Genomic DNA, 57,313 nt, shown 5'->3' on the forward strand with positions numbered 1-57,313 from the left:
TCGTAGCGGCGGCGTGTCATCATAGCTCCTAATTCGGAAGCCTTGAATCACGCCGAACGCAATACGCCAAGAGAATTTATGAGTTTACGGCCTAGGGGACTGGATTTCCTTGGGGGACGGTGTTCAGGGGCGCGTGGTCGAAACGAACTGGCGGGCAACTCATCTCCTCAGCAACTCAAACGATCTCATCATCGTCCCCAACAGCGCACTGGCGAAGGCGCGCTTGACCAATTTGACGGGCTCAGACGAGGTTCACGGTGCGACGGTGACCGTGCGAGTTGTTCCGACACGACGGCCTTCGCTGATCGAGGACGCGATGCGTTCCGTCCTGCTTAGCGCGAATTCGATCTTGAAGTCGCCGCCACCTTCGGTCGCCATTGTTGGACTGGATTCATCCGCAATGGAGGTCGAGCTTTCCTTCCGGGTTTCCGGTATGTCGCGGACCGCCGCGGCGAAGAATGAAATCTACGACCTTATCTACCGCCACCTGCGGGCTGCAGGAATCCAACTCGGAGCGCCGCCCGGCAATCGCGCGGATCCGGCTCAAGCACCGAACAACCAGCTCCAGAACCCGGCAACGGCCTGGCGCCTGCTCAATGCAATTCCACTCTTCTCCACCCTAACCGAAGACAAAATGGACAGCCTCGCAGGCAACATGAAGCGCCTGACGTATAATGAAGGAGCGGTCATCGTCGAGCAGGACGCATCGATGTCGTCGCTGATGATCGTCCGCAACGGCGTCGTGGCCGTCGAACGCGAAGTCGAAGGAATAATGGCGGACGAAACGCGGCTGGCGCCGGGAGATTTGTTTGGCGAGCGTGGCGTTCTTTTGGGAGCCGCAGAACCCGCGCGAGTTCGCGCGCTGACATTCGTCGTGGTTTACCAGATTGGCAAGGAAGACTTGGCAAGTGTGATGCGTGATCGGCCGACTCTCGCTGAAGAACTCGGTCTCCTGCTCGCTAAGAGGATCGAGAACGAAAGGCAGTTCATTGAAAGTCACCGGCATCCCGACGAAGGACAGCCGACCTCAATTGCAGAAAGGATCCGCCACCTTTTTGAGGTTCCGCACGCAGAGCACCACTAAAGGCCGGACCGGGGAGGAGGGGCCCGACATCCTGGGCTCCGTCAAGTCTGGACGCGTACTATACCAACTAACCATCCTGGGAGATGAGATTCGGCACGGCGACCCTGACGCACCCGCAAACGCTCGCGCCGATCCCTGTCGTTCGTATAATAGGACTCGGGCTGCTGACGTTGCGGTTACCAGCCTATATTTCACACGGAGAACAACAAAGCATCGCGACATCGTGGAACTCGTCGTGACGAGCCAGACCCCGCGCCCTACACATGACGTGATGCGTGGCCGGCTGCTTGTAACGATAGGTGGGCGCGTTGAGATGCTCCGCTGGCTCGAGGTGCTTCTGCGGCCGTTGGCCACTCAGCAGTTAGGTGCAAGTACGCGCGTCCGGATTGATCTTGGACCATCACTGAGAAGGCTTCCCGTTTTGCCGTGACGCAAACACCGAGGTAACGGCGCAATGAAAAATCATTTCGGGCCGAAACGCACTGCGAATACCGACGCAGGGGCCCGGTCAGCTCGTAGAACTACGGGAATCGCCCTGGCTTGCTTGGCAATTTCAGCCACACAAGCTTTTGCAGCGGGGCGCGAGGCTGTTCAGAGCCTGCGCAAACTGCCACGTCATCGACAGCGTCACCGAAGCTGGACTGACCCGGCCCCGACTACGGAGCCCAGAAATTACTCAATCGTGGTCCCAGCAACCTGCGGAAAACGCTATCTCATCCGCGTCGCGCCGAAGGGCTTTTGTTTCGATGAATCCGGAATGAGCTTTGCAGACCAGGACTATCTGGTCTCCTATGACAATTCTTGCATAAAGTGAGCAAGAGCACCTTGGACAGTCACCGACGGGAAGCTCCTTACTCACCCCCACTTGTGCTGTCAAAAGCAAGGTCCTGCTGCTGTGGAGGCAGGACCTTGCCGTTGGGATGGATGTCGGAGGGAATGTGACATCCAAGCCTTATAACACAATCTGGCATGTCACGGTTCCTCACTCTTGCAGGATTATCTTCATCGGTGGAGCCGCCGTGCTGAGCTCCTTCAGCCTTTTGACCCGCGGCCATGCCTGAGTGCCAGTTCAAATGTCCCGGCAGACAGGATACATCCACTATGGATAATCATGGTGTTTAAGTTCCCCAAATAGACCTTACCATTCACGGCATGCTGCTTTCGAGGCCGAGCTTCCGAGCAGCAGTTGCATGACAATGTTGGGAGGAACCAGGATGGTTTGGAATAGCAGTCGTGGGCCGAGAATTGCCTTCTTCGGGACTGGTGCTCAGGGCGCGTCGATCGGGGCTGACTTTGCTCGCGCCGGGCTTGATGTCACGTTCATAGAGCAGTGGCCCGAGCATGTTGAGGCAATCCGACGCGACGGCATCACGGTTAACCTGCCTTCGCGGACGATCAACGTGCAGGTTCCCGCGTTACATCTTTGCCAAGTAGCGGAAATCAGAGAACCGTTCGACCTAGTCTTTCTCGTCGTCAAAGCCTATGACACGAAGTGGGCGTGTCAGTTGATAAAGTCATGCCTTGCGCCCGACGGCCTCATCGTCGGACTGCAAAACGGCATGACCCACGAGGACATCGCCGATGTCGTGGGTCGAGAGCGAACGGTCGGAGCGGTCATCGAGGTCGCGTCCAATATGTTCATTCCCGGCATCACAAACCGACAAAACGATCATGATACATCGTGGTTCGCTCTTGGCGCGCTAGACCCCAAGAACCGGGACCGGGTTGAGGAAGTCGCGAAGCTGCTTCGAAACTCTGGCCGTGTCGAGGTAATGGACGATATCCACTCGGCGAAATGGATGAAGCTCGTTGTCAATGCAGCGGAGCTCATTCCTTCCGCCATCGTCAATCTACCACTGGCGGACGCTGCGCGGCATCCCGGAATGTTGGAAGTGATGCGCGCCGCGGGGTACGAGGCAATGCAGGCTGCACTAGCCGATGGAGCGCAGATCATACCTATCATCGGCATGTCTGTAGTTACCACCAACCATCCTGAACGTTACGTAGATCAGATTTTCGAGGAGGTGCTCAAGACATTCTCCCAAGCCGATACGCTGACGACCTCGCTGCAGGATTGGCGAAAGGGTCGGCGGGCAGAAGTCCAGGAAGTCAACGGACTGGTAGCGGATATTCTGGAACGCGATGGACGAAAAGCGCCTGTCAACAGGCGCGTCGTCGAGGTGGCCTTGGACATTGAGGCCGGACGGATCGAAGCACGGCCTCATAACGCAGGCCTGTTGATGGAGAGCTATCAGCATTCGTCCGACGGGCTCTGAACGAGTAACCTCAGCCGTCGCGGGGCGCTGCTCCTCCCGCGGCGGCATCGGGGGCTTTTAGCGCGACCGAAGTTCCTGGACGGAGTGCCGTCCCACTCTGAGGCTCATTTCGATTTCCGCCGCCGCCGTTTCAAGTGCCTCGCGCGGCGTCTTGTTGCCGAGCAAGGCGTCATGGATTTCCGTGCCTAGCACCTTCTCGATAGTTGTGTACTGGGGAATTTTGGGGCGCTGCCAAGTATGTAGCAGACTCTTCTTTGCGAGCTGATCCACAAACCGGACGATCGGCGAGCTGGCGGCTGCTTCCGGATCGGCGCTAACCGAGAAGCGCGGCGCGACCGGAAAGCCGTTCTTTACGTGTGCTTTCATCGCCTCCCGTGAAGCCATCCAGGCGATCGCGTCGGCGGCCAATTCCACGCGTTCTTCTGGCAGATTGGTTGGAATGCAGAAAAGAAAGCCGCCGATGGGGGAAGCACGGGTGCCGCCGGGTCCCGAAGGCTGGGGCAGATACTCAACTCGCCGCTTTACCTTGGATTGGACATCGTACTCGAACCGAGCGGCTCGCATCGTCCAGAAGTATCCGAGGCTGGCTCTTCCTTGCAGGAACACGTCGAGCGTCTTGTCCCACGCCATCTCCAATATGGCTGGCGGTGAGATCTCCATTAGCCTTCGCATGTATTCGAGAGCAGCGAAGCCTGCATCCGAAAGGATGGTACATGTTAGTTCATCGGGGTCGAGGCCTTCTAGGGTGTAGCCTGAGCGCGTCTTGCGCAGCGAAATCGCTGGCTGTCCGCATGCACCCAGGAAGAAGAGGAAACTAGAGGCGATGGGCATGCCGCGCGCACCGTCCCAGACTGCCCCATACATACCTTCGTCAGGTGAGTGAAATTTGCGCCCAGCTCTGATCACATCCTCGAACGTCTTTGGAAACGAGATCTCTGCTTCGAGAAAGAGGTCCTTTCGCGCCGCAAGGAATTCGACGGTGCAGTATCCAGGAACGCCATAGTCTCTTCCGTCCCATGTCGCCGACGACCAGATGGAGGGATGGAAATCCAACGGGTTGATGCCCGTCCGCTGAACGTATTGGTCGATTGGACGAATGATACCGCTCTCTGCGAATTCGCCAAGCCACGGCATGTTGATGGCGATTACGTCGTAGTCGGAGAGCTTCTTAGCGGCATTCTCTCTCGCCCGCCGATAGACTTCCGGTAGCGGCAGCAGGTCGAAATTCTTGCGGGACGCAAGGTTACTGCGGAAATCGGCCCACATGTTCCGCATGGCGGAAAAGTAGTTGTCGTCGTTCAGCAGAAATCGGAGTTCGATCTGTGCCTCCGCGCGTCTCTGGACGAGCCGCATGGGCGGGATGATCTGCGATCCGAGCGGTGTGCCGCCGAAGTAGTATTCGTCCTCTTCTTCGCCCGCGCGAAGGCCCAAGGTCTGTGCGAGGAGAGATTTCGTTTTTCGAGCATAGTTCTCAAATGATCGCAAAAGTTGCTCGCTCGGCTGCAGGGCATAACGCTGGCCGGAGGACTTGGAGACCTTTATGATGTGTCCGCTGTCGATGAGACGATTGATCAGCCTCATCGAAGTCGCGTACGGGAGGCCCGACTCTTGGCCCAGCGTGGAAATCGATACTGGCTGGCTGAGGATATGGGATTTGATGAGGAAGGTGACGATCAGCCAGATCGCGTCCTCGTCAGCAGCTTCTATAACCTCCCGGAACGGTCGACGCGTCTTCTCGATGAAGTCAATGACGCGCAGCATCTCGTATTCGTTCACGTCGGCCTCCCAACCGTCGTTGTGGCGGTCAGACTAGCGCGCGGATTGCGTTTTCACCAGCCAGCATGTGTGCCTCCGCTCAAAGGGCTTTCCTTTCGCGGCTCAGGCCAGCAAGACGTTCGTATTGCTCAAAAAGAACGAAAAAGTCCTTTTCCGCGAGTCCGTCTGCGAATGCGGCCTCGTACTGCTGTCGGATCATCGACGCCAGATACATTGGGACATGATCAGACTTCGCTGCTCCCAGGATCAAGTCGAAGTCCTTCATCATTTGAGAGACCGAAAAGGCTGGATCGAAGTTCCGATTTACAAGAAGATCCCGCTTGTAGGCGATTAGCGGCGACGCCACCGCGCTTTCACAAATAACATTCAGCATTGTCTCTACGGACAGGTTGCCTTTTAGCCCAAGCGTCAGGGCTTCGCCGAGTAGGGCCGCGGTTGCCCCCACCAAGGCATTCAGGACGAGTTTCAGGTATCGTGCCTCCTCTCCATTTCCAAGGTAGAACTGCTTTATGGAGAAACTGGCAAGAATGGGCTTCACCTTTCGGTACGCGTCCTCCGGGCCGGAGATCATCACCGAAAGCGTTCCTGATGAAGCGGTCATCGTGCTTCCAGAAACCGGAGCACGGAGGTAGGCAACATCAACGCGCGATAAGGCGTCGGCCACTTCCGCTGACAGCTCCGGCGACACGGTACTCATCTCCACCACGATCTGGCCCGGCCTTAGCAACTCAGCAAGTGCAGAGGGGGCAAGGATGAGGTTTCGGAGGATAGCGTCGTTGGGTATGGTCAACATCACGACATCCGATGTCTCGACCAGATCTTCAAGGCTGTGGGCGACGTTAGCGCCGAGAGCTACGACCGAGGCACGGTTCTCCGGGAGCGGCTCGTACACAGAGAGAGCATATCCGTTCTCGAGCACTCGCCTGCTCATTGGGGCGCCCATCTTGCCGATGCCAGCCCAGCCCACTCTCATTGTATCGCTCATGCAAAACCTTCCTTCCCTGGGGGCGCTTGCCAACCAGATACTTCGATGCTGCTATTGAGAAGGAGCGCATATGAATGGGCTGATGCGTGCCACCATGCGGCGCAAGCGCCGTCGTCTCCTCCCTAAGAAATAGTAGCTTCAGCTCGAGAGTGATTGCTGCACTGAAAATATCCGTTTCGGATAATTTAAGATTTGTCGAGGCGAGGCTCCATCATCTAGCCTTCGCTCAGGATCGCACGGCGTTTCCTGTGGGAGGAACAAAGCCGTCAGATAATTGAGAACGCGTGCAGGCCGCTGGTTTGCGCGGCGGCTTTCGTTGACTGACGATTCCGTCGCTCGGTCGGATGGTGGGAAATGAGTCAAACCTCCCTCCGGTGCGCCGCGATCGAACTGTGCGACGACACGCAATCGGCGTGTCTTGCACGGGAACAATATGTTGAGGGAGGAGCAGTCGTGCCGGGATCGGTCGAGAACAAAGTCATCATCGTGACGGGTGCCGCGCGAGGTATCGGAGCTGGGATAGCTGGTGATCTCGCGGACAACGGTGCCCGGGTGGTCGTTGCGGACTTAAACGTCGACGCGGGAAGACAGACGGCTGCGAAGATTTCCGCCGGCAACCATGAGGCGCTCGCTGTCGGTGTCGATGTTGCGGATCGTCAGAGTGTTAAGGACCTGATCGCGGAGACAGTCAAGCGTTTCGGTCGCCTTGATGTCATGTTCAACAATGCTGGCATTAGTCAGACCTGCCCGTTTCTCGAGGTGACGGACGAGGACTTCGATCGGATCATGCGGATCAATGGCCGCGGTGTGATGATCGGGATCCAGGAAGCTGCGATGCAGATGATCGCCCAAGGTGGCGGCGGCAAGATCGTCAACACGGCGTCGATTGCCGGGAAACAAGGCTATCCGCTGTTCGCTCACTACTGCGCCTCCAAATTTGCCGTCGTGGCGCTTACCCAAGCGGCGGCGCGCGCCCTCTCTGAGCACAAAATAACGGTCAACTGCTTTGGGCCGGGCGTTGTCAAGACAGAGCTCTGGGAGCAGCTCGACCGCGAGTTCATGGACCACGGTTTGACGGATAAGCCTCAACAGGCAATCAACGAGTTCTCACAGTCGATCCTGCTGGGAAGAGTGTCTCTGCCCAGAGACATCGCGGGCGTGACGACGTTCCTGGCCTCGGACGCATCCGACTACATTACCGGGCAGACCATCATGGTCGACGGTGGCATGGTCCTTATCTGACGCGGCGCACGCGTCTGACGCATCAAACCGTCCGGAGGTCCAGGGCGGAATAGCTGAAAGGCAGAGCAATGAAGGCTGTAAGATACTATTCGAAAAAAGACATCCGTGTCGAAGACGTGAAGGCGCCGGAAGGGCCCCTCGGCGACGACATGGTGCTGGTGGAGCCATTGGTCTGCGGCATATGCGGCACTGATATTCACGAGTACGTTGCGGGTCCGATTGTGACGCCGGCCAAGCCGCACGTCTACTCCGGCGCAACGCTGCCACAGATCCTGGGCCACGAGTTCTCGGCACGCGTCCTCGAAGTCGGCAAGAACGTGAAGCATGTTGCGCCCGGCTCGCGCGTCTCGATTCAGCCGCTGATTTCTCCGCGCGACGACTATTACGGACGGCGCGGACTTTTCCACCTCAGCGAAAAGATGGCCTGCGTTGGTCTGTCGTGGGACTGGGGCGGGATGGGGGAGCGGGCTATCGTCAACGGCTACAACGTGTTTCCCGTTCCAGACAGCGTTTCTGATGTGCAGGCAGCGATGATCGAGCCAGCGGCGGTGGCGGTGTATGGCGTTGACCGTGGTGGGGTCACGTCCGGAAGCTCGGTCCTTGTGTCCGGAGTTGGGCCGATAGGCGCGCTGGTTCTGCTTGCCACCAAGGCGGCGGGAGCCACCAAGATCTTCGTCTCCGAGCTCAATCCAAATCGCCGTGAACTCGCAAAGAAGCTTGTTCCTGAGGCGATCGTATTTGACCCACGCGAAACTGATACCGAGCGTCTCTTCCGCGAGCACACCGAAGAGGGCGTCGGCCTCGATGTTGCCCTTGAATGTGTGGGTGCTGAGGCCTCGCTCAACCTATGCGCCAAGGCCGTTCGCCGCCAAGGCACGGTTGTCCAGGTAGGGCTCCATGTTCGGCCCGCGTCCATCGACGCAATGCTGTGGGCGCTCAAAGACATCACCGTGGAGGCCACGTGGTGCTACCCCGTGCAGATTTGGCCACGCATCGCACAGATGATTGGGGGCGGAGTCTTCCCGGTCGAGAAGATCGTCACCGCGCAGATCGCCGCTGAGGATGTCGTCGAGAAGGGCTTCGAAGCGCTTCTCGATCCCGCTGGCACCCATCTGAAAATCCTAGTCGACATGAAGGCCTGACCGGCCCAGAGCCTCGCGAGAGGCTGCCATGAACTTGAAAGGACTTACGAAATGCATTTTGTTGTTCATTGCCTCGACCATGAGGGAGCCGTCGACAAACGGCTCGCGAACTACGACGCTCACAAGGCATATCTCTCGACTGGCAAAACCAAAACGGTGATCTCGGGGCCGCTTCTGGCCGACGACCATGAAACTATGATCGGCTCTCTCTTCGTTTTTGAAGCAGATTCCAAGGAAGAGATTGTCGAATTCAACAGGGCCGATCCCTTCACCAAGGCTGGCGTTTGGAAAACCGTCAACATCCATCCATTCAGCAAGCGGGTGGATAATCGATGACCATTCGTGAAGAGAAGCCCGTGATTGCGGCACTGGTGGGTCTTGGCTGGTGGGGCCGGAAGATGGCGACCCTGGTCAACGCAGGCGGCTCTGGAATGCATTTCGTTCATGGCGTCGATCCCAATCCCGAGGCGGCAGGTTTCGCAGCCGAGATGGGGCTGCGGTATTCTACGGACATGGCGGACGCTCTCGAGGATCCGGCGGTCGAAGCGGTTGTGCTTGCCACGCCGCATTCGCTGCATCGCGAGCAGATCGCCCGTGCCGTCGGCGCTGGTAAGCATGTGTTTTGCGAGAAGCCGCTCGACTTGACCAAGGCAGGGGCTGAAGCATCAGTGGCACTTTGCCGGGAGGCAGGGCTGGTGCTCGGAATGGGGCACGAGCGCCGTTTCGAAACACCGATCGCCTCCATTCTCGAAGCGGCGAGCTCTGGAAAGCTCGGCCGTTTGCTGCAAATCGAAGCGAACTTCAGCCATGACAAGTTTCTCGCTCTCGATCCATCGAACTGGCGTCTCAGGGCCGAGCAGGCTCCGGCCGGAGGTATGACGGCGACAGGGATCCACCTTACCGACCTTGCGGTGAAACTTATGGGTCCTGCCAAAGATGTTCGCGTCGTATGCGAAAACCTTGCCTCGTCAATACCGCAAGGAGACACGATGAGCGCTCACGTTCGCTTCTCCGGAGGAGGTACGGCCTACATATCCGCCACGCTCGCAACGCCCTTCATCTCCCGCTTCGCGGTGTTCGGCACGGAGGGCTGGATCGACGTGCGCGACAAGGCGCATGTCGAGGCACCCGACGGCTGGGTCGTTACCGAAGGATGGAAGAACAAGCCGATCACCGTCCGTGAGTTGCCTCCAGCCGAACCAGTCCGTGACAATTTGAAAGCATTTGCCGCGGCCGTCAGAGGCGATGCGGACTATCCCATCAGTGGTACGGATTTGATCAACAACATCGCTCTTCTCGAAGCGATCGTTCGCTCCGCAAACACTGGGTTGTTGGAACCAATTTGAGGAGGATGAGATGAAAGCTCTGGTTTTCGAAGCTCCGGAAAAGCCCGTCATCGCCGATGTAGGCATGCCGGATCTTTCGCCCAACGAGGTTCTTGTTCATACCAAAGCGGTCGGTATCTGCCATTCCGACTACGAGCTTCTCGCCGGGCGCTACATTATTCCGATTTCCTATCCGGTGACCCCAGGGCACGAATGGAGCGGCGAAGTCGTCGAGGTCGGTCGGAACGTCACGGGGTTCAGAAAGGGTGACCGAGTTGTAGGGGAATGCGTGGTGCGCACGCCCGAGCGACTCCATCATTTCGGCTTCTCAATAAGCGGTGCGGATCGAGAATACTTCGCAGTCAATCCGGAGTGGCTTCACAAGCTGCCCGACGCGGTCGACAACAAGAAGGCCGCGCTAATCGAGCCCTTCACCTGCGGCTTCTACGCCGTCCTAAGGTCTGGAGGGACTAATGCAAGCGAGACTGTGGTTGTTTCCGGTGGCGGCACGATCGGTCTCGTCTCGGCCGCCGCAGCGATTGGGATGGGCGCGCGCGTGATCGTCGTCGATCCATTGGCGTCGCGTCGTGAAGTTGCCCAACGGCTAGGGGTGGACGTCGCCATCGATCCGTCCGACGGCGGCGCAGCCGAGAAGATTCGCGAGTTAACCGGAGGGAAGGGTGCCGACTTGGTGATCGAGGCCTCCGGCCATGATGCATCTCTCGCTGCCGCGTTCGATTACGCGCGTGAAGAGGGGAGAATGTCCATGGTCGGCATCAACATTGGACGGAAGGTTCCAGTTTTGATTGGTCAGATCCAGATGAAGAACCTCACGGTGAGAGGGTGCATCGGTTCTCCGGGTGTCTGGCCCGCCGCTATTCGTTTTCTTGAGCGCACGGGGATCGACCTGTCGCCAATCCAGACACACGACTTCTCACTTACCGACGCGGTGGAAGCATTTTCGTTCGGCCAGGATCCCACGAAGAGCATCAAGATTACATTGTTGAACGGGTAGAACATGACAAGACAAGCACTCATCGTCGGCGCGACCGGGATCACTGGAAGCAATCTTGCGGAAAATCTTCTCGCGAGCGGCGGCTGGACCGTATCGGGGTTGTCGCGGTCGCAGAGCCGGGTCACTGGCGTGCAGACCCTAAGCTGTGACCTCATTGATCCGCCGTCCGTACGATCCGCGCTAGCGGATGCTAGTCCTAGCCATGTGTTCATCACGGCATGGTCCCGTCAGGAGACTGAAGCGGAGAACTGCAGGATCAACGGCGCGATAGTACGCAATGTACTTGAGGCCCTCGCGGGAAGAGGTATCGAGCACGTCGCGCTGACCACCGGGACAAAGCATTATCTCGGGCCATTCGAGTCATACGCGAAGACCAAGCCGGAAACGCCTTTCAGAGAGGAGCAGGTTCGCCTGCCCGGAGAGAACTTCTACTACGTCCAAGAGGACGAAGTCTTCGCCGCGTCGAAGCGGGAAGGGTTTACCTGGTCGATTCATCGGCCACACACACTCATCGGGTATGCGGTCGGCAACGCGATGAATATGGCGGCGACGCTTGCCGTGTACGCGTCGATCTGCCGCGAGACGGGTCGACCATTTGTATTTCCGGGTTCACCCGAACAGTGGGAGGCGGTAACCGACGTTACAGACGTGAGAATTCTGGCTAAGCACCTGCACTGGGCGGCGACCACCAGCGCTGCCGCAAATCTGGCCTTCAACGTGGTGAATGGCGAGGTATTCAGGTGGAAATGGCTCTGGCCGCGTCTCGCCGCCTATTTCGGTATCGAGGCTGCGCCCTATCCCGGAAGCCCGAAGCCGCTTGAAGTGCAGATGGCTGATGCGGGCCCCATTTGGGATGAGATCGTGGCCAAATACTCCCTTGAATCCAACGCGCTAAGGCGCGTCGCGTCCTTTTGGCATACGGACGCGGATCTCGGACGCCAAATCGAGACGTTCAACGATATGGGCCGTAGTCGAGAACTCGGGTTTCTTGAATATCAGGACACTACCCGATCGTTTACCGATGCCTTCGATCGTCTGCGATCCGACCGGATCATCCCTTAGATGTCGGGAGCATTGGATATGGTCGCAAACACCAGTGAAACGAACCCAACGACTGGCTTCTTCACGGAGACGAATTCCGTGGAAGCGGTCAATGCCCGAATGGGGGAAGACGTCAGCCCTCGCCTCAGAGAGGTCATGTCGTGCCTTGTCAAGCATCTCCACGCCTTTGCCCGCGAGGTCAACCTTACGCAGGCGGAGTGGGAATACGGAATAGATTTTCTGACCCGCACTGGACAGATGTGCACACGAGAGCGACAGGAATTCATCCTTCTCTCCGACACGCTGGGAATGTCGATGCTGGTCGATGCCATCAACAACAGGCGTCCGATCGGTGCCACCGAAAACACCGTTTTTGGGCCTTTCCACGTAGAGGGCTGCCCTGTCCGTGAAATGGGTGAGCGGATCTGTCTCGACGGCAAGGGGGAAAGCTGCCTGTTCATCGGGCGGGTACTCGATTTGGACGGCAATCCCGTGTCGGGAGCGAGAATAGACGTCTGGTCTGACAACGCGGATGGCTACTACGACGTTCAGCAGCCTGAACTCCAGCCGAAATGGAACAACCGAGGTGTTTTTGTCACCGCCGCCGATGGCCGCTACAGCTTCATCGGTATCAGACCCGTTTCTTATCCGATTCCCGACGACGGTCCGGTAGGGCAGATGCTTGCAAGCCTCGGCCGCCATCCATACCGCCCGGCGCACATGCATTACATGGTCCGGGCGGATGGATTCCAGAAGCTGGTCACTCATACCTTCGTCGGTGGTGATCCATACCTTGAATCGGACACGGTATTCGGAGTGAAGCAAACTCTGGTCGCGCCGTTCACGAAGCTCGAAGCAGGCGAAACGCATTGGCGTTCGGACTTCGACTTCGTCCTCGCCAAGCCTACTGATAGGGGCTGACGTTGAAAAACTTTGTCTACACCGGAAATCCCGCGCGGGTCATTTTTGGCCAAGGCACTGTAGCAGCGCTTCCTGACGAAGCGGACAGGCTGAAGGTACGGCGTATCTTAGTGCTTTCGACACCGGAGCAGGCCGATCAGGCAGCAGAAATCGCTGGGAGCTTGGGCCAACGCGTAGTAGCCAGCTATTCTAAGGCGCAGATGCACACCCCTGTCGACGTAACGGCAGACGCGATGAGGTCCATCGAGCGACATGATGTCGATGCATTGCTTTCCGTTGGCGGCGGATCGACGACGGGACTGGGCAAGGCGATAGCTTTGCGCACAGATCTGCCACAGATCGTGGTGCCAACCACATATGCTGGTTCGGAGGCAACCCCTATTCTCGGCGAAACCGAGGGAGGGCGGAAGGTCACCAAGTCGGACCCGCGAATCCTTCCCGAGGTTATCGTTTATGATGTCAACCTCACGCTTACATTACCCGTACCGCTTTCAGTGACGAGTGGGTTCAATGCGGTCGCCCACGCTGTTGAAGCTCTTTACGCGAAGGAAGCGAACCCGATCATCTCGTTAGCGGCGGAGGAAGGTATTTCAGCCATCGTGCGAGCTATGCCTCGGATACACGCCAATCGGGAAGATATCGAAGGCCGCTCTTCAGCGCTGTATGGCGCTTGGCTCTGCGGTGTTTGCTTGGGATCGGTTGGCATGGCGTTGCACCACAAGCTTTGTCACACGCTCGGCGGGATGTTCAATCTACCGCACGCCCAATTGCATACCGCGATGCTTCCTCACGCTCTAGCCTATAACGCTCCAGCCACGCCGGTCGCGATGGAGCGGCTGAAGCGATCGCTCACCGCGCCCGACCCGGCAAAGTTCCTCTACGATATGGCCAAGGAATTGGGGGCGGTGATGTCGTTGAGAGACCTCGGCATGCCTGAAGGTAGTATCGAGGCGGCCGTGGAGCAGGCGCTGAGCAACGCTTACTGGAATCCGAGAGAGCTTGAGCGGAGCGGCCTTCATCGTCTGCTCGATCGCGCTTTTCGTGGAGATGAACCTAAGACGGAGTAGTGGAATAGCGGGGCGATGGGCGGCCAATACTGGAACATCCGAAATGGATAATTCCGTTCTTTTCTTCCCGGCCCCTCAAGCTACCATCAACACTACGAAATCGAATATGCGCGGTATTGTGAGGAATCGCGGATAATTGGGAGGTGTAGAGGATGCTCGCAGTCCGTGTCGCGATATCGGATCCGAACAAGGACTCGGTGCGGAAAATCTACCTTGAGGACCACAAGCGGCATCTGCGTTCTGGACAGCTTTCGATCTTACAGTCCGGCCCGATCATGAACGATTCAGGCATAGGCGAGGGTGGCGTGGTTGTAGCGGACGTAGGTTCGCTTGAGGAAATGCGTCGCTTCAGCTCGGCCGACCCGTTCGTAGTCCACGGCGTGTATCGCGATGTTGTTATCTACGAGTGGCGTCCCACGATCGGAGCTCTTGCGTCGGCACGCTGAAGGAACAGGATTAAACTGCTGATTTTCTAAGGAGGAGAGAAAATGAAAGCGGTAACTGCTATCACCTGGAAGCATATTCTTGACTGGCTGGCGGAAGCCGGAAGTATCTGCAGCGGTATGTTCATCGAGTATCGGGAATCTCGGGACAGCAGTGCCAGCCGCAATTTTAGGGATCGGGACAAGCTCTTTCGTCGAGACAGTTGGAGGCCAATGTCGCGCTGAGCGACGAGGCAACCCGGAGTTCCATCTCGATTACTCCTCTCTTTTGCTAACCAGACCGATCGGGCCCGGCTCACCGCCGCGAGGCCCGCCGGGAGCACTGTGACTTTCTGAGCGAGAACCTTGAAATGCCCCACGCTTCGTCCATTGCCCACATCGGCCGTCCCAAGGAGACCACTTTGCGGATTCCCTTCACGCGAAATTTCGTGACGGTCGTTTTCTCGACGCTCGTGCTTATCGTACTATGCGCTCTATTCGCACCAAGCAGCCTTTCGATCGGCGCCCTTTCGGGAAGCCTCCCTTTTGCGGCGATCATCGCCATGGTGGGCCTGGGGCAGTTGCTTGTGGTGCAGCAGGGGGGCTTCGATCTCTCGCTTGCCGGGTCCGTTTCACTGGCTGTCGTCATCGCCACGCACTATCCGCAACAAGATGATGGTCTTCTCTACCAGGCCGTGCTTCTTTCCGCGGGGATATGCGTTGCTGCAGGCATCCTCAACGGGGCGCTCGTAAGTCTCTTCAGGCTGAACGCGATCATTGCGACCATTGGTACCAATGCGCTCCTTTACAGTGCGGTCTTCGCGGTGTCGGGTGGAGTTCCATCTATCACCACCGAGCTTCTGGCCGAAATCGCAGGCGGCGAGACGCTCGGTCTACCGAACTCGGTGTTCTTTGCCCTAGGTGCGATGATCCTCGTCACATTCGTGCTGAAGAAGACCGTAGCTGGCCGCAGGTTTGAGGCCATCGGGGCCAATCCATTGGCCGGCAGAGCAGCAGGTCTCAACGTACGACTTCACCAGATGATGGCATACGTTTACGCGCAGCTCCTCTACTGCATGGCAGGGACTCTCATTGCGGGGATCACGCGCGAGCCCACCGCTTTCCAGGGAGACAGCTTGCTGCTGCCGTCAGTCGCTGTGGTGGTACTCGGGGGGACCTCGCTCCTGGGCGGACGAGGCTTCCCGATCTCAACTGTCATTGCTGCATTTTTCTTGAACCATCTGAGCCAATTCGCACTGACGGTCGGGGTACCGTTCTCAGCTCAAACAATCATCCAGGCGCTCGCTCTGGGTTTCGGTATCGCGGTTTACTCGATCCGCTGGTCGATAAGCCAAGGTGGAACGACTTCAACAACAAAAGTGGAGGACGCGAAATGAAATATAAGACCCTTGCAACATCACTGGGACTGACATTGACGACCGCACTCAGTGGTTTGGCGATGGCCGGATCGGCGATGGCGGAGATGCCATCCTGGTGCGGTCCGAAGAAGGCGACATTGGCGCTACTGGACGGTTATGGCGGCAACAGTTGGCGCCAGGTGACAACCGCTTCCGGCAAGCAGACCGTGGAGCTGTGCCCTAGCATTACCAAGTACGAATACGCCGATGGCCAGGGCGATACAATGAAGGCCATCTCCGACATCAAGAGCATGGCCGCGAAGGGCGTGGATGCACTTGTCGTATTCGGTGACGCGGGCCCTGCCGTCTTGCCGGCCCTCACCAGTGTCTTCAAATCCGGGAAAGTTGTCGTTCCTTACCGCGTAGCGGTCGGAGGAAAGGATGGGAAGAACTACTCCAAATTCGTCGGTGCGTCGTTCGAAAACGACGGTGAGAATTGGGGCAAGTGGATCAAGTCGGTGCTGCCCAACGGCGGCAACCTCCTATTTCTCAGCGGACCGGCTGGAAACAGCCAAGGCTTGGACGAGCTGAAGGGTCTCAAGAAGGTTCTTGGCAAGGAATATGTCTTCGTCAACCAGGAGCCCTTCGCAGTCACGAATTGGGATCCGGCACTTACGCAGAAGGTTCTCACGGCAGAGATTGCCAAAAACAAGAAGATCGACGTGATCATCTCGGACTTCGGGCCGTCCCTGGTCGGTGCGTTGCCCTTGTTCGCAAAGCAGGGAAAATCAGTTCCGGCTCTCGCTACTTCTGATGGAAATTCACTCGGTTGCTTCTGGCAGGAGAACAAGGACAGCAACCCGGATTTCAAGCTGTTCACGGTCGCAACGGGCAATGACAACGTCAGGTTGGCGGTTCAGTGGGCCGTGGCTCTGGCAACCGACGGCACGCCGCCGAAGGACGAGACGTTCAAGGCACCAGAGTTCGAAGACTCGGTCTCCGGTAAACCGAACCCTGTCCAGTGCAAGAAGGACCTGCCTGGCGCCATCTACCTGTCTTCGGAGCTTCCCGCGGAGCAGCAGGCCAAGGCTGTTGGCAAGTAGCCAATCGACTCTTGGACCTGCTCGCGGCAGCAGCCTCAGGCAGGTCCATCCTTCAGAATTGGATCGTTTGACCATGGCAGCAGTAGAAATGAATGCATATGAAACACTCCCGCTGACATCTTTCGAAGAGACCATCCGACTGACTGGGATCTCGAAATATTTTGCCGGGATTCCCGCGCTACGAGATGTCAATGTTGATTTCAGACCGGGAGAGGTCCACGCCATTCTCGGAGAGAACGGCGCAGGCAAATCGACCTTGATGAATATTATCGCTGGTACCCTTCAACCAAGCGAAGGGGAGATAATCTTCGAGGGGCAACGTGTTCCCCAGATGACACCTGATGCCGCAGCTTCCCTTGGCATCGCCATTTGTTTTCAGCATCCCGCCATTCTCAACGATCTTTCAATTTTGGAAAACTTGAGCGTGGCTCTGCCCGCTTCAATCCTGCGGCATCGATCCACTCGCGACCTGGCCGAACAGACTTTGCAATCTGTGGCGCTGAAATTGCCACTCAACATGCGCGCCGATCACCTGACCGTAGCGCAGAAACACTTGCTCGAAATCGGGAAAGCGATTTCCGTCAACCCGAAACTCCTGATCCTGGACGAGCCGACCGCTTCCCTTGATCAGGAGGCTACGGAGATGCTCTTCGGTCTCATCCGGACAGCAGCCCAGAATGGCACCTCGGTCATTTACATAACTCATCGCCTGGCCGAAATTCGTCAGATCGCAGACCGAGTTACCGTGATGCGGGACGGACGTGTTCGCGGAGCTGCGAAGGTCAGCGAGATTGCAGATGGCGAACTCGTCAACATGATCGTCGGACGCACGCTTGAAGCCGCATTTCCTCCAAGATCACAGGGTGCCGATCGCTCGTCAGTGTTCAATGTCGAAGGTTTGAGTGGCGAGGGGTTCAACAATGTGAGCTTCAGCGTATCGCGCGGGCAGATAGTGGGCGTCGCTGGTGTCTCCGGCAATGGTCAGTCGGAGTTGATGCGCGCGCTCGCGGGCCTGCAGCCCACGCAAGGAACGATTAGTCTGCACGGGCGGCAGCTTGCCCAGAAAGAGCTGTTGGACGAGGCTGCTTTTATGCCGTCCGACCGCCATCTCGAAGGCGTGGCAAGCGGGCTGACAGTTCGGGAGAATGCGACCTTCTCAGCTCTCGAGAAGTTTGCCACAGCCGGAATCCTAAGCAGCAGCGCGGAGCATCGAAAAGTCAGATCAATCTTCGGTGATCTTGCCGTCAAGACGCCTGGGCTCGAAGCGTCTATCCAATCGCTGTCTGGCGGGAACCAGCAGAAGGTCGTCATGGCGCGAGCGCTGTTGTCTGAACCGGGTATTGTTGTCGCCGACGAGCCGACCCAGGGGGTAGACGTCGGAGCCCGTTTCGAAATTTATCGAATCCTTAGAAGCGTGTCGGAGGCAGGCACGCCGGTTATCGTGAATTCATCTGACGCAGTGGAACTCGAGGGTCTATGCGACAAGGTAATAGTAATGTCGCGCGGCCAGGTCGTTGATACTCTGGTTGGCGAGGAGATTACCGAAGAACGGATCGTTGCCGCAGCAGTAAGGGCTGAGGGGCACGACATCGGTACGGAAGGCACGAAAGTGCCGAAATCCCTTACGCGGCTAAAGCATTTCCTGGAATCCGACATGGCACCGATGGTGCCCCTGGTTCTCGTTACCATCCTGCTTGGACTTTTCGTTAACAGTCAGAACGACAACTTCCTGTCGGCCTACAATATCTCCAACATTCTTCTCCTGGCAACCGCATTGGGTTTCATTGCTCTCGGGCAGACCATCGCTCTACTCATGGGGGGTATTGATCTCTCTGTGGGACCACTGGCTGGCTTTCTTGTCGTGGTCGCGTCGTTTTTTGTGACCGAGGAAGTCTCCATAATCACGATGGCTTTGGGATTTGCGCTGATGGCTGTGGGAGCTTTCCTAACCGGAGCCGTAAACGGGGTTCTGATCCGGTTCGCCAATTTCACGCCGATCGCCGCCACCCTTGCCATGTATATCGCGATCCAAGGTTTAAGCTTCCTGCTCCGCGAGAATCCCGACGGCTACATCAGCTCCACGGTCACAGATTGGATCAACTGGCAGGTTGGGCCGTTCCCTGTGGCTTTCCTAGTGCTGGTAGCGGTTACTCTTGGTGGAGAGGTTGCCTTGAGACGGTCGAGAGCCGGACGACGTCTGCGCGCAGTAGGTTCGAACGAGGAATCGGCACGCCGTGTGGGTATTCGCGTCGATCTGACCTATGTGGCGGGCTACATCGCCTGCTCGATGCTGACTTGCCTGGGAGCGGTCATGCTGATGACACAGATCGGGGTGGGCGACCCACGCCAAGGCGTCGCCTACACGCTCTCGAGCATTACGGCCGTGGTGCTCGGAGGAACCAGCTTGGCTGGTGGACGAGGCACCTTCGTCGGAACGGTCATGGGCGCGGTGCTGCTGACCGAAGTGCTCAGCGCCGTGACCTTCCTGAGCCTGACGCAGACCTACCAGTATCTTTTCCAAGGGGCTCTGATCGTCGCCGCCGCGCTCATCTACTCCACTGCGCGGAGACGCACGACCTGACTTCAGGCGGCTTCCTCGCGACGAGTTCCTAGCCGTCGCCCACACCATAGCAGCGGAAGCTGTTTGCGCTCTTCGAGACTCGGAGGAATGGCATTGACGAAAGTTTACGGCATGCATCACATAGGCATCACCGTGCCGGATATTGAGGAGGGAATACGGTTCTTCCAAGCCGTTTTCGGGGCGATCGAAGTATTCCGAACAGGACCGTTCGACGTTGATCAAGACTTCATGGAAAATAAGCTCGGGGCTGCCAAATACTCCAAGATCCGTGACTTGGTCTTCCTCCGCTGCGGCAATGGGACCAGCGTCGAACTGTTTGAATACGAGGGCGAGTCCGCATCGCCCCCCAAAAGGTCGTCGGAAGTAGGCTGCGTACATTTGTGCTTTGAAGTCGAAGACGTGCACGCCTCCGCCGATAGATTGAAGGAGCTAGGCATCGATCTGCTCGACGGGCCAAATCTTGTAGAGGCGGGGCCGTTGGCAGGTTTCAACTGGATCTACTTCCGCGCTCCCTGGGGACTAATCTTGGAAGTCGCGAGCTTCGACAAGCTTGCCTATGAGACTGACACCCCAGAGCGTCTATGGCGGGCGAAGCTGAGTTGACTGTCAGACCCGGGGCAACCCTGCTTCCGCGCGCACTTGCCGCTTAACAAGTTTATTGCGTACAGACAGGACAATTGAGGCACCTACGCCGACAGAGGATAGTCGCTGAGGGTTCCGAGCGTGGGCGGGGCGGCGGCAACGCGAATTGTCCTGCCGCCATTCCCCATTCGTGCTCGTCATGCTGCCGACTTCACAGGTGATCTCGGCGCTTGATAGCCTCGGCGGCCCAGAGACGGGACTCTCATTGACGACGCGTAAACGAGCGAGCACCGTAAGGAGAATCGCGAGCTACTGAGGTGAAGCAAGTTTGGCACAGATCCGTTGTGGAGGCTTGCGGTAGGCTAGCACAGTCCAAAGAGTGCGGAGACTAAGGGGTGGCGGCGGAATTTTGGAACGAGGCAGTTCGCTTGATACAAGACCTCTGAACGCAGTCGGAAATCTACGCACGAATATCCACACCTTTTGGGCCGAAGGTCGATGTCTGCCCGCTACGATCTAGCGGCGGCAGCCGAAGCGGCCTACGTTGCCGCCGAGACGCTCAGGCGAGCAGCGAAACACCCGCCGATACATCCACCCGCCGAGCCTGTCGCCCGACGACATCGCGGGCGGGCATCTGCGGCATATCCCAATCGGATCAAAAATTACCGGAACGCGCCACCGATTGAGTGCCTAGTGCAGCTCGCCAAGCACCACGTAGGTTCTCGCTCGAAGGCCAACCGTCACGAAAACTGCGGATTCACCACTTGCGCAGTCGAGCGGAGCAAAACCCTTCGGCAACATCTCGTCGACTGCCGTGGAAACTTCGTGCTTTGCCAAGACACCTAGTTTCTGAGAACGTTTGAACGACGCAATCTCGATTTCCTCCTTCCCAACGAGCACAAATGCGAAGTGGCCCTCGTCTGACGAATAGTTGTTCGCGGCGAGATATTTGTTCGCCCTGACGGCTACCGCATCTTTTGAGTACAATCGATCTTGGTAGGGCTGAAGCAGGCAAATTGCTTCAAAAGATGGTAGATTCGAAAACTTGGTAGCCTTGCCAATCGGGATTTTCTTGAAGGCGTCTTCATCCAAAGAGCCAGCGTGGGCGAAAGACCCGTAGGCAATCGATCCAAGTAGAGTCAAAAGGCCAAAAATTCCGACGAAGTGCGCCCGCATTCACGCCTCCATGACACGACACAACCGATTGTTGCCGTAGTTGTCAACACGAACTGTGCCTCTTGGCGGAGACTTACACTGAAGAATCAGATCGTTTGCTGGCGCAGCCTCTCACCGATTCACTTGCAGCCTATGGTGTATCTTGGTTCGCATTGAATGCGGACGCCCTTATGGTGGAAACGCTGCCAGCGGTGTCTCCCTGTGCGAACGGGATAAGCCTTTGCCCAAGGACACCCTTCTGCGGCCCGCTAATGCCTCGATCTCAGCATTTCCCTGCGATCAAATTCTCTGCATCCGGTTCAACATAGGTTGCCAACGATTGCCTGGCTCCCCGCGAAGATCGTCGCTATAATTGATGACGACCGGAATTTTCGCGTCGCGTTGGAGGATATGCTCGCGTCGGCTGGGTTATGCGGCTAACTGTATGGTTCAGGCGAAGATTTCATGTCCAGCAAGGGCTATCTCACATGCGACTGCATTCTCAGCGATCTCCGGATGCCAGGAATGTCTGGAATTGAACTTCTTCGACGGCTGAGGGAAGGTGGGATCGACCAACCAGTCATCATAGTGAGATCCTATCCGGACCAGTATGCCGCGGCTGTCGCCTTGAGTTTACGAAGACATTTCTGGGTTTGGACTAAGCCGAGGGGATTTGTAGGGCGTTCTCATCCAGATAGAGAGCACCGGTCCACTTTGGCCGATTCTCCAGCCCCATTGCTTCAAGACGTGCCGCCGCATTGCGTAGCAATTCGTGCACCCGGCGCTCATGATTGAGCACCCCGCGACCGGGTTCCAGGTTGCATCCGTCCATTCGATTTCATCACCAGCTCCTTATCTCACCCGCATTGTATCACGTTTGGTAAAGAAACTGGTAAAACAGGGTGAAATCGGAGCTGTGTGGCCTCAGCACGTTTGCCGCCAGCCGGGGATCACGCTGTCGGCCGAGCTTTTCCTTCGGTGATGACCGCTGTTGGCGCATTCTTGCCGATAAGGTAGCAGCGGTAGCTTCGGAACGGTCAACCGGGTTTGGTCAATGTAGGAGAAAAGTATCGCTCACCTCTCAACGCCTCATGCCGTCGTTAAACGCGCCTCGGGTAACGCTAGCAGGCTTCGCAGTGGGGCCGATGGTTTAGTCAAGTCTGCAAGCGTGTATCCATCGAGGATATCGAGAAAAGCAGCGGCTGCGGAGGCGAGCGCCCGTTTGAGTACGCAAGCTGGCTGGATTGCGCACACGCGTTCGGCACCTTCTTCCATGCATGGAACGATCGCGAAATCGGGCTCGGACGCGCGGACAATTTCGCCGACACCGATCGTCGAAGCGTCGCGCGCGAGTCGCATGCCGCCTTGGCGACCGCGCACCGTCTCGATGAACCCCTTGAGACCAAGCTCATGTGTGATCTTCATGAGGTGAGCCTTCGAGATGTCATAGGCGTCGGCGATCTCCGAGATTGTCGAGAGGCGTTCCCTGTTGAGGGAGAGATACATCATCAACCGCAATGCGTAGTCGGAATAGACGGTCAACCGCATGTTCGAACACTCGAGATTGGAAGGTTCCCTTATTATAAGATGCCTCCTCAATGTATCAATTGCGGGGAGGGCATTCATGTCCTCCCCGCAACATCTCAGGCGGCGGCAAGTTCTTCGGCCGGCCCGAAGAACTCAAAGTGGATGCGTTCCGGAGGCACGCCTGCTTTCGCGAGGCCATTCACAAACGCTGCGAGGAAAGCCTTTGGCCCGCATAGGTAAAAGTCCGCCTCGGCAAAAGGCGTGTTCGCCGCAAGCCAGTCGACGGTGATATAGCCGTGGTGGTCGAAGTGGACGCCGTGTTCATCGGCTTCGTGTGGTACGCCATAGAAAATCGCCGTTCTGACATGGGGGCGGCCGTCGGATAGCCTGCGAACGTGGTCACCCATCGCGTGGACGCGGCCGTCCTGTGCGCCGTGTACGTAGTGGACCGGAAGTTCGACGCCGCTGTCGACAATAGTTTCAAGCATGCTGACCATCGGTGTAAGGCCGACCCCGCCGCTCAGCAGGACGACCGGACGCTCGGGGCGTTCGGGCAAATGGAAGTCGCCGGTTGGTGGCGCGACCTCGATCAGGTCGCCTTCCTCGACGACGTCGTGGAGATGTTTGGAGACCTTCCCATTGTCCTCGCGCTTGACCGAAATGCGATAGGTTTCACCGTTCGGAGCGGACGAAATGCTGTAGTTGCGGCGTTGCGGTGGTAAGCCGGGAACGGAAATCTTGAAGGTCAGGTACTGTCCCGGCCTGTGGCCGACGACTGGGCCGCCGTCCACAGGCTCCAGAACAAACGAGGTGATGACGTCGCTTTCCGGGCGCTTCGTCGCCACCCTGAACTGACGCCAGCCGTTCCATCCTCCTTCGGAGGCCTTGAGGTAATCGTAAATCTGTTTCTCACGGCCGATCAGGATGTCGGCCAGAAACCAAAATGCCTCGCTCCATGCGCCGAGGATGTCGTCTGAGGCGGCGTCGCCCAGGATTTCCTTGATTGCACCAAGCAGAGCGGTCGCCACGTGAGGATAGTGCTCGGGTAAGATATGCAGACCGACATGCTTCTGCGCGATACGTTCGACCGCGGGGCCGAGCGCGGCGAGGTTGTCGATGTTCTGTGCATAGGCGAGGATCGCGTGGGCAAGGGCCTTTGTCTGCCGGCCGTCGTCGCCTTGATTCGATTGATTGAACATTTCCCTCACAGCAGGGTCCGCGAACAGGCGCTTGTACATCGCTGCTGTGATCGTCGTCCCGCGGGCTACGAGCGCTGGGACCGTAGCTCTGACGATCGATTTGGTTTTCTCGCTCAATGGTTCCGACATGCTGATCTCCGTTCTGGCTGTGATTGGCCGGTGGCGAAGATTTACGAGCTTAAAGATACATCTGCAATATATGTTTTAGTTCGTGTGCCGTTCTGTCGCAGCGGCACGTTGAGGGGACCAAGCGGCTATCGTGGCATTTCTGCCCTGATCCAATCCGTGATTGATTGATGCTTAGGGTGCCAGCCCAGGCGCTCCCTGGCTATGCGGCCCCGAACTCGACTGTTCGAACCGCGAGTGAGGACGGCCATCTCGCGTCCCCAGGTCTCGATCGCGCTGTCTCGCGAAATCGGGGATGCGGCACCGAGGGCGAGGCGGTCGGCGATTGCCCGAACGACATTGCCGAGTTCTTCCTCTCCGCTCTCGACATACATGAACGTTCCCGCCTCTGCCTTATGAAAGGCGAGAACGTAAAGGTCCGCGACATCGGCGATGTGGGCGTTTGACCAGCGGTTCGTCAGGTTGACGGGGCTGGACATCTACAGCGGGCGGCGTGGAAAAAAAGAGGGCCTCGGAAGACCAGGGCCCTAATTGTGAGGTTTAAACCTCCAGAGGGGAACAGCAAACGCGTGGCTACTGGGAGGAGAGCCAAATGCACTTGCTGCATGGTTTGTGCGCTTTTCCCGCGCGGGGCACAACTATACCTGAGGATGGTTGCGGCGGGTCGGAGGGTGCCTATCCTCCCGCGATCCGAATCTAAGGTCACGCTGATCACCGATGTTGCAATCTTCTCTTTCTAAAATCGTCTGATCAAGGGGCGCTGGTTGAGCCATTTCACCGACCGGTGTACTTGCGTCTCCGTCACCGATCGCTGCTACTTCCGCTTCACGATGCCGCCCAGAACGCCGGCTTGAAGATAAAGCTGAATGGTTAGTGCATTGACACCAGCACCTTGATTAGATTTCTCGATGCAGTCTTGATAGTGCCGCTGTGTCGGGAAGGGGCGCTGAGCGCCAATAGTCGAGCGTGGCATCTGCGCTAAGCGGTCGCGAGCATTTTCAGCAATCGCACTCTGAGATAGCAAGCAGAATGATACCTCTGCCGCGTTGCATCCCACGTTGATTGTCATATCATCCGGGCTTCAGCATGCGATCGATGGTGTCTGGATGTCGGGGAGTGGGGGCTACGGAGACGGATTTGGGCAGCGCCTTGGTGCGCAGGCCGCGTCTTATGTGAGCAGAGGGCTTCGAAAGTCCACCTTGGCCGTCACTGAATTGCGGTACGACAATCCAAGCTTCGAGCTATCTAATCCGCCAAAAGAAGAAGATGCCTTCATGGTGGGGCACTATCTCGTTAACTGTCCCAAGTACCTCTATTGGGAGGGGGGCATAGCCGCTAAATCATCGGCTATCGGGCAGGGCGAGACGATCATCTACGACCTCAAGCGAAAGCCGACGTTTCTCCTCAACCACGCCTTCCACACTGTCCACTATTACTTCTCGCGTGAGGCATTGAACGCAATCTCCGAGGAAGCGGGAGCGCCACGCATCGACGAGCTTCGTTACAGTCCTGCGGTCGCGAGCGACGACCCCGTGATGAGGTATATGTCGGCCGGTCTGCTGCCGTTTTTTGAGCGACCAAACGAAGCGAGCGTGCTCTTTATGGACCACGTAATGTTGGCGATAGGAATTCATGTCGCCACGCGTTACGGCGGCATGCTGCCGAAGAGCGAAACTACTCGGGGTGGACTCGCGCCTTGGCAGGAGAAGCGGGCGAAGGAAATGATCGGCGCGAGCCTTGGTGATCAATTACCGCTCGCGCTGGTTGCGGGTGAGTGTGGTGTTTCGACTCGACATTTCTCCCGAGCATTCCGACAGTCGGTAGGTCTTTCGCCGCATCAATGGCTGACGCAGTGCCGCGTAGGCCACGCGAAGCGGCTGCTAGCTGTCGAAGAATTCAACTTGGCACAGGTGGCTTTCGCATGTGGCTTTGCCGATCAGAGCCATTTCACGCGCGTGTTCACGGCAATCACCGGAAACAGCCCAGGCGCATGGCGGCGTGCGAACGCACGGTGATCTGGGATGTCCGCCCGTCCCGTGGCCCGATTCAGCACAGCTTGACCAAATCCGGCAATAACTTACCCCGGTTCGAGGGATAGCCTCACTGCCACGGCGCGAACGCTGGTCCGTCGCAAGAGGAGATTATGACAAAACTCAGCGGACCCACCGTCCCTCTTCTTGCTCCATTGGACACCCCTGGTCCGGAGGCTGTCGGCAATCGCGCTGCTGGTGATCTTCACGGCAGCCGTCTATCCCTTCGGCCGGACGGACCTGATCGGCCACGGTCCGATCATGGCGATTTTGGTGGCCGTCGCCTCCGACGGGCGCCGCGAAACGGTCTTCCTTTCGGCGATCAAATGCTAATACCGGCTGGACTTGCGGTGTCGGTGGCCGTGGTCATACGCCCCTACTGGGGCCAGCACATTGTCTTCTATGCCCCGGACACCTTCACAGGCCCGGGGCACAATGGACAGATCGACCCGTTCCCACAACGTCGAATTTCCGCAAATGCCGGAGTCCAATCTGGGATTCGGAGGGCTCCGACAAGGTCGACCGACTGAGAACCTCACCCATCTTGCCATGGACATCGCGCCGCTCACCGGTCTTCGGGCGGGCGGCAAAGATCGCTTCGACCGTACGCCTTCAATGGCCGGATTAGGCAAAGCAGGGCCGGTCCCTTCCATCCACCTCTTCGGGCCGCGCCTAAAGTCAGCCTCTCATCAAATGGAAACCAGGGAGCGGAGAATGGATTTTGAGGCGTTTTTCAGCGAGCGGCTGCAAGGCCTCCGCCATGAGGGCAGATACAGGGTCTTTGCCGACCTCGAGCGCAGTAGCGGATCGTTCCCGCGCGCGACCTTGCACTTGCCCGGAGGGTCACGGGATGTGACCGTCTGGTGCTCCAACGACTATCTCGGGATGGGACAGCATCCGGCGGTCGCCACAGCCATGAAGGAGGCGATTGATGGATCCGGCGCAGGCGCGGGCGGCACGCGCAACATCTCCGGCACCAATCATTGCCACGTCCTTCTCGAACGCGAACTCGCGGACCTGCACGGCAAGCAGTCGGCGCTGCTGTTCAATTCCGGCTATATGTCCAATTGGGCAACCCTTTTGACGCTTGGGTCGCAGATACCAGGGCTGATCATCTTCTCCGACGGCTCTAACCACGCCTCGATGATCGAAGGCATTCGCCATGCCGGATGCGAGCGCATTGTCTGGCGACACAACGACCTCGCCGACCTTGAGGCAAGATTGCGCACGGCCGACCCTCGCGCGCCCAAGATGATCGCGTTCGAGTCCGTCTACTCGATGGACGGCGACATAGCCCCTGTGAGGGAAATTTGCGATCTCGCCGACAAGTACGGTGCGATGACGTATCTCGACGAGGTCCACGCGGTCGGGATGTACGGGCCGCACGGCGGCGGCATCGCCGAAGGCGAGGGATTGTTGGACCGTCTGACCGTAATCGAGGGGACGCTCGCGAAGGCGTACGGCGTGATGGGCGGCTATATCGCGGCGTCGGCGGCGCTTTGCGACTTCGTCCGCTCGTTTGCGTCCGGGTTCATCTTCACCACAGCGTTACCGCCGGCCGTCGCGGCGGGAGCACTCGCGTCTGTCCGGCATCTAAAGGTCAGCCCGTTCGAACGAGCTCGTCACCAGGATCGCGTCCGCAAGCTGCGCGTCCTGCTCGACCGCAACGGTATCCCGCATCTTGGTAATCCCAGCCACATTGTCCCGGTGATGGTAGGCGACGCCGCCAAATGCAAATGGGTATCAGACATCCTCGTCCGCGACTTCGGCGTCTACGTGCAGCCGATCAACTATCCGACAGTCCCTCGGAAAAGCGAGCGCCTGCGGATCACGCCCACGCCGCTACACACCGACGCCGACATCGCCCATCTCGTCGATGCGCTCGGGTCGCTCTGGGCGCGGTGTGCGCTCTCCGTCGCCGCCGCCTGATCTCCTCTCGTTATTGAGCGTGCGATCATACAAAGAAGGAAAGACCATGTATCAGCAAGTGAGCCATCCACACTCGGGGCCTCAGGATGCCACGCTGTTGCGTCCGCTTGGCCCAGTGGAGCAGTATTTCTGGCTCAGCGACCAGAACAGCCCGAAGCATTTCTGCATGACCTTGCATGTCTCGGGAAGCACGACCGTCCAATGCTGGCGAGAGGCTCTGGAGGCCGTCCGGCTCCGACATCCGCTTTTGCGGGCGACAATCGACCGCGACGAGTTCGGCATGCCAAGCTTTTACCAGCTTGAAGGATATCAGATCCCGTTGAAGGTAATCGAGGCCGAGCCTCCCCATGATTGGCAGAATGCGGTTTCCAACGAACTGATGGAGCCGTTCCCGCAGATCGCTGCTCCGCTCACACGGGCTATGTTGTTTCATTCCGCCGGCCATACCACATTGGTGTTTACAGCGCACCACGCTGTGGCCGACGGAATGTCGATCGCGTTCGTGCTTCGCGACCTGCTCGAGGTGATAGGAGGGGGTGAACTCTCCAAGCTCCACCTGCCTCCGGCCCAGGAGGAGATCGCCGCTGCATGGCATGTGGACGTCGCCGACGCTGATCCTCCGTCGATTTCCTCGTCAGCCCATATGCTCAATCGCCATCAGGGACGACCAAAAGTGTCGGGCTTACGTCTGTCGCATGACCTCTCCACCAAGATCAGGACGACCGCTCGCACCTGGGGGACGACCGTTCACGGCGCTCTTCTCTCGGCAATCATCTTGGCTGGACGAAAGCTTTCGAGCAGGTGGAGCGACACTGCGGTGCGCGCCGTGTCCCCGGTCAATCTGCGCTCTACGCTCGGGATTGCCGACGACTGTGTCGTCTCAATCGTCTTCCCGATCGGGGCATACGCGCCGGCGTCGGAGAGCGGGCTTTGGGATTTAGCCAAGACCATCCGCTACGATCTCGCGCCCATGAAGAGCCGCGAGGCAATCGTCGAGGCGTTCGGCGCGTTTCAGAGCATCGCGGATTTGTCGCCGTCGGTGGCGGAGCTCGCGGCGATAGAGCTGCAGGCTTGCGCTTGCGAGATGATGCTGTCGAATCTGGGCGAAGCGCCGTTGGCGGATGTCTACGGCCAAGTCCGGGTCGAGGCTTTGTGGGGACCATCTGTGTTCGTCGGCATCGAAGGCGAACAGATGGTCGGTGCCGCCACAGTGCGCGGACAAATCCATCTCCTGCATGCGAGCTTCACGCCGATTCCGGACTTGCTAGAGACCGTAGAAGAAATGCTCCGACATGCCGTTGTCTGAAAATGACGCAGCGGAATCGATTTTGTCCTTTTTTGACAAAACGGCGTCGCCGAGTTCATGAAAAACGGATGAGGACCATTACGATGCTTTCCAACATCGCCTCGGCCTCGCCATACCATCGCGCGACGCCGGAGCGATATCCTTCGTATATTGGGAGATGAGGATGTCCGAAGTCACCGAACAGAAAACGGGCGAGTTGGCCACCGAGGCCGCAACGCCAGCTTCGATCGTCGAAGCTTTGAAGGCCGTTGCAGGCAACCCACCGAAAGTCCGTGCGAGCTTCGCCAAGGGCCGCTGTGTTCGCGGACACTATGCACCATCCGACCGGGCCGCCGAAATCACGCGCTCCGTCAGCTTCACCAAGCCTGGTCGCGTGCTTGCGCGGTTCTCGATGGGCGGCGGCAATCCGAAAGTGCCGGACACGAACAATCTGGTACTACGAGGCTTCAGTTTCCGGATCGAGACCGAGGGCCAAACCTCAGACATCCTCGTCGAAAGCGCGCCAGTACACTTCGCGCGCACGCTCGACCAGATGTTGGCCTTCCTAAAGGCCCGTATCCCGGGTGCCGATGGCAAGCCGGACCCCAGCAAAGTAAAGGCTTTCTCAGAGGCCAATCCTGAGACGCTTAATCAGGCCAAGTATGTCGCGGCTCGTCCGCTCCCGGCAAGCTTCGCTGGTACGACGTACTGGGGCGTCCACTCGTTCCCGGTCACCAACGCGGCGGGGATGTCGCGGTTCGTCAAGTTCAAGGTGGTGCCGCTGGTCGGCGACCTGACTCTGACCGAGGACGAAGCAAAGGAGCAGGCTCCGGATTTCCTGCACCGAGACCTGGGAGACCGCATTCGCGATGGGGGCTTGGCGTTCAACGTGATGGCGCTACTCGATCGCCCCGGCGATCCGACGATGGACGTCACAGTCCGTTGGCCCGACGAGGACGAGCGCGAAGCCGTGCTTCTAGGGACGATCACAATCGAGGGGATTGAAGAGGACGATGCATGCGACATTTCGGTGTTCGATCCGGGAACACTGGCGGAGGGCATAGGCTATCCGCCGGACGAGATGTTCGCGGCGCGCCTGAAAGCTTATAGGATATCGCTCGCGAAGCGGCGTTGAGCTTAGCAGACTTTCGAAAGCAACTTAACTGCCCCGGGGAGGACGTCTGGGATGCGCAGTCAGGGAGTTTATGGCCGAAGCCTCGGCGACCATTTCCACCTAAACGACGCTCCGGCGATCGTGACCAAGACGCTGAAGCGCTCCGAGGTCGCGGTCACGCATATCAAGTGCAGGAAGCCCAGCTTGACGTCCTCGATCCCCACCGAGGACGCTTACCTGGTCGCGTATCAAATTGAGGACTGCATCGAGCACGAGCTTTGGATCAACGGGAAGGGAACGGGAAGGCTTCCGTTTTTCGGCGGCCAGACCTCGTTCTACGATCTTCGCGAGGACCCGATGTCATTCATCGGCGAGACGTCGAACTGCATGATGTATTATCTGCCGAAGTCCGCACTGGACACGATTGCCGAGGAGCATGGCAAAAGATTCGGCGAACTGCAGATGCGGTCGGACAAGCCCGCAGACGATCCGGTGATCGCAGCTTTGAGCGCCACACTGATGCCGGCCTTCGCCAACCCGGAATATGCAAGCCAGTTGTTCCTCGACCACACGACGCTTGCCGTCGCCAACCATATCGCCCACCGCTATGGAAGCCTTCATGCCATCACCAAGGCCGTCACTGGAGGCCTCACGGCGAAGAACGAGAAGCGTGCAAAGGAGATCATCGAGGCCAACATTACCGGCGAGATATCCTTGAGCGATCTCGCCTTTCAGTGTGGGCTGTCGGCACGGCATTTCGCGCGCGCTTTCAAGCAATCAGTGGGGGTGGCGCCGCATCACTGGCTGGTCATGCGCCGTTGTGAACGCGCAAAAGACCTCCTGCAATGGTCCGCGCTGACGCTCGCCGATATCGCGCTCGCATGCGGGTTCGCCGACCAGAGCCATTTCACCCGCGCGTTTTCCCGGGTTGTCGGCATCTCGCCCGGCGCATGGCGCAGGCTGTCATAGGAGGTTGATATGGAGGAGACTGGGGCATATGGCGAGCGCCTGCGAAAGACTTTCAAAGTGGCCCGCGCGCCGTTCGTCGTGGCCAAGACGTTGAAGAACGCGCGGATCGCAGTCACCGAAATCCGCTGCGACAAGGCCAACACGGGGTTGAGCGAACCGATCCCGGTCGAGGACGCTTTCCTGATGACTGTGCAGCTGCGAGAGGTTCCGGCGCACGACATGTTTCTCGACGGCAAACAGGTGAAGACTGCGGTTCTCCCGGTCGGCACGGCAAGCTTCTACGACCTCCGAACATCGCCCATGGCTAACAGCATCAGCGCCTTCAATCACATTAGCTTCTATGTTCCACGGGCTGCATTGGCCGCCATAACCGATAAGGAAGGCATCCCACCCATGGATGGCTTCAACCACAATCCCGGCATCGGAGTACAGGACCCCGTGATGTACAATTTGGTCCGCGCCATGCTCCCCGCTTTCCGGTTTCCGGGTCTCGCGAACCAGCTTTTCGTAGACCACCTGACGGTCGCTGCCACGGCGCATGCCGTGCGCTATCACGCCTGTGCCGTGCGCCAGCAAGCGGCGCGATATAAGTCCCTTTCATCTCTGGAGCTTTCCATGGCGCAGGAGAGGCTGTCCGAACATCTCGACGGTGACTTACGGCTTGAGGACCTGTCGGATGAATGTGGCATGTCGCCCCTGGAGTTTGCATCTGCTTTCGAAGAGACCGCTGGCCGGTCCATCCACGCCTGGCGCGGCGACCTGAGGATCGAGCGGGCGAAACGGCTGATCGTCAAGGGTTACGACACCGAGACGACGTCCGGCCTTCTCGGCTATGAAAATGCAGAAGACTTTGTGAGGGATTTCCATCGCAGGACTGGTATCGACCCTCGAGGCCTGACTAGGCAATGATGGATAAAGCGGCGGATCGGTCTGCGGTCCGAGCACCAAACGCCAAGCATAGTGGTGTTCACATAGGCTTATCGCCGAATGAATTCATTTTGCTCCAATATCCGTTAGCCGCGGCAATCGTCTGGAAGTTTACAGCGACGATCTGGCATGCCGTTAAGATGCTCTCCGCGTCGTCCTCGTAGATCGCGAGTAGACGGTCTCGGATTTGGTTCGAAGGTTGCACCATCTTCACTATCTCCCAAGAGATTCTTGCCGCCAGGTCCAACCCCTGCCGGGGTGTTTCGGTTTCAAGCGACGAAGTAAAGTCTTGCATGGTTTGCCTCCGGTTTCTTGTTGTCCATCCGAGCATACTAGAGGCCTGCTGGTCTAAATTATTGGATGGCGGCGACATAGATTGCAGCATTCGGCCATTCCAGGCGGCAGCGGTCCCGCTATTTGATGGCCGATTTTGGAAAAGCGCGGCATCCACGGAAAATCCGCGCGGTTTTATCGAGAGCATGGTGCTTGGGGCTGAGGACAGCCGCGAAGGAGCAACCCATGTCAAAGATCACCAACGTCATTCCGATTATCAAGTACTTTCTGGCGACGGCTGCCGTTTGCGCGACCGCCATGGCGTCGCCTTCAAGCGCGACCGACCAGAAAGAGACCCCGCAAGACCTGGTAAACGCGCTGCATGGAACGTTTGGCGCGCACCATCAGCGCGCAGTGCACACAAAGGGCGTCATGGTCGTAGGCTCGTTCACACCCGACAACGAGGCGCGTGCGCTGACGACGGCGTCGTTGTTTACCGGGGGCACGCGTCCAGTCATCGCACGGTTCTCGCTGTTTGCCGGGGTTCCGGACATTCCTGACACGGCGAACGGCGCGGCTCCGACGGGCCTCGCGATAAAGATTGCGGCGAAGGACGGCACCGAGTTCGACTTCGCCACTGATCAGCATAACGGCTTCGTGGTCGCGACAAGTGACGAGTTTGCCAATTTCCTGAGACTCGTCGCCGCAAGCGGCCCGGGGGTCGCTCATCCCACACCGCTCGAGACCTTCCTTCAGGAGCATCCGGTGTCGAAGCACTTTGTCGAAACTCTTACCTCTCCGGCTTCCTACGCAACGGCGACATTTTTCGGCATCAATTCATTCAAGTTCACCAATGCCGGGGGAAATTCGGTATTTGTGCGTTATCGCTTTGTGCCGAAGGCCGGAGAGCATTACCTCACGCCTGCCGAGCTGAAGGCGATGAAACCGAACTACCTGCAGGACGACATCGTGGCGCGGATCGCCAAAAAAGCCGTCCGATTCGACTGGTACGCCCAGATCGCAGAAGCGGGGGATAGGATCGAGGACCCCTCCATTGCCTGGCCGGAAAGCCGTAAGCTGGTCAAGCTGGGCAGCTTCACCTTCGACAGACTGCCCGAAGACAAGGCGATCGTCGACAAACAGACGCTTTTTCTGCCCGGCTCGAGTCATCCCGGTATCGATCCAGCCGATCCGATGCTCACTTTCCGCAATCACACTTATCCGATCTCGTTCGGTGAGCGGCAGTAGGCTGGCGAGGATTACGCTTTTCAGCCGTCCCGTCATGCCGGGGCGGCTCAACGAGCGAGGATGAACATTGGACGCGCTATTTTCTGATCTTCCAGAATTTTTTGTGGGCACGAGACGATCCATCGCGAGGATGCCTTTCTGGCGCTCGTCCGCTCTGGCTCTTAGCCTGACTCATCACCCTCTCTTAATTCGTCGCCACGCTGCGGGACTTTCCCCGACGGACTGCGTGAACGTCCGGGTGAAATGGCTTTGGTTGGCGAAGCTCGTAATGTGCGCGATTTCCTCGATTGACATTCGACTGTTCTCCAAGAGGTCCTTTGCGCGCTCCAACCGGCGGGCGACCACCCATTTGTATGGCGAGACGCCATTGGTCTGGGCGAAGGCGCGCGTGAAATGCCGCACGGAAAGGCGGCATGCGTCCGCCAGCACCTGCAATGAGATGTCGCCTTTTAGATTAGCCTCGAGCATTTCCTTCACGCGCCGCTGCTGCCAGGGCGCAAGCCCGCCTTGTCGAACGGCCGCCTTCTGCTTCACGCCACAATACGTTGTCAGCATGTGGATCGCCGCAGCCGTTAATACGTGGTCAACGAATATCAGGCTGGCTTGTTCGGGACAGTCAAAGGCGGTCAAGATTGCAGAGCCCAGCATTTCGAGCTGGGGGTCAGGATGAAGTAGGAATGACTCTGAGCTTATCTCACATGTTGTCGATAGGGCATTACGCTCGGCCAAGGCTTCCAACGCCCTGATTGGATAGTGGAACTGGATGCAATCGACAGGGCTTAGAAACCGTGCCTGATTGTTTCGCCTAAGGTCCGTCAGCGATGTCATGGGAGCGCTGGTTGGCGCTTGCAGCGATATCGCTTGCCCATCCACCCACCTTTCCCGAATATAGTTTGGAGTGAGGGCTACCGATGCGATGAAGGCGTCGTCCAATTCAAGTGGCTCGGTCTTCTCGTCGTTGGGATTGCCGACCACCAATCGCAGGGCAGCAAATGCTCGGTTCTTTATGGCACGTGACGACACTACCGGAACGTCCTCGGAGCCGCAGATCGAAGCCATGCGCCTACAGTATTCGAGCGTCACAACACCTTCTCCAGCTCACCTCATCGAGTTCCATTTTCCCGTTGCTAGAAACGTTATCTTGAAGGCGGCAGTCAACCGTTGAAGATTTGGGACATTAAAAGCAATGGAGGGGATGCCAGGATTGGCTTAGGTCTTCCGGGGAGGGAGCTTTGGGCGGGTAATTGTGGGAAGGTCGCGGCAAATTCCTTGTCTGTCTTGCAGTCACTGTCGAAGCTCAGGGCGGAACAGCAATTCACGTTCTCCGACATTGGCGACCGCACTTGGACTAGAGGTCGTCATCCTTGCTCCCAACGTTGGCATTGACCAGAACGTCGAGAGGCGAGACTGTCGCATCTCTAACTGGCCCAACTGTCGCATTACTAAATAGCCCCTACAAGAGAGTGTTCCATAAGATAGATTATGCCACTTTTGCAATTATAAATTGTAATAAACATAATATGCTCGTCATTAGATGGTTCCGGGAACCCCGCTTCGGCAACGGACGCGCTGCATCTGCTGTCGTCCGATTGGCCAATACAAGATAGTTCCTCCTTTCTCGAAGCGATGGAAGCATGTCAGGGCGTTGGGAATGGCACCGTGACAAACGAGGCGGCTCAATATGCCTTTCTAGCCGCGGCGATGGATGCGGGCATCGCTTTCGAGTTTCCCTGAGGCCAATCAGACCGGCAAGCCAAGGGGCTCATTGCGTGGAACAAATGCCGGGAGGGCTTGTTCGGGACAGGAAGAACCGGCCCGCAATTCCCCGTCCTCCCTCGGCCCAGTCGCGGGGGTGCCCCACCTGCTCCGCGTTCAGGTGGGGCTCTTTATATCTTATGCCTGCCTGGTCCACCACACTTTTGCGTGGGATCTCCCGGCGACGTCCTGATGTCGTCCCTTGTTGACGAGCGGCTCTCGAACCTCCGGCGCCTTTCCTAGGCCCCATTCCTAGACGTCCTGCCGTGGAAGCCTCAAGCACTCGGCACTCTCGCATCCGAGCACTTGGTCGCCCGTGCCGTCTCGGATGGAACCCGGCGGTCACGGAAGCGCTCGCGCGAGATTGAGCAGCGGCTGCCGGGTGGGCGACATGGTCACCATGAACTTGATCAGCAGGCCAACCGTGCCATACACGGTCGTTATGGATTAGGTATTGAGCACTGTCCGACGGGGATATCATTGAAAACCATAGGGATATCGGCAGCAGTGCCCTTCGAGTCGCAATCGATCGTCACCCCGACGACGCTGCCCCAACGGTCGATGATGACATCCCTCGCCCGTTCCTGCTCTTCAACCGTTGGAAAGAGTGGATCGGCCTCGGTGCCTGAACCTCGGGATTGTGCCTCAGGCATCGGCAATTTGGGCATCCTGCCACTGCGGACCATTTCCCCTGAACGAATTGGATGGCAATGGCCGTCGGCGAACATGAGCTGGGTTTCATCCGAGTACAGGTACTCGAGCCACAGACGGGCGGCATTCGGATGTGCGGCGAAAGCGCTGATCGCCTGCGCATAAACCCCCGCGACCACGCCGGTCTTCGGCCTGATGATTTCGATCCTGCTCTTGTCCTTCAGTCTCTCGCGGTCCGCAATAGCAAGATAGTCCCAACGGATGAGGATCGGCGTTCGTCCGTCGACAAGCGTAGCGAGATTGCCGACGAGCGAGACGAAGTTTCCTTTCTCATGGAGGGTGGCGAAAAACGTCAGCCCCAATTCGGCGGCCGTCTCATGGTTGCCGCCCGCTGCCGAAAGGCCGGCGGCGAAAATGCTCTGGATTGCCTGATTGGAACCAAGATCCCCGGCTAGACCAACCGCGCCCTTATATGCAGGCTTTTGAAGATCCGCCCAATTGGTCGGCAATATCCTGATGATGTCCGTGTTCACCTCTATCGCGATCGTTCCATAGTAGGCGCCGGCCCAGTATCCGTCCGCATCCTTGGCGGCGTCCGGGATGGTCGCCCAGGTCCTCACTTTGTAGGGCTGAAGCAACCCCTCCTTTTTCGCTGACGAAGCGAAAGGGTGGCCAACGTCTATCACGTCAGGCGCAGGCGCAGCACTCACCGCCCGCGCGTTTCTTATCTCGTCGATCACCTTGGTGGATCCGATGTCCGGCGAAAGCTCGATCACCGGTATCCCGAACCTTGTCTTGAAACCGTCGATGATGGCACCGTACCCGCACCAGTCGTGGGGCAAACCGATGACGTTGAGCTGGCCTTCAGCCTTGGCGGCCGCAACCAACTCATCGAGTGGTGTCGCTTCGGTCGCTACGGCAAATGCGAGCCACCCCGCTGTTGCCGAAGCTAGGAGTAAGGAATGTTTCGTCCACTCACCTCCCATGGCCGCTCCCTTCAACGTGATGGCCAAAGCTTGTTTAATTATAGCAGTCATGGAGTTGGAGAAAAATCGCTAAAAGGCCGCCTAGTTCGTCATAGGCGTAAGGACGCCGATCCAGAGGGCCATGGCATCGGTAGAAGATCGTCGATCTCGGCCAGTGACTTGCAGGGGCTGAGAATCTCACCCGGCCGCCGAACGGCAGTAACCGACATAGGAGATTTCTGCGCGCGCACCCGGCTACAATCCGCAACCCTCGCCGATGTCGGACGTTATCGCACCATGACGCGGCCCGAATGCGCCGCCGTGCAACAGCGGAGAACGCCATGAAGAACATCCTAGACTGGCTCGAAGAGAACGTAGACAATGACGATGTGAATTTCGATGGGGAACCCGCCCTGGAACAGCAAGCCGAGATCATTCGGGCGAAAGCGGAAGCTGCCGGCTATTTGGCCGCAGATCTCTACAGAGCATGTGGTGGCGGCATCGCCGAATATCTCAGAAATCGGCGTAGAGAAGCTGTTGGCGAGAACACCGACGGTAAATTGGCGGGCGACGCCTCTCCCGGTATTACGCCCGGTTTCAACCAGCAATGAGCGGCGAACATGCGGAGGCCGCTCAACCATCGGGTGGAAGCGCCATCAAACCAGTGATAGTGGATGTAGCGATCGTCGGATCTGGCTTTGAGAGCGGACAACGGGACAAGCGCATTTTCAGTCGGGTCCCTGCTTGGATCGCGTTATGAGCCGATTTGAGGATACAGAAGCTGCCGTGACCGAGAAGCTGCGCGCACGAAAGCTGAAGCCAGACATGACAATCAACCTGTTCGACATTGCTGTTCCCTTGAACGCAGCTGGGTTTTCTCAGGAAGAAATCATGGCAATCCTCTATGCTCTGGAGCAGGACAAGATCGTCGCGTTTGCGCCGGGAAACAGGATTCGATTGCTGAAACGATTGCCCTGACGCGGTCAATGCCAAAGCACCCTCGCCTTATCTTGTTTGAAAATCGACCGGCGGCGTCCACGGCAAGACAAAAGTGTCCTGCGTCTGCAAAGTAGGAGTGTCACTCTCTCACCGATGACGGCGGAGACTGCGAATGGGATGACTGCGGTTGCGTTATCTGCAGCGGACCGAGGTTTTGCTGAAGGCAAGCGCCGGCCGCATGACGTTCCTGTCGGCGCACATGTGCTTGACCCGAGCGCGTGCGAGGTGCGTCGGCTACTGGGTCGGATCCGAAGGTTCCCGTCGTCCCTTCACCGTACCGGCGCCCACGGAGCCAGCAGCCAACCATGACGCTTGCGAACAGGCAGCAGCAACTTGGCGAGCCTTCCCTCGTGGATTCGGTGCCCTGCCCGCTTCGCCGCCGGCAGCGCTTGCATTGATGCGCTCCCAAGGTCACGAACATGCTGGTTTTGTGTTAGAATTTCGGGGTGAATTTAAACGTCACAACTTATCGGAAATTTTCATTGATCTGTGACATAGTGCGTGCTAAATACATGACCGATCGGTCGGTTAATGTATTTGATGCGAGAGCCGATCGGGAGCAGGAGGAAATTGCGCATGCCGGAAGCGTTCATCTGCGATGCCGTTCGCACACCCATCGGCCGCTATGGCGGCGTACTTTCTTCGGTGCGCGCGGACGATCTCGCAGCCTTGCCACTCGCTGCCCTTATGGAACGAAATAGGGGTGTGGACTGGAGCAGGGTCGATGATCTTATCCTCGGCTGTGCTAATCAGGCGGGTGAAGACAACCGCAACGTCGCCCGCATGGCAGTGCTGCTTTCCGGAATGCCGGTCACCGTCCCCGCAACCACGATCAACCGGCTGTGCGGTTCCGGCATGGATGCCGTCGGAATGGCAGCGCGGGCGATCCGCGCAGGTGATTGCGACTTCGTTGTCGCGGGTGGTGTGGAGAGCATGAGCCGAGCGCCTTTCGTGATGCCAAAGGCAGACAGTGCTTTCTCCCGGGCAAACGCGGTCTACGACACCACGATCGGCTGGCGTTTCATCAATCCGAAAATGAAGGCGGGATTTGGCGTCGATTCCATGCCAGAGACGGCCGACAATGTAGCTGAAGATTTTGGCGTCAGCCGTGCCGATCAGGACGCCTTTGCCGCCCGCAGCCAGGCGCGGTGGGCCTCTGCGCAGAAGGTTGGCCTGTTTGCAGACGAACTGGTCTCAGTCCGGGTAGCTCAGAAGAAGGGCGATGCAGTTGTTGTTGACCGCGACGAGCATCCCCGTCCGGGCACGACTGCCGAGCAACTTTCAAGGCTCAAAGGCGTCAACGGTGCGGACCTCAGTGTCACCGCGGGCAATGCTTCGGGCGTCAACGATGGCGCTGCGGCCCTCGTTATCGCAAGCGAGGCAGTTGCAAGAACACAGGGGTTGTCGCCGAAAGCACGCATCGTCGCGATGGCTGCAGCCGGCGTTGAGCCGCGCATCATGGGAGTGGGCCCGGCGCCAGCTGCCCGGAAAGTCCTCGCACGTGCTGGACTCGCTATCGGGCAGATGGACGTGATCGAACTTAACGAGGCATTTGCTGCGCAGGCGCTTGCCGTGCTGCGCGATCTGGACCTTCCCGATGACGCGCCCCATGTCAATCCGAATGGTGGTGCCATCGCAATGGGGCATCCACTCGGGATGAGCGGGGCCCGATTGGTAACGACCGCAACCTACCAATTGCACCGCCGTGGCGGCCGCTATGCGCTCTGCATGATGTGCATCGGCGTCGGCCAGGGCATCGCCATCATCCTCGAGCGCGTCTGACGCGCGAAGGCAAGGGAGACAAACGATGTACGCACAGATGGTCAAGACCGACAGCGCCCACGTCAAGACGCTCGACGAAATGGATCCCGTCGAACGCGCCTTCCAGGAACGGGTCGACGCCGGCCAGAAGATCGAGCCAAAGGAATGGATGCCGGAAGGCTATCGCAAGACGTTGATGCGTCAGATCAGCCAGCACGCCCATTCCGAGATTGTCGGTCAGCTGCCGGAAGGCAATTGGATCACCCGAGCGCCCACCTTGGAGCGCAAGGCGATATTACTCGCCAAGGTGCAGGATGAGGCCGGACACGGGCTCTACCTATACTGTGCCGCTGAAACGCTCGGAATTAGCCGGGACGAAATGTATGAACAGCTGCATAGTGGCAAGGCAAAGTACTCCTCGATCTTCAACTACCCGACGCTGAGCTGGGCAGACATCGGCGCGATCGGCTGGCTGGTCGATGGTGCTGCGATCATGAACCAGGTGCCGTTGCAGCGCTGTTCCTACGGGCCTTATGCCCGTGCCATGGTCCGCATCTGCAAGGAGGAAAGCTTCCATCAACGCCAGGGCTTCGACATCCTGATGAAGATGGTCAAGGGAACGCCCGCGCAGAAGGAAATGGTCCAGGACGCCTTGAACCGCTGGTGGTGGCCATCGCTGATGATGTTTGGCCCCTCCGATGACGCATCGGTGCATTCCGCACAATCGATGTCTTGGAAGATCAAGCAGAACTCCAACGACGAGCTGCGCCAAAAGTTCGTCGACCAGACGGTACCGCAGGCAGAATACCTCGGCCTCACGGTCCCGGACCCGGATCTGAAGTGGAACGAGGAAAAGGGTGGCTATGATTTCGGCGAACCTGACTGGACCGAGTTCTTCGCCGTCATCGCTGGCAACGGTCCGTGCAATGCCGAGCGCCTTGGCGCACGGCAGAAGGCATGGAACGACGGCGCTTGGTTCCGTGACGGTCTCGTTGCACATGCCGACAAGATGAAATCGCGTCGTGCCGCTGCGCAGGTCGCCGCCGAATAATGTCAGAACGCCGCGAGGCGCTCTTTGAGTAGTTGCTATCGTAACAAATCCGCGATCTCGCGCCTTCGGCCGAGGAAATGCGAGCAGGGAGAAACAACCATGTCCAGCGAATGGCCCCTTTGGGAAGTTTTCATCCGTGGCCAGCACGGCTTGAATCACCGGCATGTTGGCAGCCTTCATGCGCCCGATGCCGAGATGGCCGTCAACAACGCCCGTGACGTTTACACTCGTCGCAATGAAGGTGTGAGCATTTGGGTCGTTCGGTCCAGCGACATCACGGCCAGCGCGCCGTCCGACAAGGGCCCGCTGTTTGATCCGTCGAATTCGAAGGTCTATCGGCATCCGACTTTCTTCGACATTCCGGATGAAGTGGGGCACATGTGATGAGCGCGATCTCCAATATATCAGTCAGTGACGCGACTCTTTTCGAGTGCCTGACCCGTCTCGGCGACAATTCACTGATCCTCGGTCATCGCGTTTCAGAATGGTGCGGGCATTCACCGGCCCTTGAAGAGGACATCGCGCTTTCCAATACGGCGCTTGATCTGATCGGTCAGACGCAGCTTTGGCTCGGCCTTGCCGGAGAGATCGAAGGTCGTGGTCGCAGCGCCGACAATCTTGCTTATCTGCGTGATGCTCGCGACTTCCGCAACGTTCTGCTCGTCGAGCGTCCGAACGGCGATTTTGGGACGACGCTGATGCGTCAGTTTCTCTTTGACGCCTGGCACTTCCTCATGCTGAAGGCACTTTGCGGCTCGACCGACAAACGCATTGCAGACATTGCCGAAAAAGCCACCAAGGAAGTTGCCTACCACCTCGATCGCAGCCGTGACCTGATCATCCGCCTTGGCGACGGTACTGCCGAAAGCCATCGCCGCATGCAGGGCGCACTTGACGACCTCTGGGCCTATACCGGCGAGCTTTTTATGGGCGACACGTCCGACGTGGAGCTGGCCGAGGCGGGCATCGCGCCGGAACCCGAGAGCCTGAAAGCTGCGTGGGACGAACTGGTTGGCGAGGCACTGTCAGAGGCGACACTGAAGAAGCCGACGGACGGTTACATGCACAAGGGCGGCAAACGCGGTGTTCATACCGAACACATGGGCTTCATCCTCGCTGACCTGCAGTTTTTGCAGCGGGCTTATCCGGGCGCGACCTGGTAACGGAGGGAGGCGGTTATGACGACCGCGACTTTGCCATCGACCGCAGATGTCTGGCAGTGGCTTGGGGAGGTTCCGGATCCGGAAATCCCGGTGATCTCGCTTGTCGATCTCGGCATTATCCGAGCCATCGCTTTTGAAGGCGACACGCTGGTTGTGACAGTAACACCGACCTATTCGGGCTGTCCGGCAACCGCGATCATCAACCTGGATATCGAGCGGGCTCTACACGACAAGGGGATCGATAAGCTGCGGCTCGAGCGTCAGCTTTCGCCGGCGTGGACGACGGACTGGATTAGTGCCGATGGTCGCGAAAAGCTCAAGGCCTACGGTATCACGCCACCCGTTGATGGTACCGCGATAGATGGCCTCCTGCGCCTGCGCGCCGATCGCCTATCCGGCCGCTCCAATCTGACGATCGCCTGTCCGCGGTGCGGGTCGACGAAGACGGAAAAGATCAGCCAGTTCGGTTCGACGCCCTGCAAGGCGAGCTATCGCTGTACCGACTGTCTGGAACCATTCGATTATTTCAAGTGCATCTGACTTTTGCCTCGTGAGGTCCGTAACATGGCACGTTTCCATTCTCTTCAGGTCACCGACGTCAGGCGCGAGACGCGTGATGCCGTGGTTGTCACGCTCGCTCCGCTTGACCAGGACCGAAGCTCGTTCGATTTCACGCAGGGACAGTACCTGACGTTCCGTCGCAAGTTTGACGGCGAGGAGTTGCGCCGATCCTATTCGATCTGTGCCGGGCGCGACGAGGGTGTACTGCGGGTCGGCATCAAGCGGGTGGATGGCGGATGCTTTTCGACCTGGGCGAACGAGGAACTGCAAATCGGTGATACGCTTGAAGCCATGCCGCCAACGGGGGCCTTCTTCACCGCGATCGAACCCGAAATATCCAAGAACTACCTCGGATTTGCTGCCGGCAGCGGGATTACACCGGTTCTTTCCATCATCAAAACCACGTTGGCGCGTGAACCGAAATCGCGCTTCACGCTCGTCTACGCGAACCGTCAGATCAGTTCGATCATGTTCCGCGAGGAACTGGATGACCTGAAGAACAGCTACCTTGGCCGCCTGTCAATTCTGCATGTTCTGGAAAGCGAGGCACAGGATATCGACCTCTTCACCGGCCGGATCGATGCGGACAAATGTGCGGCGCTCTTCCGGCATTGGGTTGACCTCAAATCCGTCAACACGGCCTTCATCTGTGGTCCCGAACCGATGATGCTGACGATCGCAGCCGCGCTTCGCGATCACGGGATGCGCGACGAGCAGATCAAGTTCGAGCTCTTTGCATCCTCGCAGCCGGGTCGGGCGCGCCGCAAAACCGAAAGCACAGCCTCTCACGATCGCGACGCGAGCTGTGAGGCAACGGTCACGCTCGACGGCGCAACGCGTGTTTTCAAGATGCCGAAGCAGGGACAAACTCTTTTGGAAGCGGCGTTGGAGAACCGTATGGACGCCCCCTACGCCTGCAAGGCAGGTGTGTGTTCCACATGCCGGGCCAAGGTCATCGAGGGTGAGACCGAGATGGAGGTCAACCACGCGCTGGAGGATTACGAAGTGCGCCAGGGCTACGTCTTGACCTGTCAGTGTTATCCGCTGAGCGACCGTGTCGTGGTCAGCTACGACCAATAAGGCGCGCCAGCGAAGGAGGAATAGCCGATGTCCGATACGATGCCGATCGAGGAATACCTGCTCAAGGGTGGCGCGCTGACGTCGCCTGACAACGTCCCACCACGCTATCGCGGCGAGCTTTTGCGGCTGATGGCAAGTTTCGTTGACAGCGAGCTTGCAGGTGCTGCCGGGTTTGCCGATACGATCAACGATGCGCCCGGTATCAAGGAACGTATCGCCTCTGCCAAGATAGTGCTTGAGAAAACCGACCATGCCGGTCGGGTCCTTGATATCATGGGGAGTTTCGGCGCAGACACTGGCCGCTATGCGGTTCATCATCCCTGGGACGCCCGGCTAGCCCGCGCAACCGACATCGGTGCCGCCCGGCAGAGCGGTGACATGCGCCTTTCGGTCTTCCACTATCCCTTGCAGGGCTGGGTCGACGCTGTGGTCATGAACGTGCTGATGGGCAGTGCGAGTGCCATCCAGCTGCGCGAGCTTACCCATGTTTCCTATCAGCCGCTTGCCGAAGTGTTCCGTGCCATTTTACCGCGCGAGGCACATCACACCGAGCTCGGCGTCGAGGGACTGAAGCGAATTGTCCAAAGTGAAGACGGGACGACAGCGGCGCGAGCAGCGATCTCCTACTGGCGCCCGCGTGTTGCTGCAAGCTTCGGGCTCTCCGGCTCGGCGCGCTACGAGACGTTGGCGCGCTTTGGCCTGCGCCACACCCCCAACGAGGCGCTGCTTTCACAATGGCAGGCGGCCGTTGACGAGCAGCTTAACGCGCTCAATCTGAACTGACCCGGAAGGACAAGACAATGAACGTTCTGGCAAACCCGCCCCGTCGTCTCGAAAGCTATGTCTATGGCCGCTGGGTTCCTGGCACGCAGGATGGCACTAAGCTACTTGATGCCTCGACGGGGGTGCCGGTGGCTACAATCGATTCCACTGGCGTCGACTTTGCCTCATCCGTGGGTTACGGCCGAGAAAAGGCAGGCCCCGCACTGCGTCGCATGTCTTTCCACGAGCGTGCCGCTATGTTGAAGGCACTTGGCCAAGCATTGATGGAGCGCAAGGAGGAGTTCTACGCGCTCTCGTCGGCAACCGGTGCGACAAAGACAGACAGCTGGATCGATATCGATGGCGGCATTGGCACCTTGCTGTCCTATGCCTCAAAGGGCCGGCGCGAACTGCCCAACACGCGTGTCCTCGTTGACGGAGAAGTAGAACCGCTGTCGCGCGACGGAACTTTCGCCGCCCGGCATATTCTGTCGCCGCTGCAGGGCGTCGCCATACATATCAATGCATTCAACTTTCCGGTCTGGGGCATGCTCGAGAAGCTGGCGCCGACCCTGCTTGCCGGCATGCCGGCGATCGTCAAACCGGCGAGCCAGACGGCTTACCTGACTGAACTCGTCGTACGTCACATGGTTGCAACGGGCCTGCTTCCCGAAGGCGCGGTGCAGCTTGTCTGCGGTTCCGTAGGCGACCTCCTGGACCATGTCGATGGACAGGACGTGGTCACCTTCACCGGCTCGGCCTGGACCGGCCGCAAGCTGAAAACCCATCCGGCGATCATCGACAACTCGGTGCGCTTCACGATGGAGGCAGATAGTCTCAATGCCTCTGTTCTCGGTCTCGATGCCGCCCCCGGTACTGAGGAGTTCGACCTTTTCGTCAAGGAAGTCTCCCGAGAGATGACGGCAAAGGCAGGTCAGAAGTGTACGGCCATCCGTCGCGTCATCGCACCCCGCCCCTATTGCGACGCTCTGATCTCAGCCCTCGGCGAGCGCCTTGGCAAAACGGTGCTCGGCAATGCCGCCGATGAAAACGTTCGAATGGGACCGCTTGCTAGCCTTGCCCAACGCGACGAGGTCCGCGCGCGCATCCGCGATCTCCTGGCCGACGCCGAGATCGTTGCGGGTGATCCGGACATTCCCCGCATCGTCTCGGGTGACGTCGAAGCTGGTGCCTTCCTCAACCCGGTGCTCCTTTATTGCGACAATCCCTCGCACGCCCGGGCTGTTCATGACGTTGAAGCGTTTGGTCCGGTCAGCACGGTCATGCCCTATGACAGCGCTGAGGAGGCCGTCGATCTTGCCCGCCGCGGCAAGGGTAGCCTAGTCTCCTCGGTCTTCACCAACGATCCGGCCTTCGCCGAAGAGGTGGTCCTTGGTATGGCTCCATTCCACGGCCGCGTACTGATCGGAAATCGCGTCAGCGCGAAGAGCTCGACCGGCCATGGCTCGCCGTTGCCAGGCCTTGTGCACGGTGGTCCTGGACGGGCCGGCGGCGGCGAGGAGCTGGGCGGGATTCGTGGGGTCAAGCACTACATGCAGCGCACTGCGGTCCAGGGCTCGCCGACGCTTCTGTCGGCGGTCACCGGCCGCTGGGTCCCGGATGCCGAGGTGCGCAAGGACCAGGAACATCCGTTCCGCAAGTCGCTTGCGGAATTGCAGATCGGCGATCAGCTCGTCACCGGCACACGGACGGTGACGCTTGAAGATATAGAGCATTTCGCCAACTTCACCGGTGATACGTTTTACGCCCATATGGACGAGGATGCGGCCAAGGCCAATCCGTTCTTCGACGGGCGCGTTGCCCACGGCTATCTGATCGTTTCCTTTGCCGCTGGCCTCTTTGTCGACCCAGCCCCGGGCCCGGTTCTTGCCAATTATGGCGTCGACAACCTGCGCTTCCTCACGCCAGTCAATCCCGGTGATACCTTGCAGGTGCAGTTGACCTGCAAGGAGATCAATCCGCGCATCGGGGCCGAGCACGGCGAAGTGCGCTGGGACTGCCGGGTAACCAACCAGAATGCAGCGACGGTCGCTCAATATGACGTGTTGACGATGGTCGCCAAAAGAAGGGACTGACTGACATGGCGCAGGTCTATTCCTATGATGGTGTCGTGCCCGTCATCCATCCGGAGGCCTTCGTCCATCCGGCCGCTGTGGTGATCGGCGACGTCATTGTAGGTCCTGCCTGCTATGTCGGGCCTTGCGCCGTATTGCGCGGGGACTTCGGACGCATCGTGATGGAACGCGGGTCGAACGTCCAGGAAACCTGCGTCGTCCATAGCTTCCCCAATGTCGAAGTGGTGATCGGCGAAGAGGGACATATCGGCCATGGCGCCGTTTTGCATGGTTGTCGGATTGGTCGCAATGCAATGGTGGGGATGAATGCGGTCGTCATGGACGAGGCCATCGTCGGGGAAAATTCGATCGTTGCCGCCATGGCCTTCGTCAAGGCGGGGGCCGAGATCCCCGCAAACAGCCTTGCCGTCGGCTCCCCTGCCCGGGTCGTTCGCGAACTCAGCGAGAAGGAAATGGCCTGGAAACGCCAGGGCACGGGCGTCTATCAACGCCTCGCACTTGAGGCCAGGGAAAAGCTTCAGCCAGCCCAGCCGCTTAGCGCGCCGGAGCCAGAGCGTCGACGCATCAGGGCCCCGGACTATGATCCCTTGATCCTGGAGCGGCTGAAATTCGGGGATTGAGTATCCCTATCGGACAGCCTTTACGCCCTCGAGGATCAAGGTCGTGGCGATATCGGCATACTCGTCACGACTGACCGGGCCACCCGGGCGAAACCACATGTAGACCCAGTTCATCATGCCGAAGAGCGACATCGTAACGGGCATCAAGAGAGGTTTGCTGGCGTTGAGATCCGGGTTGATCTCAATGATGGTGTTGGAGAAGCGCTTGACGATCCGACGCTCGATCGCGCGTAGCTCATCAAGCTGGTCCTGCGACAGCGCACTCGTGCCGTTCAGCTGCACCTTGTGCTCGTTGTCGGCGTCTCTGTAGTTTTCAAGCACTTGCCGCACCAGCAACCGTAGACGCTGCTGGGGTGTCGCCCCCGGCTCGTCTGCAGCGGCAACGGCGGCTTCCAGTTCCTCGAGATGGTTGCGAATGATGTCGAATATCAACGCGTCCTTGCTCGGATAATAGTGATAGAGGAGAGCCTTGGAGACGTTGCTGCGCGAGGCAATGTGGGCCATGGACGCTTTCTCCATCCCCATCTCTGCAAAGACGGCAGCGGCGCTGCTCAAAAGGCTGCGTTGTTTTTCTTCAAAGTCGATCGCGCGCGTGCGTGCCATATGATCCTGTGTCCCTGTCCTTCTCTCGCGCCCTCCACGCGATAAGCCGCTGTAAGCTCTTAATGACGCTTCCCGACGTCTCCGTGCCGGGAAGCGTCTGTCCTTATTCCTTGGGTCTGTTGTCGACGACCCGTTTCGCCTTGCCCTCGGACCGGGCGACTCCACCCGGATCGCGAATCTCGATCTTTGTGGTAACACCAACGATGCTCTTGATGTAGTGGGCAAGGGATTTTGCCGATGAGGCGCGGGCGATTTCGTCGGCTGCGTCAGGCGTACACTCGACATGAACCGTCATCTGGTCCATCCGCCCGGCCCGATTGAGTTCGATCTGGAAGTGCGGGGCAAGGCCCTGACACTTGAGGATCTGCTCCTCGATCTGCGTCGGGAAGACGTTGACGCCGCGCAGGATCATCATGTCGTCGGAGCGGCCGGTAATCTTTTCGATGCGCCGCATGGAACGGGCCGTGCCGGGCAGCAGCCGCGTCAGGTCGCGTGTGCGGTAGCGGATGATTGGCAGACCTTCCTTGGTCAAGGTCGTGAAGACGAGCTCGCCCATCTCTCCGTCGGGAAGAACCTCGCCCGTCACCGGGTCGATAATTTCAGGATAGAAGTGGTCTTCCCAGATGTGCAGGCCGTCCTTGGTCTCGACGCACTCACTGGCAACGCCCGGTCCCATGACCTCGGAGAGGCCGTAGATATCGACGGCATGCATGTCGAACGACTGTTCGATCTCCTGGCGCATCGCATTGGTCCAGGGCTCGGCACCGAAGATGCCCACCGCCAGCGAACTTTCGCGCGGATCGATCCCCTGCCGACGAAACTCGTCCAGGATCGAAAGCATGTATGAGGGCGTGACCATGATGATGCGGGGCTTGAAATCCTGCATCAGGATGACCTGCCGCTCCGTCATCCCACCGGACATCGGCACGACGGTACAGCCAAGCCGCTCGGCGCCGTAGTGGGCGCCAAGGCCACCGGTAAAGAGCCCGTAGCCGTAGGCAACATGCACCATGTCGCCTCTGCGGCCGCCGGCAGCCCGGATCGAACGCGCCACCATGTCTGCCCAGGTGTCGATATCCTTTTGTGTGTAACCGACGACCGTCGGCTTGCCGGTGGTGCCCGAAGAACCATGGATGCGCACCAGCTTCTCCCTGGGCACGGCAAACATTCCGAACGGATAGGTGTCGCGAAGGTCCTTCTTGGTCGTGAACGGGAACTTCGCAAGATCGGCGAGCGACTTCAGATCCGAGGGGTGGATGCCTGCCTCATCGAAGCGGACACGGTAGAACGATGAGTTGTCATAGGCGTGGACCAGCGACCATTTCATCCGGTCAAGCTGGAGCGCGGCAATCTCGTCGCGCGATGCCCTTTCGATCGCGTCAAGGTCGCCGGGGCGTGGTGATAGGTCTTCCATGTCTGTCTCCTCCGAGATAAGCGGCCGGCGGCTTTACGCCTCGTCCGGCAAAAGAGTGCCCTTGACCGTGCGCGAATGGCCGCGGAATTCAGCAATGTGATCGCCATTCTGATTGGTCACGTTGATATCGTAGATCCCGCCGCGCCCGCGTCGCGAGACCTCGCGCGCGGTCGCCGTCAATCGGTCGCCGACAAAGGCGGGTGCGATGAAGGTGACCGAGCAATGCTGCGCGACGGCGCGCTGATTGTACGTGTTGCAGGCAAAGGCGAAGGCGGAATCGGCCAATGTGAAGATATATCCACCATGGCACGTTCCGTGTCCGTTGGTCATTTCGGGTCTGATGATCATGGAGATCACCGAAAGGCCCGGCGCAACGCGGTCTCTTCTCATGCCAAGATGCCGGGTGGCATTGTCCTCATGCCACATCGCATCCGCGCAGGCATCGGCAAGCTCCTGTGCCGTCAGAACTACCCGGTCCGTCATCGTCCCTTAAACTCCGGCTTGCGCTTTTCCAGGAATGCGGCGACGCCTTCGGCATAATCCGCGCTACGGCCGGCCTCGCGCTGCAGATCGCGTTCGAGTTCAAGCTGCTGATCCAGCGAATTGGTGGCAGCAGCCTGGAGGGCGCGCTTGGTCATGCCGAGACCCTTCGTTGGTCCGGCTGCCAGTCTGCTGGCAAGCGCATGGGCTTCATCCAGAAGTGCCGCATCGTCGACCACTTTCCAGATCAGGCCCCAGCTCGCCGCCGTTTCCGCATCGAGCGGTTCAGCCGTCAGTGCGAGCGCCTTGGCGCGCGCCTCTCCAAGCAGGCGTGGCAGGCTCCAGGTGCCGCCGGAGTCGGGTACCAGACCGATCTTCGCGAAGGCCTGGATGAAGCGAGCTGATCGTGCTGCCAGAGCGATGTCGCAGGCAAGCGCGATATTGGCGCCGGCGCCGGCGGCGACGCCATTCACCGCACAGACGACTGGTTTGTCGAGCGTCCTGATCAGCCGGATCAGCGGGTTGTAGAACAGTTCAATGGTACGTCCGAGGTCCGGGGCTATCCCACCCTTTCGCGGATCACGGTCACCGAGATCCTGCCCGGCGCAAAAGCCACGTCCTGCCCCGGTCAGGAGCACGGCGCGCACCGCCGCATCGTTGTGAGCGCGCTCGAAGCCGTTGCGCAGCGCCACATGCATCTCCTCGTTAAAGGCATTGAGTTTGTCTGGGCGATTGAGCGTCAAGGCAAGGACGCCATCGGCAAGCGCCGACAGGACGGTGTCGGATTCGGACATGTTTCCTCCAGTTCCGCCAGGATCGGGCGGTTCATTAAAAAACTCTTGCATAAACCGACCGGCCGGTCAATTATAAATCCACACCACGCGAGGAACATATAATGGATGCCCTTTTTGACCGCTACCAGCCGACCCTTGTGGCGGCCCTCAAGGCCACGCAGGACCGCGGCTATTGGTCGGCCTATCCTGAAATCCCAAGCGGCAAGATTTATGGCGAAACAGCCAAGGACGATGGTCTGGCGTCTTATAACGCCCAGCTTGGCAGGCCCTTCGACCTGCCCGGTCATCCTGGAAGTGGGATTGTCGGGGCCGAAGTTTCGCCATTCGGCCCGTCGCTCGGCGTCACTTATCCGGCGGCCGATGCAAACAGCCTGATTGCCGCCTCGCAGGCTGCAGCATCCGCATGGGCAACTGCCCCGATCAAGACCCGTGTCGGCGTCTGCCTGGAAGTACTCGCACGTCTCAATCACCGCAGCTTTGAGATCGCCAATGCTGTCATGCACACGACGGGGCAGTCCTTTGCCATGGCATTCCAGGCTGGGGGACCGCACGCGCAAGACCGCGGCCTTGAGGCCGTCGCCTATGCCTACGCGGAGATGAGCCGCACGCCTGCGCAGGCCGTGTGGTCGAAACCGCAGGGCAAAGCCGAGCCGATCGTTCTTCAAAAGCACTGGCGGGTCGTTCCCAGAGGTGTCTCGCTGGTGATCGGCTGCCAAACCTTTCCGACCTGGAACAGCTATCCGGGCCTGTTTGCCAGCCTCGCGACCGGCAATACGGTCATCGTCAAGCCGCATCCAGGTGCAATTCTTCCTCTCGCGATCACCATTTCGGTTATTCGACAGGTGCTTGCGGAAGAAGGTTTTGACCGCAATATCGCGCTTCTCGCACCGGACGCTCCGGGTGCAGAAATCACCGCTGGCCTCGTTCAGAGCGAAGCCGTTTCCATCATCGACTACACCGGCTCCAGCAGCTTTGGGGAGTGGGTGCGGCGGCATGCCGGAGAGGCGAAGGTCTACACCGAAGAAACCGGTGTCAATTCGGTGGTCGTCGCAACGACTGACGACTTTGCCGGCATGTGCGCGAATATTGCCTTTTCGCTTTCGCTCTATAGCGGCCAGATGTGCACCGCCCCGCAGAACATCTATGTCCCCCGGAGTGGCATCGCGACGAACCAAGGCCATAAGGGTTTTGAGGACGTCGCGAAGGGAATTGCCTCGGCGATCGATGACCTTCTTGCCGATCCTGCGCGTGCTAACGGCGTCTGTGGCGCAATTGCCAATTCGGCAACCCTGGCGCGGATCGAGACAGCTCGCGGCCTTGGAACGCTCATTCGCGACTCTGCCCCGATCGATGCCGGGGATGCGCGCACGGCAACCCCTCTTATCCTTGGCGTGGATGCCGAAAAGACAGATGCACACGAGGAAGAACGCTTCGGTCCGATCGCCTTTGTCGTCGCGGTAGCCGATGCGGCCGAAGGCATTGAGAGGGCGGCAAGCCTAGCCCGTCGAAAGGGTGCGATCACGGCGGCGCTCTATGATACGGATGACACCAGGATTGAGAACGCCGTAAACGCGTTTTGCAACGCTGGCGTCAACCTCTCGATCAATTTGACGGGAGGAATTTTCGTGAACCAGAGCGCTGCCTTCAGCGACTTCCACGTCACAGGTGCAAACCCGGCAGGTAATGCCAGCCTCACCGACGCCGCCTTCGTGGCAGAGCGGTTTAGCACAGTGATGTGGCGCCAACCGAGGACGGTCTGACCGGTTACCAAGACGCCAACAACGCGAAGCCTTATTCCCTCCCTGCCCGCAATGACGGCATAGGAACGAACGGAACCAGACAGCTTTGCGATGCAGACGAGGATGCAAGCAAATGACACTGACAATAAAACAGATCGGCAAGATCGCCGTCGTGACCGTTGATAACCCGCCGGTCAATGCCCTTTCGCAGGCTGTACGACAGGATCTTTGGAACGCCGCTGAGGCGCTCGACCGCGACCCCTCGGTTGACGCGGTGGTGCTGATCTGCGCCGGACGGACATTCATTGCCGGGGCCGATGTGAGCGAATTCGGCAAACCGCCCCTCCCCCCTCACCTTCCAGACCTCGTCACGCGTATCGAGAAGACGGCCAAGCCGTGGGTCGCAGCAATCCACGGCAGTGCGCTCGGCGGAGGCTTCGAGATTGCACTCGGCTGCCGTTTTCGCGTGGCCTCGCCATCGGCGAGCATCGGTCTGCCAGAAGTACGGCTGGGGATCGTCCCGGGTGCTGGCGGCACGGTGCGCCTTCCGCGTCTGGCCGGAGCGGCGCTCGCCGCTGACATGGTCACGTCTGGCCAACCTGTCACGGCCCTGCGGGCTCGCGCGCAAGGGTTGATCGATGCCGTTGTCGAAGACGACCTGGAAAGCGGCACGATCGACTTCCTCCGCCTGGCTCTCGCCCAACCCCTCCCGCCTCCCCTTTGCGAACGGTACGTCCCTGCCGTGGAGGCGAGCTTTTGGGAGACAACTGCGAAATCAGTTGCGTTGCGCGCCAAGCGGGAACAGGCTCCCCTTCGGGCTCTCGACTGTATCCGCAAGGCCTGCGAATACGAGTTCGAGGCTGCAATGGAGTTTGAACGTGAGACATTCCTTGACTTGCGCGGCTCGCCCCAGGCTCGAGCCTTGCGTCACGTTTTCTTCGCGGAGCGTGCAGCACCAAGGCCGCCAGAGCTTCGCGCGACAGTCCCGCAATCGATCAGATCCGCTGCGGTGATTGGCGGCGGAACGATGGGAGCCGGGATCGCTGCGGCACTTTGTGATGCCCAATTGCCAGTCACACTGGTCGAGCGTGACAGCGAGGCGCTCGACCGCGGGCTTTCCAATCTGCGCGCAATCTTCGAAAGCTCCGTCAAGCGCGGCAAGATCAGCCCCGATGTCGCGGAAGAGCGGCTTGCCGCAGTGACCGCCACGACCGACTACGGTGCCCTCGCTGACGTCGACCTCGTAATCGAGGCAGTCTTTGAGGATCTCGGCGTCAAGCGCGATGTCTTCGCCAGACTGTCGGCAGTCTGCCGCCCCGATACTTTGCTGGCCACCAACACCTCCTATCTCGATCCGGGGCAGATCGCGGCCGACATCGCGCATCCGGAGCGCTTTCTTGGCCTGCACTTCTTCAGTCCAGCTCAGGTGATGAAGCTGCTGGAGATCGTGCCAACACCGGATACGGCCCCGGTCACGCTCGCGACTGGCTTCGCACTCGCCCGCATGATGAACAAGATCCCGGTCCGTGCCGGCATCTGTGATGGCTTCATCGGCAACCGGATACTCAAGGTCACACGTGCACAGGCGGAACGCCTGCTGTTGTCGGGTGCAGAACCGCAGACCGTCGATTCCGCCATGCGTGCCTTTGGCCTGCCGATGGGGCCGTTCGAGGCGCAGGACCTTGGTGGTCTCGACATCGCTGCGTTTCAGCGTCGGGCTGCCCGCGTAAGGGGAGAGACGCCCTTTGCACCGGTCGCCGATCGGCTCTATGCCTTGGGACGTTTCGGGCAGAAGAGCGGTGGTGGCTGGTATGACTACGACAAGGGCGATCGGACGCCCAAGCCGTCCGTTGCAGTTGCTGGCATAATCGCTGCCGAAGCCTTGGCCACGCCGCAGCGACAGTGGAGCGAAGGCGAGATCGTTGATTGCATCGTATTGCCCATGATCAACGAGGCCGCAAGAATCCTGGACGAGACGATTGCTGCGCGGTCTGAAGACATCGATCTCGTTCAAATTCACGGTTATGGATTCCCACGCTTCAGAGGCGGTCTGATGCATTACGCCGAGACACGGGGACTTGGGGATATCGTTGCGATACTCGAACGTTTTGCCAAAGAAGGCCTTGCTGAGCCTCCATGCGGCCTGCTCCGCAACAGCACAGGTTCTGGCCGCTTTGGTTTACCATAGTTGCGCGTTGGACCAAAGCTGCCAACCAGTCAACTGCTCTTGGTCCGGTGCGTCCTACGAGTCAACGTGCCTCGCTCTTTGAGAACGCCGCCAGACCGGGCGGCGCCACTTCGACAAATTCAAAAATCAACGGAGTGGCGATGGTCGGAGCAGAAGTTATGTCGCTGAGCGGTGACCTAACCGGGCCTGAAGAGGTCTGCGTTCGAGGCGCGATGCTGGGGTGGGCATTTGCCTTACCGGTCCGACACCAGTGTGGGTACTGGGAGAGGGTTGGAATTCTCATCGCGAATATCGAAGGCATAGCGCCCCCTCTCATCCAGCGACACCGAGTAACTCAGCCTGTCGCGGACAACGTTGTTTTCATCGAAGGTTAGGATCTTCGGCTTGATGGACGTCAGCTCCGCCTCGCCAAGATAGATCGAATTGCAAATGATTATTTGGTCGCCGGCCTGACATGTTCTAGCGGCCGCGCCATTCAAAATGCAGCATCGAGAGCCGCGTTCGCCAAGAATGACATATGTGGATATTCGCGCTCCAGAGTTTTTGTTCCAGATCTCGACAAACTCCATCGGCAGGATACCTGCCTCCTCGCAGTGGTCTGGATCGAGGGCGATCGACCCACGATAGTTCAAGTTCGCTTCTGTCACATAGATGCCGTGCAGCTTGCCGGCGACCACTTTTCTCATATTCCAACCTTTCTTTATCTCTCGCCGCGCCAGCCTTGCTGTCGCGCATGACGTCGATCGACGCGCGTCATGATGATCACCTGGTCAGCATGGGGCGGCCTTGCCCTGTCCTGATCGACTACGTGACCAATACGCAGGCACCGCCAATCATTCCCGCGCCGGCCGCGGCGAGAAGCAGGCATTCACCGGGAACAAATGGTTTCGTCGCATTGGCGATTGACAGTGACAGGGGAATTGTCGCGGCGGACGAATTCCCGAAGGCCTCGATTGTTCGCGCCGTCTTCGATGGATCGATGCCAAGATCGTTACAAACGGCATCGAAAATCCGGGCATTGGCCTGGTGCGGAACGAACCGGTCAACCTCAGATGCCGTCAGGCCGGCCCTCGCGAGTGCCTCGCGTGAGCATTGCGTCATGACTGCGACGGCGCGCGAGAAAACCTCTCTCCCGTCCTTCATAGACATCAGGAACTCCTCTCCGGCTATTTTGCCCGTAAAGGGGCGGTTGCTCCCGCCCGCTGGAATGGTGATCAGGTCATAGCCACTGCCATCGGAGGCGAGTTCGACCCCCCTCAGTCCAGCTTCGGGTTCGGCGGAAGGTGAAAGGACGACCGCGCCGGCCGCATCGGCGAACAGGACGGCGCTGGCGCGCTCGTTGGGATTGATGCGGCGGGACAAAATATTGGCGGCCACAACCAGAACCGAACGACCATGCAGGCGCACGAATCCGTCGGCCAGGGTTAGCGCGTAAAGAAAGCCCGAGCAGGCACCGGCGAGATCGATCGCGCCGGATCTCGTGAGCCCCAGCTGATACGCGAGCAGTGGCGCGGATGGCGGAAGCAGATGACATGGCGTCGAGGTTGCTAGCAAGGTCAAGGCGACATCGTCCGGTGAGACACCTGAATTTTCGAGTGCCATCCGGCCTGCTTCTGCTGCGAGTGCACTGAGCGTCTCGCCAGCGCTTGCCCAATATCGGCTGCGAATACCGGTCCGGCGCTCGATCCAACCCGGTTCGAGCCCAAGCGTTGCCTCGATTTCGGTGCTGTCGACGCGCCGGCCGGGTACCGCATGCCCGAAACCCGCCATACGCGAGGAAGCTGCTGGTCTCATCGCGATCCTCCCTGAATGATTGTGGCAACCTCGTCGATCGCGTCGTAAACGAGGCTGAGCTCTGGGGCGCTGACGCAATAAGGCGGCATGAGGTAGATGACATTGCCAAGCGGACGAATGAGAAAGCCACGCTCGCGAAAGAGCCGCCGCATGCGCGGACCGACTTCTGCAAGATAGCCAGCGGCGGTTACATCCAGGTCAAGCGCAACGATGGTACCTGCCTGTCTCACCCCAGAGAACCGGTCGTCATCCTCAAACTTTGGCAAGTGCTGACGGTGGAGACTTCCCAATCTCTGTATACGGGAGCCTACATCCTCGTGTTTCCACACCTCGAGATTTGCGACACCGGCGGCGCAGGCAACGGGGTTGGCGGTATAGGAACTCGAGTGGAAGAATGTCTTGCGCCGATCGGTCGACAGATGCGCCTCATATATATCGGATGTGCAGAGCGTTGCCGCCAGTGGCAGGGCGCCTCCGGTCAATCCTTTCGAGGTGCACAAAATATCGGGTGACACATCCGCTTGCTGACACGCAAACATTGTTCCGGTTCGGCCCCAACCTGTCATCACTTCGTCGGCGATGACCAGACACCCGTGGCGGTGAGCGATTTCCCTGAGGGCCTTGAGGACCTCGGGGGTGTAGGTCTTCATGCCCCCCGCACCCAGCACCAGCGGCTCGAGCAAGATGGCCGCGATGCGGCCAGTGCGGCAGAATGCCTCGAAGGCGTCTAGCGCCCGCTGCTCGAGATCCGGTTCCGGAAACGGTATTCGGTCGACTCCAAAGAGCAGCGGCGCGTATGAAGCGTTGAAGACACCGCGTTCACCGGCGGACATGGTGCCGATTGTGTCCCCGTGGTAGCCGTGTTCCATCACGACAATTCGATCGCGCGCTTCGCCCGTGTTGTGGTAAAAGCCGAGCGCCATCTTCAAGGCGACTTCGACAGACGTCGAACCACTGTCGGAGTAGAAGACATGCCGTAATCCGGGGGGCGCAACAGCAACCAATCCTTCCGCCAAACGTTGCGCTGGCTCATGTGAATACTCGGCAAAAATGATCTGATCATACGCTTCGGTCGCGGCGCGGATTGCCTGCATGATGGCCGGATGTCGATGGCCGTGGGTGATCACCCACCATG

The 57,313-nt window shown here is 58.9% G+C and carries 53 protein-coding genes and 3 pseudogenes (1 of these 56 cut by a window edge); 39 read left to right on the forward strand and 17 right to left on the reverse strand.

The window, feature by feature from the left end:
- Positions 1–100: 100 nt before the first annotated feature.
- The 3 genes and pseudogenes from FHX16_RS31610 to FHX16_RS20615 form a co-directional block, all read left to right on the forward strand.
- Positions 101–226: pseudogene (locus tag FHX16_RS31610) on the forward strand (mechanosensitive ion channel domain-containing protein); the annotation flags it as partial.
- Between the two features lie 90 nt (positions 227–316).
- A complete protein-coding gene (locus FHX16_RS31615; RefSeq protein WP_405049306.1) occupies positions 317–1,084 on the forward strand; it encodes a cyclic nucleotide-binding domain-containing protein in 768 nt (255 codons plus the stop codon).
- 1,214 nt (positions 1,085–2,298) lie between these two features.
- A complete protein-coding gene (locus FHX16_RS20615; protein WP_259130112.1) occupies positions 2,299–3,360 on the forward strand; it encodes a ketopantoate reductase family protein in 1,062 nt (353 codons plus the stop codon).
- A 57-nt stretch (positions 3,361–3,417) separates the two neighbouring features.
- On the opposite strand, the gene FHX16_RS20620 is transcribed toward FHX16_RS20615, so the two are convergent.
- Positions 3,418–5,136, reverse strand: a complete 1,719-nt coding sequence (locus FHX16_RS20620) for an extracellular solute-binding protein (RefSeq protein ID WP_259130115.1) — start codon at positions 5,134–5,136, stop codon at positions 3,418–3,420.
- 79 nt (positions 5,137–5,215) lie between these two features.
- Positions 5,216–6,121 (reverse strand): NAD(P)-dependent oxidoreductase, encoded by a 906-nt coding sequence (locus FHX16_RS20625; RefSeq protein ID WP_183759135.1) that lies wholly within the window; start codon positions 6,119–6,121, stop codon positions 5,216–5,218.
- A gap of 453 nt (positions 6,122–6,574) precedes the next feature.
- Here FHX16_RS20625 and FHX16_RS20630 point away from each other — a divergent pair, with 453 nt between their 5' ends.
- From FHX16_RS20630 to FHX16_RS20690, 13 genes are all read left to right on the forward strand, one after another.
- The gene (locus FHX16_RS20630) at positions 6,575–7,363 is read left to right on the forward strand and encodes a glucose 1-dehydrogenase (RefSeq protein ID WP_259130119.1); all 789 of its coding nucleotides are present in this window, start codon (positions 6,575–6,577) and stop codon (positions 7,361–7,363) included.
- Positions 7,364–7,431: 68 nt separating this feature from the next.
- A complete protein-coding gene (locus tag FHX16_RS20635; RefSeq protein WP_183759137.1) occupies positions 7,432–8,505 on the forward strand; it encodes a 2,3-butanediol dehydrogenase in 1,074 nt (357 codons plus the stop codon).
- Positions 8,506–8,556: 51 nt separating this feature from the next.
- Positions 8,557–8,841 carry a YciI family protein gene (locus tag FHX16_RS20640; RefSeq protein WP_183759138.1) on the forward strand — a complete coding sequence of 95 codons (285 nt, stop codon included), beginning with the start codon at positions 8,557–8,559 and terminating at the stop codon, positions 8,839–8,841.
- Complete coding sequence (locus FHX16_RS20645) at positions 8,838–9,851, forward strand: Gfo/Idh/MocA family protein (protein WP_259130122.1); 1,014 nt, start codon at positions 8,838–8,840, stop codon at positions 9,849–9,851. Before FHX16_RS20640 ends, FHX16_RS20645 begins: the two co-directional genes overlap by 4 nt.
- A 10-nt stretch (positions 9,852–9,861) precedes the next feature.
- On the forward strand, positions 9,862–10,845 hold the full coding sequence (locus FHX16_RS20650) for a zinc-binding dehydrogenase (RefSeq protein WP_183863861.1): 984 nt from the start codon (positions 9,862–9,864) through the stop codon (positions 10,843–10,845).
- Between the two features lie 3 nt (positions 10,846–10,848).
- A complete protein-coding gene (locus tag FHX16_RS20655) occupies positions 10,849–11,907 on the forward strand; it encodes an SDR family oxidoreductase (RefSeq protein WP_183759141.1) in 1,059 nt (352 codons plus the stop codon).
- A gap of 18 nt (positions 11,908–11,925) precedes the next feature.
- A complete protein-coding gene (locus tag FHX16_RS20660; protein WP_259130127.1) occupies positions 11,926–12,807 on the forward strand; it encodes an intradiol ring-cleavage dioxygenase in 882 nt (293 codons plus the stop codon).
- Positions 12,808–12,809: 2 nt separating this feature from the next.
- Positions 12,810–13,874, forward strand: a complete 1,065-nt coding sequence (locus FHX16_RS20665; protein ID WP_183759143.1) for a maleylacetate reductase — start codon at positions 12,810–12,812, stop codon at positions 13,872–13,874.
- A gap of 152 nt (positions 13,875–14,026) precedes the next feature.
- Positions 14,027–14,320, forward strand: a complete 294-nt coding sequence (locus FHX16_RS20670; RefSeq protein ID WP_183759144.1) for a YciI family protein — start codon at positions 14,027–14,029, stop codon at positions 14,318–14,320.
- A 425-nt stretch (positions 14,321–14,745) separates the two neighbouring features.
- Positions 14,746–15,693 carry an ABC transporter permease gene (locus FHX16_RS20675; RefSeq protein ID WP_259130132.1) on the forward strand — a complete coding sequence of 316 codons (948 nt, stop codon included), beginning with the start codon at positions 14,746–14,748 and terminating at the stop codon, positions 15,691–15,693.
- Positions 15,690–16,757, forward strand: a complete 1,068-nt coding sequence (locus FHX16_RS20680) for a substrate-binding domain-containing protein (RefSeq protein WP_183759146.1) — start codon at positions 15,690–15,692, stop codon at positions 16,755–16,757. The genes FHX16_RS20675 and FHX16_RS20680 overlap by 4 nt, the downstream gene beginning before the upstream one ends.
- A 73-nt stretch (positions 16,758–16,830) precedes the next feature.
- On the forward strand, positions 16,831–19,338 hold the full coding sequence (locus FHX16_RS20685) for an ATP-binding cassette domain-containing protein (protein WP_210296736.1): 2,508 nt from the start codon (positions 16,831–16,833) through the stop codon (positions 19,336–19,338).
- A gap of 93 nt (positions 19,339–19,431) precedes the next feature.
- Positions 19,432–19,941 (forward strand): VOC family protein, encoded by a 510-nt coding sequence (locus FHX16_RS20690; RefSeq protein ID WP_183863864.1) that lies wholly within the window; start codon positions 19,432–19,434, stop codon positions 19,939–19,941.
- Positions 19,942–20,610: 669 nt separating this feature from the next.
- On the opposite strand, the gene FHX16_RS20695 is transcribed toward FHX16_RS20690, so the two are convergent.
- Entirely contained in the window at positions 20,611–21,096 is a 486-nt protein-coding gene (locus FHX16_RS20695; RefSeq protein WP_183863865.1) for a hypothetical protein, read from the reverse strand.
- Between the two features lie 444 nt (positions 21,097–21,540).
- Here FHX16_RS20695 and FHX16_RS31620 point away from each other — a divergent pair.
- A pseudogene (locus tag FHX16_RS31620) lies at positions 21,541–21,645 on the forward strand (hypothetical protein); the annotation flags it as partial.
- 91 nt (positions 21,646–21,736) lie between these two features.
- Here the strand turns inward: FHX16_RS31620 and FHX16_RS20700 are convergent.
- The 4 genes and pseudogenes from FHX16_RS20700 to FHX16_RS20715 form a co-directional block, all read right to left on the reverse strand.
- Positions 21,737–21,912, reverse strand: a pseudogene (locus FHX16_RS20700) (DUF5131 family protein); the annotation flags it as partial.
- A gap of 252 nt (positions 21,913–22,164) precedes the next feature.
- Complete coding sequence (locus FHX16_RS20705) at positions 22,165–22,623, reverse strand: Rrf2 family transcriptional regulator (protein WP_259130138.1); 459 nt, start codon at positions 22,621–22,623, stop codon at positions 22,165–22,167.
- A 95-nt stretch (positions 22,624–22,718) separates the two neighbouring features.
- Complete coding sequence (gene hmpA, locus FHX16_RS20710) at positions 22,719–23,930, reverse strand: NO-inducible flavohemoprotein (protein ID WP_183863867.1); 1,212 nt, start codon at positions 23,928–23,930, stop codon at positions 22,719–22,721.
- Positions 23,931–24,055: 125 nt separating this feature from the next.
- Positions 24,056–24,406, reverse strand: a complete 351-nt coding sequence (locus tag FHX16_RS20715) for a hypothetical protein (RefSeq protein WP_183863868.1) — start codon at positions 24,404–24,406, stop codon at positions 24,056–24,058.
- 720 nt (positions 24,407–25,126) lie between these two features.
- Between FHX16_RS20715 and FHX16_RS20720 the strand changes: the two genes are divergently transcribed.
- The 7 genes from FHX16_RS20720 (at position 25,127) to FHX16_RS20750 (ending at position 32,163) form a co-directional block, all read left to right on the forward strand.
- Positions 25,127–25,942: an AraC family transcriptional regulator gene (locus tag FHX16_RS20720; protein WP_246712671.1), complete on the forward strand. Its 816-nt coding sequence runs from the start codon at positions 25,127–25,129 to the stop codon at positions 25,940–25,942.
- A 162-nt stretch (positions 25,943–26,104) separates the two neighbouring features.
- Positions 26,105–26,290 carry a hypothetical protein gene (locus tag FHX16_RS20725; RefSeq protein ID WP_183863870.1) on the forward strand — a complete coding sequence of 62 codons (186 nt, stop codon included), beginning with the start codon at positions 26,105–26,107 and terminating at the stop codon, positions 26,288–26,290.
- A gap of 381 nt (positions 26,291–26,671) precedes the next feature.
- Entirely contained in the window at positions 26,672–27,886 is a 1,215-nt protein-coding gene (gene hemA / locus FHX16_RS20730) for a 5-aminolevulinate synthase (protein ID WP_183863871.1), read from the forward strand.
- A gap of 46 nt (positions 27,887–27,932) precedes the next feature.
- Positions 27,933–29,192 carry a condensation domain-containing protein gene (locus tag FHX16_RS20735; RefSeq protein WP_183863872.1) on the forward strand — a complete coding sequence of 420 codons (1,260 nt, stop codon included), beginning with the start codon at positions 27,933–27,935 and terminating at the stop codon, positions 29,190–29,192.
- Between the two features lie 163 nt (positions 29,193–29,355).
- Entirely contained in the window at positions 29,356–30,306 is a 951-nt protein-coding gene (locus tag FHX16_RS20740; RefSeq protein WP_183863873.1) for a catalase family peroxidase, read from the forward strand.
- A 51-nt stretch (positions 30,307–30,357) separates the two neighbouring features.
- Positions 30,358–31,254, forward strand: coding sequence for a helix-turn-helix domain-containing protein (locus tag FHX16_RS20745; protein ID WP_259130145.1), 897 nt, complete (start codon positions 30,358–30,360; stop codon positions 31,252–31,254).
- Between the two features lie 9 nt (positions 31,255–31,263).
- Positions 31,264–32,163: an AraC family transcriptional regulator gene (locus tag FHX16_RS20750; RefSeq protein ID WP_183863875.1), complete on the forward strand. Its 900-nt coding sequence runs from the start codon at positions 31,264–31,266 to the stop codon at positions 32,161–32,163.
- 58 nt (positions 32,164–32,221) lie between these two features.
- Here FHX16_RS20750 and FHX16_RS20755 read toward each other — a convergent pair whose 3' ends face one another.
- Complete coding sequence (locus FHX16_RS20755; protein WP_183863876.1) at positions 32,222–32,476, reverse strand: hexameric tyrosine-coordinated heme protein; 255 nt, start codon at positions 32,474–32,476, stop codon at positions 32,222–32,224.
- A gap of 224 nt (positions 32,477–32,700) precedes the next feature.
- Between FHX16_RS20755 and FHX16_RS20760 the strand changes: the two genes are divergently transcribed.
- Positions 32,701–33,702 carry a catalase family peroxidase gene (locus FHX16_RS20760; protein WP_183863877.1) on the forward strand — a complete coding sequence of 334 codons (1,002 nt, stop codon included), beginning with the start codon at positions 32,701–32,703 and terminating at the stop codon, positions 33,700–33,702.
- A gap of 174 nt (positions 33,703–33,876) precedes the next feature.
- Here the strand turns inward: FHX16_RS20760 and FHX16_RS20765 are convergent, their stop codons facing one another.
- The gene (locus FHX16_RS20765) at positions 33,877–34,785 is read right to left on the reverse strand and encodes a helix-turn-helix domain-containing protein (protein WP_259130148.1); all 909 of its coding nucleotides are present in this window, start codon (positions 34,783–34,785) and stop codon (positions 33,877–33,879) included.
- A gap of 435 nt (positions 34,786–35,220) precedes the next feature.
- Between FHX16_RS20765 and FHX16_RS20770 the strand changes: the two genes are divergently transcribed.
- Positions 35,221–35,436 (forward strand): DUF982 domain-containing protein, encoded by a 216-nt coding sequence (locus FHX16_RS20770; protein ID WP_259130263.1) that lies wholly within the window; start codon positions 35,221–35,223, stop codon positions 35,434–35,436.
- A 461-nt stretch (positions 35,437–35,897) separates the two neighbouring features.
- Here FHX16_RS20770 and FHX16_RS20775 read toward each other — a convergent pair whose 3' ends face one another.
- Positions 35,898–37,094 (reverse strand): ABC transporter substrate-binding protein, encoded by a 1,197-nt coding sequence (locus FHX16_RS20775; protein WP_183757042.1) that lies wholly within the window; start codon positions 37,092–37,094, stop codon positions 35,898–35,900.
- Between the two features lie 320 nt (positions 37,095–37,414).
- On the opposite strand from FHX16_RS20775, the gene FHX16_RS20780 reads away from it, so the two are divergent.
- The 11 genes from FHX16_RS20780 to FHX16_RS20830 all read left to right on the forward strand — a co-directional run bounded on the left by FHX16_RS20780 (position 37,415) and on the right by FHX16_RS20830 (position 47,166).
- A complete protein-coding gene (locus FHX16_RS20780) occupies positions 37,415–37,684 on the forward strand; it encodes a hypothetical protein (RefSeq protein WP_183757043.1) in 270 nt (89 codons plus the stop codon).
- 145 nt (positions 37,685–37,829) lie between these two features.
- Positions 37,830–38,051, forward strand: a complete 222-nt coding sequence (locus FHX16_RS20785; protein ID WP_259130152.1) for a hypothetical protein — start codon at positions 37,830–37,832, stop codon at positions 38,049–38,051.
- A 597-nt stretch (positions 38,052–38,648) separates the two neighbouring features.
- Positions 38,649–39,854, forward strand: a complete 1,206-nt coding sequence (gene pcaF, locus FHX16_RS20790) for a 3-oxoadipyl-CoA thiolase (RefSeq protein WP_183757045.1) — start codon at positions 38,649–38,651, stop codon at positions 39,852–39,854.
- Positions 39,855–39,879: 25 nt separating this feature from the next.
- Positions 39,880–40,884 (forward strand): 1,2-phenylacetyl-CoA epoxidase subunit PaaA, encoded by a 1,005-nt coding sequence (gene paaA, locus FHX16_RS20795; RefSeq protein ID WP_259130155.1) that lies wholly within the window; start codon positions 39,880–39,882, stop codon positions 40,882–40,884.
- A gap of 99 nt (positions 40,885–40,983) precedes the next feature.
- A complete protein-coding gene (paaB, locus tag FHX16_RS20800) occupies positions 40,984–41,268 on the forward strand; it encodes a 1,2-phenylacetyl-CoA epoxidase subunit PaaB (protein ID WP_016557520.1) in 285 nt (94 codons plus the stop codon).
- On the forward strand, positions 41,268–42,047 hold the full coding sequence (paaC, locus tag FHX16_RS20805) for a 1,2-phenylacetyl-CoA epoxidase subunit PaaC (protein WP_183757047.1): 780 nt from the start codon (positions 41,268–41,270) through the stop codon (positions 42,045–42,047). The genes paaB and paaC overlap by 1 nt, the downstream gene beginning before the upstream one ends.
- 15 nt (positions 42,048–42,062) lie before the next feature.
- Positions 42,063–42,587, forward strand: a complete 525-nt coding sequence (gene paaD / locus FHX16_RS20810; protein WP_183757048.1) for a 1,2-phenylacetyl-CoA epoxidase subunit PaaD — start codon at positions 42,063–42,065, stop codon at positions 42,585–42,587.
- A gap of 24 nt (positions 42,588–42,611) precedes the next feature.
- Positions 42,612–43,688 carry a 1,2-phenylacetyl-CoA epoxidase subunit PaaE gene (paaE, locus tag FHX16_RS20815; protein ID WP_183757049.1) on the forward strand — a complete coding sequence of 359 codons (1,077 nt, stop codon included), beginning with the start codon at positions 42,612–42,614 and terminating at the stop codon, positions 43,686–43,688.
- A 27-nt stretch (positions 43,689–43,715) separates the two neighbouring features.
- Positions 43,716–44,471: a Phenylacetic acid catabolic protein gene (locus FHX16_RS20820; RefSeq protein ID WP_183757050.1), complete on the forward strand. Its 756-nt coding sequence runs from the start codon at positions 43,716–43,718 to the stop codon at positions 44,469–44,471.
- Between the two features lie 17 nt (positions 44,472–44,488).
- Positions 44,489–46,546, forward strand: coding sequence for a phenylacetic acid degradation bifunctional protein PaaZ (gene paaZ, locus FHX16_RS20825; protein WP_259130161.1), 2,058 nt, complete (start codon positions 44,489–44,491; stop codon positions 46,544–46,546).
- Between the two features lie 5 nt (positions 46,547–46,551).
- Positions 46,552–47,166: a transferase hexapeptide repeat family protein gene (locus FHX16_RS20830; protein WP_183757052.1), complete on the forward strand. Its 615-nt coding sequence runs from the start codon at positions 46,552–46,554 to the stop codon at positions 47,164–47,166.
- A 6-nt stretch (positions 47,167–47,172) separates the two neighbouring features.
- Here the strand turns inward: FHX16_RS20830 and FHX16_RS20835 are convergent, their stop codons facing one another.
- From FHX16_RS20835 to paaG, 4 genes are all read right to left on the reverse strand, one after another.
- A complete protein-coding gene (locus FHX16_RS20835; protein WP_183757053.1) occupies positions 47,173–47,769 on the reverse strand; it encodes a TetR/AcrR family transcriptional regulator in 597 nt (198 codons plus the stop codon).
- A gap of 103 nt (positions 47,770–47,872) precedes the next feature.
- On the reverse strand, positions 47,873–49,183 hold the full coding sequence (paaK, locus tag FHX16_RS20840) for a phenylacetate--CoA ligase PaaK (RefSeq protein WP_183757054.1): 1,311 nt from the start codon (positions 49,181–49,183) through the stop codon (positions 47,873–47,875).
- Positions 49,184–49,216: 33 nt separating this feature from the next.
- Positions 49,217–49,666, reverse strand: coding sequence for a hydroxyphenylacetyl-CoA thioesterase PaaI (paaI, locus tag FHX16_RS20845; RefSeq protein ID WP_183757055.1), 450 nt, complete (start codon positions 49,664–49,666; stop codon positions 49,217–49,219).
- The gene (gene paaG / locus FHX16_RS20850) at positions 49,663–50,457 is read right to left on the reverse strand and encodes a 2-(1,2-epoxy-1,2-dihydrophenyl)acetyl-CoA isomerase PaaG (RefSeq protein ID WP_183757056.1); all 795 of its coding nucleotides are present in this window, start codon (positions 50,455–50,457) and stop codon (positions 49,663–49,665) included. Before paaG ends, paaI begins: the two co-directional genes overlap by 4 nt.
- A gap of 101 nt (positions 50,458–50,558) precedes the next feature.
- Here paaG and paaN point away from each other — a divergent pair, with 101 nt between their 5' ends.
- Both paaN and FHX16_RS20860 read left to right on the forward strand, forming a co-directional pair.
- Positions 50,559–52,217 carry a phenylacetic acid degradation protein PaaN gene (gene paaN / locus FHX16_RS20855; protein WP_183757057.1) on the forward strand — a complete coding sequence of 553 codons (1,659 nt, stop codon included), beginning with the start codon at positions 50,559–50,561 and terminating at the stop codon, positions 52,215–52,217.
- A gap of 112 nt (positions 52,218–52,329) precedes the next feature.
- A complete protein-coding gene (locus FHX16_RS20860) occupies positions 52,330–54,384 on the forward strand; it encodes a 3-hydroxyacyl-CoA dehydrogenase NAD-binding domain-containing protein (protein ID WP_259130168.1) in 2,055 nt (684 codons plus the stop codon).
- A gap of 233 nt (positions 54,385–54,617) precedes the next feature.
- Here the strand turns inward: FHX16_RS20860 and panD are convergent, their stop codons facing one another.
- The 3 genes from panD to FHX16_RS20875 all read right to left on the reverse strand — a co-directional run.
- Complete coding sequence (gene panD / locus FHX16_RS20865; RefSeq protein ID WP_183757059.1) at positions 54,618–55,070, reverse strand: aspartate 1-decarboxylase; 453 nt, start codon at positions 55,068–55,070, stop codon at positions 54,618–54,620.
- Positions 55,071–55,188: 118 nt separating this feature from the next.
- Entirely contained in the window at positions 55,189–56,178 is a 990-nt protein-coding gene (locus FHX16_RS20870) for a beta-ketoacyl-ACP synthase III (protein ID WP_259130171.1), read from the reverse strand.
- A protein-coding gene (locus FHX16_RS20875; protein ID WP_183757060.1) for an adenosylmethionine--8-amino-7-oxononanoate transaminase crosses the window boundary here: on the reverse strand, positions 56,175–57,313 show its 3' portion. 130 nt of this gene lie beyond the right edge of the window; the window shows 1,139 of its 1,269 coding nt (coding positions 131–1,269); its start codon lies off the right edge, out of view; the stop codon is at positions 56,175–56,177. Before FHX16_RS20875 ends, FHX16_RS20870 begins: the two co-directional genes overlap by 4 nt.

The organism is Rhizobium sp. BK661 (assembly GCF_024808825.1).
Classification (GTDB): Bacteria; Pseudomonadota; Alphaproteobacteria; order Rhizobiales; family Rhizobiaceae; genus Rhizobium.

Bases quoted from the DNA above. Each gene is read 5' to 3' on its own strand.
- FHX16_RS31615 (WP_405049306.1), top strand. From the start codon at position 317: ATGCGTTCCGTCCTGCTTAGCGCGAATTCGATCTTGAAGTCGCCGCCA.
- FHX16_RS20615 (WP_259130112.1), top strand. From the start codon at position 2,299: ATGGTTTGGAATAGCAGTCGTGGGCCGAGAATTGCCTTCTTCGGGACT.
- FHX16_RS20625 (WP_183759135.1), bottom strand. From the start codon at position 6,121: ATGAGCGATACAATGAGAGTGGGCTGGGCTGGCATCGGCAAGATGGGC.
- FHX16_RS20635 (WP_183759137.1), top strand. From the start codon at position 7,432: ATGAAGGCTGTAAGATACTATTCGAAAAAAGACATCCGTGTCGAAGAC.
- FHX16_RS20640 (WP_183759138.1), top strand. From the start codon at position 8,557: ATGCATTTTGTTGTTCATTGCCTCGACCATGAGGGAGCCGTCGACAAA.
- FHX16_RS20645 (WP_259130122.1), top strand. From the start codon at position 8,838: ATGACCATTCGTGAAGAGAAGCCCGTGATTGCGGCACTGGTGGGTCTT.
- FHX16_RS20650 (WP_183863861.1), top strand. From the start codon at position 9,862: ATGAAAGCTCTGGTTTTCGAAGCTCCGGAAAAGCCCGTCATCGCCGAT.
- FHX16_RS20655 (WP_183759141.1), top strand. From the start codon at position 10,849: ATGACAAGACAAGCACTCATCGTCGGCGCGACCGGGATCACTGGAAGC.
- FHX16_RS20660 (WP_259130127.1), top strand. From the start codon at position 11,926: ATGGTCGCAAACACCAGTGAAACGAACCCAACGACTGGCTTCTTCACG.
- FHX16_RS20670 (WP_183759144.1), top strand. From the start codon at position 14,027: ATGCTCGCAGTCCGTGTCGCGATATCGGATCCGAACAAGGACTCGGTG.
- FHX16_RS20680 (WP_183759146.1), top strand. From the start codon at position 15,690: ATGAAATATAAGACCCTTGCAACATCACTGGGACTGACATTGACGACC.
- FHX16_RS20685 (WP_210296736.1), top strand. From the start codon at position 16,831: ATGGCAGCAGTAGAAATGAATGCATATGAAACACTCCCGCTGACATCT.
- FHX16_RS20695 (WP_183863865.1), bottom strand. From the start codon at position 21,096: ATGCGGGCGCACTTCGTCGGAATTTTTGGCCTTTTGACTCTACTTGGA.
- FHX16_RS20705 (WP_259130138.1), bottom strand. From the start codon at position 22,623: ATGCGGTTGACCGTCTATTCCGACTACGCATTGCGGTTGATGATGTAT.
- hmpA (WP_183863867.1), bottom strand. From the start codon at position 23,930: ATGTCGGAACCATTGAGCGAGAAAACCAAATCGATCGTCAGAGCTACG.
- FHX16_RS20715 (WP_183863868.1), bottom strand. From the start codon at position 24,406: ATGTCCAGCCCCGTCAACCTGACGAACCGCTGGTCAAACGCCCACATC.
- hemA (WP_183863871.1), top strand. From the start codon at position 26,672: ATGGATTTTGAGGCGTTTTTCAGCGAGCGGCTGCAAGGCCTCCGCCAT.
- FHX16_RS20735 (WP_183863872.1), top strand. From the start codon at position 27,933: ATGTATCAGCAAGTGAGCCATCCACACTCGGGGCCTCAGGATGCCACG.
- FHX16_RS20740 (WP_183863873.1), top strand. From the start codon at position 29,356: ATGTCCGAAGTCACCGAACAGAAAACGGGCGAGTTGGCCACCGAGGCC.
- FHX16_RS20745 (WP_259130145.1), top strand. From the start codon at position 30,358: ATGCGCAGTCAGGGAGTTTATGGCCGAAGCCTCGGCGACCATTTCCAC.
- FHX16_RS20750 (WP_183863875.1), top strand. From the start codon at position 31,264: ATGGAGGAGACTGGGGCATATGGCGAGCGCCTGCGAAAGACTTTCAAA.
- FHX16_RS20755 (WP_183863876.1), bottom strand. From the start codon at position 32,476: ATGCAAGACTTTACTTCGTCGCTTGAAACCGAAACACCCCGGCAGGGG.
- FHX16_RS20760 (WP_183863877.1), top strand. From the start codon at position 32,701: ATGTCAAAGATCACCAACGTCATTCCGATTATCAAGTACTTTCTGGCG.
- FHX16_RS20775 (WP_183757042.1), bottom strand. From the start codon at position 37,094: ATGGGAGGTGAGTGGACGAAACATTCCTTACTCCTAGCTTCGGCAACA.
- FHX16_RS20780 (WP_183757043.1), top strand. From the start codon at position 37,415: ATGAAGAACATCCTAGACTGGCTCGAAGAGAACGTAGACAATGACGAT.
- FHX16_RS20785 (WP_259130152.1), top strand. From the start codon at position 37,830: ATGAGCCGATTTGAGGATACAGAAGCTGCCGTGACCGAGAAGCTGCGC.
- pcaF (WP_183757045.1), top strand. From the start codon at position 38,649: ATGCCGGAAGCGTTCATCTGCGATGCCGTTCGCACACCCATCGGCCGC.
- paaA (WP_259130155.1), top strand. From the start codon at position 39,880: ATGTACGCACAGATGGTCAAGACCGACAGCGCCCACGTCAAGACGCTC.
- paaB (WP_016557520.1), top strand. From the start codon at position 40,984: ATGTCCAGCGAATGGCCCCTTTGGGAAGTTTTCATCCGTGGCCAGCAC.
- paaC (WP_183757047.1), top strand. From the start codon at position 41,268: ATGAGCGCGATCTCCAATATATCAGTCAGTGACGCGACTCTTTTCGAG.
- paaD (WP_183757048.1), top strand. From the start codon at position 42,063: ATGACGACCGCGACTTTGCCATCGACCGCAGATGTCTGGCAGTGGCTT.
- paaE (WP_183757049.1), top strand. From the start codon at position 42,612: ATGGCACGTTTCCATTCTCTTCAGGTCACCGACGTCAGGCGCGAGACG.
- FHX16_RS20820 (WP_183757050.1), top strand. From the start codon at position 43,716: ATGTCCGATACGATGCCGATCGAGGAATACCTGCTCAAGGGTGGCGCG.
- paaZ (WP_259130161.1), top strand. From the start codon at position 44,489: ATGAACGTTCTGGCAAACCCGCCCCGTCGTCTCGAAAGCTATGTCTAT.
- FHX16_RS20830 (WP_183757052.1), top strand. From the start codon at position 46,552: ATGGCGCAGGTCTATTCCTATGATGGTGTCGTGCCCGTCATCCATCCG.
- FHX16_RS20835 (WP_183757053.1), bottom strand. From the start codon at position 47,769: ATGGCACGCACGCGCGCGATCGACTTTGAAGAAAAACAACGCAGCCTT.
- paaK (WP_183757054.1), bottom strand. From the start codon at position 49,183: ATGGAAGACCTATCACCACGCCCCGGCGACCTTGACGCGATCGAAAGG.
- paaI (WP_183757055.1), bottom strand. From the start codon at position 49,666: ATGACGGACCGGGTAGTTCTGACGGCACAGGAGCTTGCCGATGCCTGC.
- paaG (WP_183757056.1), bottom strand. From the start codon at position 50,457: ATGTCCGAATCCGACACCGTCCTGTCGGCGCTTGCCGATGGCGTCCTT.
- paaN (WP_183757057.1), top strand. From the start codon at position 50,559: ATGGATGCCCTTTTTGACCGCTACCAGCCGACCCTTGTGGCGGCCCTC.
- FHX16_RS20860 (WP_259130168.1), top strand. From the start codon at position 52,330: ATGACACTGACAATAAAACAGATCGGCAAGATCGCCGTCGTGACCGTT.
- panD (WP_183757059.1), bottom strand. From the start codon at position 55,070: ATGAGAAAAGTGGTCGCCGGCAAGCTGCACGGCATCTATGTGACAGAA.
- FHX16_RS20870 (WP_259130171.1), bottom strand. From the start codon at position 56,178: ATGAGACCAGCAGCTTCCTCGCGTATGGCGGGTTTCGGGCATGCGGTA.